This is a genomic window from Verrucomicrobiia bacterium (assembly GCA_023953615.1).
Taxonomy (GTDB): Bacteria; Verrucomicrobiota; Verrucomicrobiia; order Limisphaerales; family JADLHS01; genus JADLHS01.
Map to the genome: position 1 here is coordinate 403,701 of JAMLJH010000002.1, position 56,417 is coordinate 460,117.

The 56,417-nt window shown below is 58.5% G+C and carries 61 protein-coding genes and 1 pseudogene (2 of these 62 cut by a window edge); 40 read left to right on the top strand and 22 right to left on the bottom strand.

All coding sequences use genetic code 11. From position 1 onward, the window contains the following. The 11 genes from M9920_11910 to M9920_11960 all read left to right on the top strand — a co-directional run. Positions 1-444 carry the end of a UDP-N-acetylmuramoyl-tripeptide--D-alanyl-D-alanine ligase gene (locus M9920_11910; protein ID MCO5052996.1) on the top strand. It extends 954 nt beyond the left edge of the window, so only the last 444 of its 1,398 coding nucleotides appear in the window; its start codon lies off the left edge, out of view; the stop codon is at positions 442-444. A gap of 104 nt (positions 445-548) precedes the next feature. Next, positions 549-1,706: a phospho-N-acetylmuramoyl-pentapeptide-transferase gene (mraY, locus tag M9920_11915; protein ID MCO5052997.1), complete on the top strand. Its 1,158-nt coding sequence runs from the start codon at positions 549-551 to the stop codon at positions 1,704-1,706. A 397-nt stretch (positions 1,707-2,103) separates the two neighbouring features. Then, entirely contained in the window at positions 2,104-2,841 is a 738-nt protein-coding gene (locus M9920_11920) for a LysM peptidoglycan-binding domain-containing protein (GenBank protein ID MCO5052998.1), read from the top strand. A gap of 48 nt (positions 2,842-2,889) precedes the next feature. Then, positions 2,890-4,050 (top strand): putative lipid II flippase FtsW, encoded by a 1,161-nt coding sequence (gene ftsW, locus M9920_11925; protein ID MCO5052999.1) that lies wholly within the window; start codon positions 2,890-2,892, stop codon positions 4,048-4,050. After that, the gene (murG, locus tag M9920_11930) at positions 4,047-5,243 is read left to right on the top strand and encodes an undecaprenyldiphospho-muramoylpentapeptide beta-N-acetylglucosaminyltransferase (GenBank protein ID MCO5053000.1); all 1,197 of its coding nucleotides are present in this window, start codon (positions 4,047-4,049) and stop codon (positions 5,241-5,243) included. Before ftsW ends, murG begins: the two co-directional genes overlap by 4 nt. Beyond that, entirely contained in the window at positions 5,240-6,190 is a 951-nt protein-coding gene (murB, locus tag M9920_11935; GenBank protein ID MCO5053001.1) for a UDP-N-acetylmuramate dehydrogenase, read from the top strand. The genes murG and murB overlap by 4 nt, the downstream gene beginning before the upstream one ends. 10 nt (positions 6,191-6,200) lie before the next feature. Then, on the top strand, positions 6,201-7,103 hold the full coding sequence (locus tag M9920_11940; protein MCO5053002.1) for a D-alanine--D-alanine ligase: 903 nt from the start codon (positions 6,201-6,203) through the stop codon (positions 7,101-7,103). After that, positions 7,100-8,059: an FtsQ-type POTRA domain-containing protein gene (locus tag M9920_11945; protein ID MCO5053003.1), complete on the top strand. Its 960-nt coding sequence runs from the start codon at positions 7,100-7,102 to the stop codon at positions 8,057-8,059. Before M9920_11940 ends, M9920_11945 begins: the two co-directional genes overlap by 4 nt. Further along, positions 8,052-9,272 (top strand): cell division protein FtsA, encoded by a 1,221-nt coding sequence (gene ftsA, locus M9920_11950; protein ID MCO5053004.1) that lies wholly within the window; start codon positions 8,052-8,054, stop codon positions 9,270-9,272. The genes M9920_11945 and ftsA overlap by 8 nt, the downstream gene beginning before the upstream one ends. A gap of 12 nt (positions 9,273-9,284) precedes the next feature. After that, positions 9,285-10,598: a cell division FtsZ family protein gene (locus tag M9920_11955; protein MCO5053005.1), complete on the top strand. Its 1,314-nt coding sequence runs from the start codon at positions 9,285-9,287 to the stop codon at positions 10,596-10,598. A gap of 146 nt (positions 10,599-10,744) precedes the next feature. Further along, positions 10,745-11,464: a hypothetical protein gene (locus M9920_11960; protein ID MCO5053006.1), complete on the top strand. Its 720-nt coding sequence runs from the start codon at positions 10,745-10,747 to the stop codon at positions 11,462-11,464. Positions 11,465-11,567: 103 nt separating this feature from the next. Here M9920_11960 and M9920_11965 read toward each other — a convergent pair whose 3' ends face one another. The 4 genes from M9920_11965 to M9920_11980 all read right to left on the bottom strand — a co-directional run bounded on the left by M9920_11965 (position 11,568) and on the right by M9920_11980 (position 16,103). Continuing rightward, positions 11,568-12,689 (bottom strand): Gfo/Idh/MocA family oxidoreductase, encoded by a 1,122-nt coding sequence (locus M9920_11965; protein MCO5053007.1) that lies wholly within the window; start codon positions 12,687-12,689, stop codon positions 11,568-11,570. 360 nt (positions 12,690-13,049) lie between these two features. Next, complete coding sequence (locus M9920_11970) at positions 13,050-13,988, bottom strand: hypothetical protein (protein ID MCO5053008.1); 939 nt, start codon at positions 13,986-13,988, stop codon at positions 13,050-13,052. A 973-nt stretch (positions 13,989-14,961) separates the two neighbouring features. Then, positions 14,962-15,324 (bottom strand): hypothetical protein, encoded by a 363-nt coding sequence (locus tag M9920_11975; GenBank protein ID MCO5053009.1) that lies wholly within the window; start codon positions 15,322-15,324, stop codon positions 14,962-14,964. Further along, positions 15,321-16,103 carry a type II secretion system GspH family protein gene (locus tag M9920_11980; GenBank protein MCO5053010.1) on the bottom strand — a complete coding sequence of 261 codons (783 nt, stop codon included), beginning with the start codon at positions 16,101-16,103 and terminating at the stop codon, positions 15,321-15,323. Before M9920_11980 ends, M9920_11975 begins: the two co-directional genes overlap by 4 nt. Positions 16,104-16,126: 23 nt before the next feature. Between M9920_11980 and M9920_11985 the strand changes: the two genes are divergently transcribed. Next, positions 16,127-16,513 carry a hypothetical protein gene (locus M9920_11985; GenBank protein ID MCO5053011.1) on the top strand — a complete coding sequence of 129 codons (387 nt, stop codon included), beginning with the start codon at positions 16,127-16,129 and terminating at the stop codon, positions 16,511-16,513. Here M9920_11985 and M9920_11990 read toward each other — a convergent pair. Further along, positions 16,477-17,241, bottom strand: a complete 765-nt coding sequence (locus M9920_11990) for a DeoR/GlpR family DNA-binding transcription regulator (protein ID MCO5053012.1) — start codon at positions 17,239-17,241, stop codon at positions 16,477-16,479. The genes M9920_11985 and M9920_11990 overlap by 37 nt on opposite strands. Positions 17,242-17,326: 85 nt before the next feature. Between M9920_11990 and M9920_11995 the strand changes: the two genes are divergently transcribed. From M9920_11995 to M9920_12035, 9 genes are all read left to right on the top strand, one after another. Then, positions 17,327-18,004 carry a phosphate propanoyltransferase gene (locus M9920_11995; protein ID MCO5053013.1) on the top strand — a complete coding sequence of 226 codons (678 nt, stop codon included), beginning with the start codon at positions 17,327-17,329 and terminating at the stop codon, positions 18,002-18,004. 26 nt (positions 18,005-18,030) lie between these two features. Continuing rightward, the gene (locus tag M9920_12000) at positions 18,031-18,759 is read left to right on the top strand and encodes a hypothetical protein (GenBank protein MCO5053014.1); all 729 of its coding nucleotides are present in this window, start codon (positions 18,031-18,033) and stop codon (positions 18,757-18,759) included. Positions 18,760-18,768: 9 nt separating this feature from the next. Further along, positions 18,769-19,023 (top strand): hypothetical protein, encoded by a 255-nt coding sequence (locus M9920_12005; GenBank protein MCO5053015.1) that lies wholly within the window; start codon positions 18,769-18,771, stop codon positions 19,021-19,023. 44 nt (positions 19,024-19,067) lie between these two features. Then, positions 19,068-19,355, top strand: a complete 288-nt coding sequence (locus M9920_12010) for a BMC domain-containing protein (protein MCO5053016.1) — start codon at positions 19,068-19,070, stop codon at positions 19,353-19,355. 26 nt (positions 19,356-19,381) lie between these two features. Beyond that, positions 19,382-19,660: a BMC domain-containing protein gene (locus M9920_12015; GenBank protein MCO5053017.1), complete on the top strand. Its 279-nt coding sequence runs from the start codon at positions 19,382-19,384 to the stop codon at positions 19,658-19,660. Between the two features lie 79 nt (positions 19,661-19,739). Beyond that, a complete protein-coding gene (locus M9920_12020) occupies positions 19,740-21,002 on the top strand; it encodes an acetate/propionate family kinase (protein MCO5053018.1) in 1,263 nt (420 codons plus the stop codon). A 33-nt stretch (positions 21,003-21,035) separates the two neighbouring features. Next, positions 21,036-21,317: a BMC domain-containing protein gene (locus tag M9920_12025; protein MCO5053019.1), complete on the top strand. Its 282-nt coding sequence runs from the start codon at positions 21,036-21,038 to the stop codon at positions 21,315-21,317. An 82-nt stretch (positions 21,318-21,399) separates the two neighbouring features. Further along, positions 21,400-21,711, top strand: coding sequence for a EutN/CcmL family microcompartment protein (locus tag M9920_12030; protein MCO5053020.1), 312 nt, complete (start codon positions 21,400-21,402; stop codon positions 21,709-21,711). Beyond that, positions 21,708-22,130, top strand: coding sequence for a hypothetical protein (locus M9920_12035; GenBank protein ID MCO5053021.1), 423 nt, complete (start codon positions 21,708-21,710; stop codon positions 22,128-22,130). Before M9920_12030 ends, M9920_12035 begins: the two co-directional genes overlap by 4 nt. Before the next feature lie 117 nt (positions 22,131-22,247). Here the strand turns inward: M9920_12035 and M9920_12040 are convergent, their stop codons facing one another. Together M9920_12040 and M9920_12045 are read right to left on the bottom strand one after the other, a co-directional pair. Beyond that, positions 22,248-22,667, bottom strand: a complete 420-nt coding sequence (locus tag M9920_12040) for an HNH endonuclease (GenBank protein ID MCO5053022.1) — start codon at positions 22,665-22,667, stop codon at positions 22,248-22,250. Between the two features lie 4 nt (positions 22,668-22,671). Further along, positions 22,672-22,884 (bottom strand): hypothetical protein, encoded by a 213-nt coding sequence (locus tag M9920_12045; protein MCO5053023.1) that lies wholly within the window; start codon positions 22,882-22,884, stop codon positions 22,672-22,674. A 100-nt stretch (positions 22,885-22,984) separates the two neighbouring features. Here M9920_12045 and M9920_12050 point away from each other — a divergent pair, with 100 nt between their 5' ends. The 9 genes from M9920_12050 to M9920_12090 all read left to right on the top strand — a co-directional run bounded on the left by M9920_12050 (position 22,985) and on the right by M9920_12090 (position 28,873). Further along, positions 22,985-24,481 (top strand): aldehyde dehydrogenase, encoded by a 1,497-nt coding sequence (locus M9920_12050; protein MCO5053024.1) that lies wholly within the window; start codon positions 22,985-22,987, stop codon positions 24,479-24,481. A 176-nt stretch (positions 24,482-24,657) separates the two neighbouring features. Continuing rightward, positions 24,658-24,936: a EutN/CcmL family microcompartment protein gene (locus tag M9920_12055; GenBank protein MCO5053025.1), complete on the top strand. Its 279-nt coding sequence runs from the start codon at positions 24,658-24,660 to the stop codon at positions 24,934-24,936. After that, on the top strand, positions 24,933-25,238 hold the full coding sequence (locus M9920_12060) for an ethanolamine utilization protein EutN (protein ID MCO5053026.1): 306 nt from the start codon (positions 24,933-24,935) through the stop codon (positions 25,236-25,238). Before M9920_12055 ends, M9920_12060 begins: the two co-directional genes overlap by 4 nt. Positions 25,239-25,263: 25 nt before the next feature. Beyond that, complete coding sequence (locus M9920_12065) at positions 25,264-26,322, top strand: class II aldolase/adducin family protein (GenBank protein MCO5053027.1); 1,059 nt, start codon at positions 25,264-25,266, stop codon at positions 26,320-26,322. Then, entirely contained in the window at positions 26,319-26,675 is a 357-nt protein-coding gene (locus M9920_12070) for a YceK/YidQ family lipoprotein (protein ID MCO5053028.1), read from the top strand. The genes M9920_12065 and M9920_12070 overlap by 4 nt, the downstream gene beginning before the upstream one ends. A 22-nt stretch (positions 26,676-26,697) precedes the next feature. Then, on the top strand, positions 26,698-26,901 hold the full coding sequence (locus M9920_12075) for a hypothetical protein (protein ID MCO5053029.1): 204 nt from the start codon (positions 26,698-26,700) through the stop codon (positions 26,899-26,901). After that, entirely contained in the window at positions 26,882-27,142 is a 261-nt protein-coding gene (locus tag M9920_12080) for a UPF0175 family protein (protein MCO5053030.1), read from the top strand. The genes M9920_12075 and M9920_12080 overlap by 20 nt, the downstream gene beginning before the upstream one ends. Beyond that, a complete protein-coding gene (locus tag M9920_12085) occupies positions 27,123-27,626 on the top strand; it encodes a DUF3368 domain-containing protein (GenBank protein ID MCO5053031.1) in 504 nt (167 codons plus the stop codon). Before M9920_12080 ends, M9920_12085 begins: the two co-directional genes overlap by 20 nt. Beyond that, the gene (locus M9920_12090) at positions 27,623-28,873 is read left to right on the top strand and encodes a hypothetical protein (GenBank protein MCO5053032.1); all 1,251 of its coding nucleotides are present in this window, start codon (positions 27,623-27,625) and stop codon (positions 28,871-28,873) included. Before M9920_12085 ends, M9920_12090 begins: the two co-directional genes overlap by 4 nt. Before the next feature lie 2 nt (positions 28,874-28,875). Here M9920_12090 and M9920_12095 read toward each other — a convergent pair whose 3' ends face one another. The 9 genes and pseudogenes from M9920_12095 to M9920_12135 all read right to left on the bottom strand — a co-directional run bounded on the left by M9920_12095 (position 28,876) and on the right by M9920_12135 (position 40,166). After that, positions 28,876-29,832, bottom strand: a complete 957-nt coding sequence (locus tag M9920_12095) for an LD-carboxypeptidase (GenBank protein MCO5053033.1) — start codon at positions 29,830-29,832, stop codon at positions 28,876-28,878. 40 nt (positions 29,833-29,872) lie between these two features. Further along, entirely contained in the window at positions 29,873-31,828 is a 1,956-nt protein-coding gene (locus M9920_12100) for a response regulator (protein ID MCO5053034.1), read from the bottom strand. A 102-nt stretch (positions 31,829-31,930) separates the two neighbouring features. Further along, positions 31,931-32,356 (bottom strand): annotated as a pseudogene (locus M9920_12105) (response regulator). A gap of 67 nt (positions 32,357-32,423) precedes the next feature. Further along, on the bottom strand, positions 32,424-33,461 hold the full coding sequence (locus tag M9920_12110) for a chemotaxis response regulator protein-glutamate methylesterase (GenBank protein ID MCO5053035.1): 1,038 nt from the start codon (positions 33,459-33,461) through the stop codon (positions 32,424-32,426). After that, positions 33,458-35,740 (bottom strand): hybrid sensor histidine kinase/response regulator, encoded by a 2,283-nt coding sequence (locus M9920_12115; protein MCO5053036.1) that lies wholly within the window; start codon positions 35,738-35,740, stop codon positions 33,458-33,460. The genes M9920_12110 and M9920_12115 overlap by 4 nt, the downstream gene beginning before the upstream one ends. Positions 35,741-35,795: 55 nt before the next feature. Beyond that, positions 35,796-36,824 carry a chemotaxis protein CheW gene (locus M9920_12120; GenBank protein MCO5053037.1) on the bottom strand — a complete coding sequence of 343 codons (1,029 nt, stop codon included), beginning with the start codon at positions 36,822-36,824 and terminating at the stop codon, positions 35,796-35,798. A gap of 7 nt (positions 36,825-36,831) precedes the next feature. Then, positions 36,832-38,091 carry a chemotaxis protein CheR gene (locus tag M9920_12125; GenBank protein MCO5053038.1) on the bottom strand — a complete coding sequence of 420 codons (1,260 nt, stop codon included), beginning with the start codon at positions 38,089-38,091 and terminating at the stop codon, positions 36,832-36,834. Beyond that, positions 38,078-38,554: a chemotaxis protein CheW gene (locus M9920_12130; GenBank protein MCO5053039.1), complete on the bottom strand. Its 477-nt coding sequence runs from the start codon at positions 38,552-38,554 to the stop codon at positions 38,078-38,080. The genes M9920_12125 and M9920_12130 overlap by 14 nt, the downstream gene beginning before the upstream one ends. Positions 38,555-38,558: 4 nt before the next feature. Next, on the bottom strand, positions 38,559-40,166 hold the full coding sequence (locus M9920_12135) for a methyl-accepting chemotaxis protein (GenBank protein MCO5053040.1): 1,608 nt from the start codon (positions 40,164-40,166) through the stop codon (positions 38,559-38,561). Positions 40,167-40,268: 102 nt separating this feature from the next. Between M9920_12135 and M9920_12140 the strand changes: the two genes are divergently transcribed. Beyond that, a complete protein-coding gene (locus tag M9920_12140; GenBank protein MCO5053041.1) occupies positions 40,269-40,886 on the top strand; it encodes a Maf family protein in 618 nt (205 codons plus the stop codon). Positions 40,887-41,077: 191 nt separating this feature from the next. Here M9920_12140 and M9920_12145 read toward each other — a convergent pair whose 3' ends face one another. Both M9920_12145 and M9920_12150 read right to left on the bottom strand, forming a co-directional pair. Then, a complete protein-coding gene (locus tag M9920_12145; protein MCO5053042.1) occupies positions 41,078-41,902 on the bottom strand; it encodes a tetratricopeptide repeat protein in 825 nt (274 codons plus the stop codon). Next, positions 41,899-43,716, bottom strand: coding sequence for a BatD family protein (locus M9920_12150; protein MCO5053043.1), 1,818 nt, complete (start codon positions 43,714-43,716; stop codon positions 41,899-41,901). Before M9920_12150 ends, M9920_12145 begins: the two co-directional genes overlap by 4 nt. Before the next feature lie 203 nt (positions 43,717-43,919). On the opposite strand from M9920_12150, the gene M9920_12155 reads away from it, so the two are divergent. The 6 genes from M9920_12155 to M9920_12180 all read left to right on the top strand — a co-directional run bounded on the left by M9920_12155 (position 43,920) and on the right by M9920_12180 (position 49,059). After that, positions 43,920-44,471: a hypothetical protein gene (locus M9920_12155; protein MCO5053044.1), complete on the top strand. Its 552-nt coding sequence runs from the start codon at positions 43,920-43,922 to the stop codon at positions 44,469-44,471. Next, a complete protein-coding gene (locus M9920_12160) occupies positions 44,468-45,412 on the top strand; it encodes an AEC family transporter (protein ID MCO5053045.1) in 945 nt (314 codons plus the stop codon). The genes M9920_12155 and M9920_12160 overlap by 4 nt, the downstream gene beginning before the upstream one ends. 168 nt (positions 45,413-45,580) lie before the next feature. After that, on the top strand, positions 45,581-45,748 hold the full coding sequence (locus M9920_12165; protein ID MCO5053046.1) for a hypothetical protein: 168 nt from the start codon (positions 45,581-45,583) through the stop codon (positions 45,746-45,748). Positions 45,749-45,772: 24 nt separating this feature from the next. Beyond that, positions 45,773-46,150, top strand: coding sequence for a hypothetical protein (locus M9920_12170; protein MCO5053047.1), 378 nt, complete (start codon positions 45,773-45,775; stop codon positions 46,148-46,150). 1,447 nt (positions 46,151-47,597) lie between these two features. Beyond that, the gene (locus tag M9920_12175) at positions 47,598-48,575 is read left to right on the top strand and encodes a D-alanyl-D-alanine carboxypeptidase family protein (GenBank protein MCO5053048.1); all 978 of its coding nucleotides are present in this window, start codon (positions 47,598-47,600) and stop codon (positions 48,573-48,575) included. A 250-nt stretch (positions 48,576-48,825) separates the two neighbouring features. Further along, positions 48,826-49,059 carry a hypothetical protein gene (locus M9920_12180; protein MCO5053049.1) on the top strand — a complete coding sequence of 78 codons (234 nt, stop codon included), beginning with the start codon at positions 48,826-48,828 and terminating at the stop codon, positions 49,057-49,059. A gap of 3 nt (positions 49,060-49,062) precedes the next feature. On the opposite strand, the gene M9920_12185 is transcribed toward M9920_12180, so the two are convergent. Continuing rightward, complete coding sequence (locus M9920_12185) at positions 49,063-50,349, bottom strand: lactate racemase domain-containing protein (protein ID MCO5053050.1); 1,287 nt, start codon at positions 50,347-50,349, stop codon at positions 49,063-49,065. Positions 50,350-50,440: 91 nt separating this feature from the next. Next, positions 50,441-51,304 carry a serine/threonine protein kinase gene (locus tag M9920_12190; GenBank protein MCO5053051.1) on the bottom strand — a complete coding sequence of 288 codons (864 nt, stop codon included), beginning with the start codon at positions 51,302-51,304 and terminating at the stop codon, positions 50,441-50,443. A 126-nt stretch (positions 51,305-51,430) separates the two neighbouring features. On the opposite strand from M9920_12190, the gene M9920_12195 reads away from it, so the two are divergent. Further along, positions 51,431-52,399 carry a glycosyltransferase gene (locus M9920_12195; protein MCO5053052.1) on the top strand — a complete coding sequence of 323 codons (969 nt, stop codon included), beginning with the start codon at positions 51,431-51,433 and terminating at the stop codon, positions 52,397-52,399. On the opposite strand, the gene M9920_12200 is transcribed toward M9920_12195, so the two are convergent. Next, the gene (locus M9920_12200) at positions 52,396-53,211 is read right to left on the bottom strand and encodes an RNA methyltransferase (protein ID MCO5053053.1); all 816 of its coding nucleotides are present in this window, start codon (positions 53,209-53,211) and stop codon (positions 52,396-52,398) included. The two genes, M9920_12195 and M9920_12200, sit on opposite strands and share 4 nt — an antisense overlap. A gap of 87 nt (positions 53,212-53,298) precedes the next feature. Then, positions 53,299-54,084 carry an MBL fold metallo-hydrolase gene (locus tag M9920_12205; GenBank protein MCO5053054.1) on the bottom strand — a complete coding sequence of 262 codons (786 nt, stop codon included), beginning with the start codon at positions 54,082-54,084 and terminating at the stop codon, positions 53,299-53,301. A 227-nt stretch (positions 54,085-54,311) separates the two neighbouring features. Here M9920_12205 and M9920_12210 point away from each other — a divergent pair, with 227 nt between their 5' ends. Together M9920_12210 and M9920_12215 are read left to right on the top strand one after the other, a co-directional pair. After that, entirely contained in the window at positions 54,312-55,598 is a 1,287-nt protein-coding gene (locus M9920_12210; GenBank protein ID MCO5053055.1) for a citrate synthase, read from the top strand. A gap of 87 nt (positions 55,599-55,685) precedes the next feature. Next, on the top strand, positions 55,686-56,417 hold the 5' portion of the coding sequence (locus M9920_12215; protein ID MCO5053056.1) for a hybrid sensor histidine kinase/response regulator. 348 nt of this gene lie beyond the right edge of the window; only the first 732 of its 1,080 coding nucleotides appear in the window; the start codon lies at positions 55,686-55,688; its stop codon lies off the right edge, out of view.

A 56,417-nucleotide genomic window follows, 5' to 3' on the forward strand; every position in this document is an offset into this window, starting at 1 on the left:
GCGAAAATGCGTTTGCAACGCTACGAGGCGGGCGGCGTGCAGGTGCTTGATGACGCTTACAATGCGAACGCGGATTCGATGATCGCCGCGTTACGCGTGTTGCAGGAATTGCCTTGTGCCGGGCGGCGGGTGGCCGTTTTGGGCGACATGGCGGAGCTGGGCGTGGAGCGGGAGAACGCCCACGCGGAGGTGGGTCGTTACGCGGCGGAACTGGGCGTGGAACAGTTGATTGCCGTCGGCGAAATGGCGGGCGTGATGGGACAGGCCGCGCGGCACGCGGGTTTGGGCCGCGTGATCGAGCTGGCGAATGTCGAAGCCGCCGCTGCCGCCATCAAATCATTTTTGAAACCGGGCGATACGGTGTTGTTGAAAGCCTCGCGGAGCACGCGGTTGGAACGGATTGCGCAAGCGCTCAAAGCGAGTGAGAGCGCGAAACGGAATTAGACCTCCTCGACGGTGATCGGGGCGGGAGTGACCGAAGGCCGGGCGGCGCTTCGGGGCGGGCATAGGATCGAAACCCAATGTTGTTTTACCTCAGTCAAGCCATTATGAACTGGGCCGAAGGCACGGACTACGCCTCGAGCGTGTCCTTCCTGCGGTTGTTCCGGTACATCACGTTCCGCAGCGCGGGGGCGGCGGTGACGGCGCTCTTGCTGAGTTGGTGGCTGGGACCCAAAGTGATCGCGCGCTTGAAACAATTGAAGTTCGGCCAGGAATACAAGGATCTGGCCGATCAATCCGGCGCGTTTGAAACGCGGGTGTTGAGCAAGAAAGGGACGCCCACGATGGGCGGCATCCTGATTGTGTTGGTTTTGAATCTGACCGCGATTTTGTGGGCGCAGATGAATCCGCTGCTGGAATTGACCTTGTTGACCGTGTTGGTGTTGGCGGGCCTGGGATTCTATGACGATTACGCAAAAATCCTGAAACAACAAGGTGGCGGCGCGCCCCCGCGGGTGAAGTTGTGGGTGCAGTTTGCCGTGGCGGTCTTTGTGGCGGTGTATTTATGGAAACTACCGCAGGATAGCTGGCTGCGTTTCACCGAGACGCAGACGCCGGAGCATCATAATCTGGTCAGCACCCTGATGTTGCCGTTTTACAAATATCCGATTCCGTGCGGAGCGGTCATTGGTTTGCTGCTCGTAACGCTGACGATCGTGGGCAGTTCGAATGCGGTGAATCTGACCGATGGCCTGGATGGTCTGGCAATCGGTTGCACGCTGATCACCACGATTGTGTTTTTGGTGCTCACCTATCTGGCGAGCAATTTCAAATACGCCACCTACCTGCAAATCCCCTACGTGGATGGGGCCGGGGAACTGACGGTTTTTTGCGCGACGCTGCTCGGGGCGGGGATGGGGTTTTTATGGTTCAACTGTCATCCCGCTCAAGTGTTCATGGGCGACACGGGATCGCTGGCGTTGGGCGGGGCGTTGGGGTTGGTGGCGGTTTTGATTCATCAACCATTTTTGCTCGTCATCGCTGGTGGCGTGTTCGTCATGGAAGCGGGATCGGTCATCATCCAGAAGAGTTGGTTCAAGTACACGCGCCGGCGGCACGGGGTTGGACAAAGGGTTTTTTTGATGGCCCCGATTCATCACCATTTCGAGAAGAAGGGCTGGTATGAATCCCAGGTCGTCACGCGATTTTACATTTTATGCGTGCTGTTTGCGGTCGTCGCTTTGAGCACCTTGAAAATCCGATGAAGCCGTCCCAGCAACAATCAACGTGGTTCAGTTGGAACAGACGCGTTCAAAACGAGCTTTCCTGCTTGCGGCGACGGGCTGGCGTTGTTAAAAAATTCAGCGAAACGGCGCCGTTTTCCGAGCGAAGGTTGAAGGAGACGATTACCGGTTTTGTGATGGTTCCACTTCGAGAATTTTTCGCGATGTTAAATTATTGCGCAAATCCATACGAAGTGGGACAAATCAATTAGTGGTGGTGCGTTGAAACCGCACCACAACATGCACGACAAATTGGAAGGTGGGTTGGTGCGAGCCGACCCGTTTGACGGAAGCACGGAAATGAATTTGTTGTCGCTCTTGTTGAGGCGGGAGTGGACAACTGAAAATTAACCAAATTAAACCTCAATGAAAGGACGCGATGCGCGCCAAGAAAATGAATAATGTCAGCCCCCTGATTCCCCAAGGCTCCAATCTGGAGCAACAAAACCAAGCCCGAGCCAGTCTCAAAACCAAAATCTTTTGCGCCCTGGGCGTGAATGTCGCCGTGTTGCTCGGGTTGTTGTTGATGCCGGGATGCAAACGCGAAACACCACCGCCACCGGTGGATAATAACATGGACGATTTTTACAACACCGGAGTGTACACCGAAAGCAATCCGCCGGTGACCGAGGTGGAATCGAACTGGCAACCGGAACTGGTTGGCAGTAATGCCGCGCCCGCGCTGACTCCGCAAACCGAGACCGGGACAACGTCTTTCCCCGTCGTGGAACCCACGACCCTGCCAACGCCGCCGCCGCTACCGGAGGCGGGCACTTCCGAATACGTCGTGAAAAAAGGAGATACGTTTTCCTCCATCGCGCCCAAGTTCCACATCACCACGAAGGCGTTGCAGGAAGCGAACCCGAACGTCGAGCCGACGAAGCTGCAGATCAATCAGAAGCTGGTGATTCCGGTGCCGGCCGCCGTGCCGTCGCCCACAACCGCAGCGGCTCCAGCGGCGGATGGGATGAGAATTCATGAGGTTAAATCGGGAGATAGTTTGAGCGCCTTGGCGAGCACGTACCATACGACGGTCAAGGCCATCCAAGCCGCCAACGGTTTGAAAAATTCGACGATCAAGGTGGGGCAAAAATTGAAAATTCCTGCCAGTAACTAGGTGGGCCGTTGTGAGGGCGGCCTCCACGTCAGGGTCGCCCGGAATAAGATGAAGACCGCTGTAACCACACTGATGGCTTGCGTTGCCGCCCTGCTCGTGTTGGGGCTGGTGATGTTGTACAGCTCGACGATGAACGATCTAAACCGGTCCACGGGGCAGTTCACCGGTCCGAAGTTGTTCGTCTCCCAGTTGGTTTGGTGCGGCCTGGGATTGGGCGCGTGTCTTGTGGCGACGTTGGTTGATTATCGGCTGCTGCGAAAATACGCCTGGGTTTTGTATGCCCTGGCCGCGGGGTTGCTCCTGGCCGTGCTGGTGTTGCCCGAACCGTGGGGCAAACCCATCAACGGCGCCCGACGTTGGCTCAATTTGCCGTTCAGCAACGTGCAACCCTCCGAATTCGCCAAGCTTGCTTTGATCATCGTTATGGCCTGGTATTGCGAGCGTTACCAGCGCCGGATGCGTAATTGGACGCGCGGCGTCATTATCCCCGGCGGCATCATGGCGGTATTGTTGGGGCTGATTTTTGTCGAACCCGATCGCGGCACCACCATTTTGCTGGCGGCCATTGGCGGGACCATGCTGCTCATGGCCGGAGTCCAATGGCGGTTTTTTGTTCCGCCCGCCTTGTTGGCAGTGGCAGGACTGGCCTTTTCCATCTGGCAGGATCCCATGCGCATGAAGCGGATTTTTAGCTGGCTCTACTTGGAGGAAAATCGTGAGGGCGTTGGCTATCAGGCGTACCAGGCGATGATCGCCCTCGGCGCCGGCGGCTGGTCTGGATTGGGCTTGGGGAATGGTCGCCAAAAAATGGGTTTCGTGCCGGAGCACCACACGGATTTCATTCTTTCGATCATCGGTGAAGAACTGGGATTGGTTGCCACCTTGGGCGTCGTGCTGGCTTTTGTGCTGATTTTTATCTGCGGATTTTACATCGCGTCGCGCGCCCGGGACACGTTCGGCATGATGCTCGCCGCGGGCATCAGTTTTCTGATTGGGTTGCAAGCCTTCATCAACATCGGCGTTGTGACCAGCACGCTGCCCAACAAAGGATTGGCGTTGCCGTTCATCAGTTATGGCGGATCAAGTTTGCTGGTCATGTTGACGGCGGTCGGGCTGTTGTTGAGTGTGGCGCGGCAAGGTCGCGCCCCTGAACCGAAACCGGTCAATCCCTTCACCGCGGACGAATTCCCCGAGGCCCAAACCACATGACGGCGACCTCATCCGCTCCCCTTCATGTCGCCATTGCTTGTGGCGGCACGGGCGGACATCTCTTTCCGGGACTGGCGGTGGCTGAACAACTTCGGGCTTGCGGAGTCGCGGTCAGCGTTTTGATTTCGCCGAAGGAGGTGGATCAACAAGCGGTGCGCGCCGCGTCGGGAGTCGAGGTGGCCACGCTGCCGGCGGTGGCCTGGCAACGGGGAAGTCGGCTCGGATTTTTTCTCGGATTTTTCCAATCCTGGCGTGCCGCGCGACGATTGTTTCGTTCCCGGAATACTGCCGCCGTTTTAGCCATGGGCGGTTTCACCGCCGCGCCTCCGGTGTTGGCGGGACGCGGGTTGCGCTGCAAAACTTTTCTGCACGAATCCAACACCATTCCCGGCAAAGCGAACCGTTGGTTGGCGTCGCGGGTGGACGTGGCGTTCGTCGGGTTTCCCGAAGCCTCGCGGCGTTTGTCGGCGCGGGAATTTGCGGTTACTGGCACGCCGGTGCGGGCGGAACTGCGCCGCGGTGACGCTGCGGCGAGTCGAATGGAGTTGGGTCTCGACCCGGATCGCCCGGTCGTTTTGATCACGGGCGGCAGTCAGGGGGCGAGCCGCATCAACAACCTGATCTTGGAAACTTTACCGCATCTGACCGGGCCAACCAGGAATTGGCAATGGCTGCATCTGGCCGGGACGCGCGACGTGGAAACGGTTCGCGCCGCTTACGCAGCCTGCGGAGTGACGGCGATGGTGCATCCGTTTTTGAACCGAATGCCCCTGGCTTTGCGCGCCGCGACTGTTTGCGTCAGCCGCGCCGGCGCCTCTTCGCTGGCGGAGTTGGCCGCCGTTCGCTTGCCCGCCATTTTGATTCCGTTGCCCAGTGCTGCTGATAATCATCAATGGCATAACGCCCACGCCTACGCGGAAAGCGGTGCCGCCATTTTACTGGAGCAACCCACCGTGACTCCCGAGCGGCTGGTGAAGTCGTTGCAAGGGCTGATTGAGGACGCGATTGCCCGGGCCACCATGCAAACCGCGTTGGCCAAGTGGGATCACTCGAAAGCTGCTGAGATGATTGTGGGCCGGATTTTGCAAACGCTTGGTCGTTCGGTGGCGGCGGAAAAACTTTCGCTCGAAAAGCTGTCGGGAAGTGACGAGGAATCGCGATTGATGCAAATCGAAAGTGTGGTTGTGGTATGAATGTGTCACCCTTTCCGCCCGCCGCCGATGCCTCGCATTGTGACGCGCCGTTGCGCGGGTTGGAGTCGGTCGTTTCGGCCGCCACGGTCATCCGGCGCAATGCCCCTCTGGCTAAACGCACCACGTTCCGCGTCGGGGGGGCTGCGGACTTTTATGTCGAACCCGCTTCGGAAACGGAGTTGGCGGCGGTGCTGCGTTGGTGTGCGGAATTTGCGGTGCCCTTTTTTGTCCTCGGTCGCGGCTCAAATTTGCTGGTGCGCGATGGCGGTTTTCGCGGGGTCGTCATCTGTTTGGCGCATCCAAGTTTTAGCGCGGTGGTGGTGGATGGCGAACGGTTGCGTTGCGGGGCCGGGGCGCGCTTGAAGCAGGTGGCGGTTGACGCAAAGCGCGCCGGTTTGACGGGCGTGGAATTTTTTGAGGGCATTCCCGGCAGTGTGGGAGGCGCGTTGCGCATGAACGCCGGCGCGATGGGGAGTGAAACTTTCCGCGTGGTGGAATCCGTGCGCGTGATGGATGCAACCGGAGTTGGGCGCGATTTGGCGGCGAGCGAAATTGAATTTACCTATCGCAGTTGCGCATTGCTGAAAACGCATCTGGCGTTGGGCGCGGTTTTCAAATGCCGCGCTTCGACTCGTGAGGAAGTTGAACATCGGATGAAGGAGTTCAGCCTCAAGCGTTGGAGTTCGCAGCCGGCGGCTTCCAGCGCGGGTTGTTGCTTCAAGAATCCGCCGAACGTCCCCGCGGGCAAATTGGTGGATGAATTGGGATTGAAAGGAACGAAAGTTGGCGGCGCGATGGTTTCCCTGGAGCACGGCAATTTTGTCATCAACGACGGCACGGCCACGGCGCGGGACATTTTGAATTTGCTGGCGCTGATTCAGGCCAAAGCCAAAACCGAGCGCGGCATTGAGCTGACGACGGAAGTCCAGATCGTCGGGGAGGATTGAACCAGTGGCGATGATTGAAAAGCTGAATATCACGGTCATGTTGGGCGGCCCGAGTGCGGAACGGGAAGTCTCGCTGCGTTCCGGCGCGTCCGTCGCGGCGGCGTTGCGTTCACTGGGGCATCGGGTTGCGGAACTCGATCCGCAATCGCCGGACTGGAAACTGCCGTCGCCGACGGACGTGGTTTTTCTGGCTTTGCACGGGACCTACGGTGAGGACGGTACGGTGCAGGCCGAATTGGAGCAACGGGGCGTGCCTTACACCGGGTGCGATGCGGCGGCCAGCCGGATCGGATTTGATAAGGCGTTGACGAAGGAAGCGTTGGTTGCCGCCGGAGTGCCGACCGCCCGATCCCTCGTGGTGGCCACGTCGGACACACCCTGGCCGACGGGGTGGAATCCGCCGCTGGTCATCAAACCGGTGCGCCAGGGTTCGAGCGTTGGCCTCCAGTTTGTCGAACGACGGGAGGAATGGTCCACCGCTTTGGCGGAAGCCTTGCGCCACGACTCGCGCGTGTTGGTTGAGGAGAAAATAATCGGCCGCGAAACGACCGTGGGCATCCTGGACGATCAACCGTTGCCGATTGTGGAAGTGCGACCGAAATCCGGCACCTACGACTATCAAAATAAATACACCGCCGGCCGGACGGATTATTTTTGCCCGGCTGATTTTGATCCGGCCACCACGGAACGCATTCAGGCTGCCGGCCGCGCGGCGTTTAAGGCGGTGGGTGGTCGCGATTATGCCCGCGTGGATGTGATGGTGCGCACCAACGGTGATCCGGTGGTGTTGGAAATCAACACGCTCCCGGGGATGACGGAAACCAGCTTGTTGCCCAAGGCCGCGGCGGCGGCGGGAATCACTTATCCGGAGTTGTGCCAGCGCATGGTTGCCCTGGCGCTTAAACGCAAATGAGTTGGATCAAACGCAAACCTGTCAACCGACGCGTTGGGCGCATTCACGTCCTGGATGTGAAATTGCGCTCGGATCAAGTGCGTCGCGCGCGTTTGCGCAAGACGAGCCTGGCGCTGGCGGCGTTGCTCGGCACGGTGGTTGGCGCGTTCGCGCTGTGGCACGCGGGACAGTGGGTGGTTGGCGAATTGGTTTATAGAAATTCAGCGTTCGCGATTCGCACCATCGAAGTGCATACGGATGGCGCGATCGCGCCGGATCAACTGCGTCGTTGGGCCAACGTCCGTCCCGGTCAGAATCTTCTGGCGCTGGACCTGGCGCGCGTAAAACGTGATTTGCAATTGTCCCCGGCGCTGGAAACGGTCATGGTCGAACGCATCCTTCCGCATACGTTGCGCATCCAGGTGGCCGAGCGCGAGCCGGTTTTGCAGGTGAGCGTGCCCACGGTGCGCGCTCCAGGTCACTTGGAAGCGGCTGTTTTCTACATCGGAACGGACGGCGTGGTGATGCTGCCGTTGGATGCAAGGCGGCGCACCCGGCCGCTGTTGGCTGCGGACGATGGATTGCCGCAATTATCCGGTTTGAACCTGGGAGACGTGCGACCGGGCCAGCGGCTGGCGTCGCCCGCCGTGCAGTCGGCATTGCGATTGGTCAATGAATTTGCTTATTCGCCGCTGGCGGGTTTGGTGGACTTGCGGCGGATTGATGTCAGCGCGGTGGATGTCATTGTGGTGACGACGGCGCAAGGCAGTGAGGTAACCCTCGGGTTCGAGAATTTGGAACAGCAATTACGGCGTTGGCGGCAGATCCATGATCTCGGCGTGCGAACGCATCGGAACGTCGCCAGCATTGATTTGTCCGTGTCGAACAATGTCCCGGTGCGCTGGCTCGAGGCGAACATTGTGCCGCCGCCCGCCAAGCCCCCTAAACCCATTCGAAACAAGAAACGCAATGTTTGATTCCTCTTCAATCGTCGTTGGTCTGGAAATCGGAACGTCCAAGGTTTGCGTGATTGTGGGCGAGGTCAATGGTGAATCCGCCCCCAACATCATCGGGGTGGCGCGCTTAAAGTCTCGCGGAGTGCGCAAGGGCGAAATCATAGATCCCCGGGCGGTGGAGGAAGATGTGCGCACGGTTATCAGCGACGTGGAAAACCAGACCAAAGTTGAAATCAACAGCGTTTACTTGGGTGTATCGGGCGGCCACATCCGCGGTTTCAATAATCGGGGCATGCACCCGGTGGTTTCAGCGGATCGCGAAATCAGTCACGAGGACGTTGCGGATGTCGTCAAGAACGCCAAAGCCATCAATCTGCCGCAGGAGCACACCGTGCTTCATGCCATCCGCCAGGACTTTTTTGTGGATGGCCAGAATGGCGTCAAACGGCCCGTCGGCATGTTGGGGGCGCGGTTGGAGGTGGACGTTCATGTCGTGCATGGACATTTGAACCGCCTGCAGAATGCCGTGCGTGTGGTGCGCGGCATGCAACTGGAGGTGGAGGAGGTGGTTTTTAACGGCCTGGCGTCATCGCTGGCGGTGCTGACGCCGGTGCAAAAAAATCTCGGCGCGTTACTCATAGATTTGGGGGCGGGCACGACGAATTACGTGGTGTACGAGCGGGGCGTGGTGCGGCACACCGGCGTTTTGGCGGTGGGCGGCGATCACGTGACCAACGATCTGGCTTACGGTTTGAAGGTGCCGCAAGGTCGTGCGGAACAACTCAAGATTGCCCACGGTCATGCGTTGATGGCCGCGAGAGATGAGGATCTGAACGTCGAAATCAAGAATGATCTCGGGTTGCCGATGAACCGGATCAACCTGAATCATTTGCGGCGGATCATGTCGCTGCGGCTCGAGGAAACGTTTGAATTGATTGCTCAGGACGTGGCGCAAAAAGGTTTGCTGGAATATCTGCGCGCCGGCGTGGTCTTGACGGGAGGCGGCTCGCGAAGCCGTGGCATCACGGAACTGGCGGAGCAGGTGTTTGGGTTGCCGGTGACGGTTGGCAAGATCACCGGGGTCAGCAGTTTGAAGTCCTCCATTGACGAGCCTGAATTCGCGACGGGGGTTGGCCTGATTTATTTCGGCTCGTTGAAAAGTCGGCGGGAACAACAACGCCCCTCACTATTCGGCAGCCTCAAACACGCATTGGGAAAATTACTGCCTCGTTAACCTTGCAATTTTATGGAAGCCCAAGCTGAAAAAACCTCAGGCGCGGCGAACCCCGACGCAACCGTTCGCGTTAAAATCATCGGGGTCGGCACGGCGGGCGCGATGTTGGTCAAGGCGCTGCCACTGTCGGAATTTGCCCCGGCCAGTTTGGCGTTCGTGAACACCGACGCTTCAATTCCGGTCGGGCCGCAACCGCAGTTGTTGCTGACGTCGCAACCGCTGCGGGGTTTGGGCACCGGAGGCGACCCCGAGCTGGGCCGTCAATTGGCCGAGGAGCGTTATGCGGATTTGCAGGCCATCTGTGCCCAGACTGACGTTGTCTTTCTGCTGGCGGGATTGGGGGGCGGCGCCGGCTCCGGGGTGACTCCGGTGTTGGCTCGAGCCGCGAAAGAAAGCGGAGCGCTGGTGCTGGCCTTCGTGACCCTGCCGTTTGCCTGCGAAGGGAATCGCCGCCAATTACAGGCGCAACAAGCCTTGGCGGAACTTAATGGCGAAGCTGACGCCGCGGTTTGCCTCGCCAACCAGAAAGTGCTGCCGCTGCTCAACGAGCGCGCGACGGTGTTGGAAAGTTTTCACGCCGGCGCGCAACTGTTGATCGAAGCCGTGCGCGGCGCGTGGCGTTTGCTGCAACGTTCGGGTCTGGTTCAATTACGCTTTCAGGACCTCTGCGCCGTCCTGCGGGAAAATCATGAGGCCAGTTGTTTTGCCACGGTGGAGGCTCAGGGCGCCACGCGAGGGCCGCTGGTGCTTGAGAAAATACTGGCTCATCCGTTGCTGGCGGGAGGAGAAGCTTTCACCGGCGCCACGAGCATGCTGGTCAGCATTGTAGGCGGCTCGGATCTGACGATGGCCGAGGTGGATGAATTGATGCGAAAACTTTCCGAACGCTGCATCGGCACCCGCATACTGATGGGGGCCACGATTGATCCGGCTTTTCAGGATCGCCTCAGTGTCACCGTGTTTGTGGCTTGCGCTGCCAAAGCGGAACGCGCCGCCGCGGGCGGGCCGGACGGTCAGCGGAAACCAGCCGCCGCCACTCAGTTGGATGTCGAACTGTTGAATCCCGAAGACACCACTCGCCCGGAATCGCGACTCGAGCCGGCGGCGACGCCGCTGACTGCGGATCAACGCGCCACCATTTTGACCAAACAGGTTGGTAAATCGGGGCGCGTTCGTAAACGCGTCGCCAGCCCCCGCATGAAACAGACGACTTTGCCCCTGGACCTGGTGAGCAAGGGACGCTTCGATAAGAGCGAGCCGACAATTCACAAGGGAGAGGATTTGGACCTGCCCACTTACGTGCGTCGCGGCATTTCCCTGAATTAAGTCATCGCATTTCCACAGCGTGCAGTTGCCTCTCCGCGATTTTTCGCATCGGGCTTTTTGCGGGCATTTTTTGTAGAAATACGGATGTAAAAATCAGTGGTTCCCGTAGTTGCGGATTTTCCTGATTGGGAAAAGACTGAGACTCAATGAAACGTCCAGTTGTTGTTTGTCTGGCTGCCGCGATGATGATGTCGGGTGGAGTGTACTCCAGCCTCGCGGGACTTTACAACGGAAGCTTCGAATCGTGGGATGTCGTGGGCTGGTCCGTTAGCAACGACATGGGCACCCGGGCGTCAGATTTGTCCCTGCGACCCGCCGGACTGGTCCGGACGATGTCTTCCTGGGGCGAAAATTTCAATCTCAGCTCGACGCTTACTCCCGCAGCCGGACAGCGCTTTCTGGCGCTCAACACGCGTGCCGCTGGCGATTTTCTGGGTAACGACAGCTATCAAACTTACGTGAGCCAGACGCTTGATTTCGGGATCGGCGATACTTTGTCCGGCTGGGCGGCCTTTTTTGCTGGGGACGATACTCCCTCCGATTCGGCTTGGGTGCGGATTTTCGACTCACAAGGTGAACTCGTGGCGACGCCTTGGCAGGCAACCTCGGGAGCCGTCGCGGCCGCTTTGCTTGATCCTTCCGCGCCGAGTTGGAGTCTCTGGCAATGGTCCGCACCGGCGGCTGGTTCGTATTTATTGCAACTGGGTGTTTCGACCAGTGACGCCAATAACGATGCCAGTTACGGTTTCTTTGATGGCGTGAACTTCCAATCCAGCCCTGTGCCTGAACCCGCTTCGATGACCATCGCGTTGGTGAGCGGTTTGATTTGGGTGATGTGCCGGCAATGCTTTGGCCGGCGGTGCTGAGGCCGCCGAAGCGGCGCTGCTTATTTCGGTTCAACAACGCCCCGGATGATTCCGGGGCGTTGTTGTTTAAGCTTCGGATCGCTTCAACCTGGGAGCGCCGGGTTTAATGAGTGAACTGTGGCAGACGGATAATCTTGCCGCCTTGCAACGCCGAATCATGCGCGCACAATCCCACGCACGTCCAGTTGGCGGATTGTTTGGCATTCGGAAAGGGATCGCGATTCTCGACCAGCGCCGAAGCGAACTCGTGGGTCAGATGCGGGTGACTGCCGCCGTGACCGCTGCCCTGCGTGAAACTCAAGTGGGTCTTCTTTGATGCGTCATAGACCCCTTGTTTCGTGTATTTGGCGATGCTCTTGGGCAGGCGCTTGGCGAAGTCCGGGCAGGTAACGCGTTGCGGAATCTTGGGTTCGGGTTTCTTCGCCGCATGCACCACCAGCGGTTCGTGTTCGATCAACGGCCACTCCACCGTCCGCTTCGAGCCATAAACGTCAATGCTCTCACGATACTGCCGCGCGGTGTCAAACAAGCTGCGGATGATTCGGCCCGATACGTCGGTCCCCTTGAATTTGATGTGCGCCGTCTCCACGGCGAAAGGCGAACCGTAGCACTTGATCAGTTCCTTGCGGATGGTGCCCGAGCCGAAACACGAAACGTACTCCGCCGGTTTACCAATCAGTCCGGCCACCGGACCCACGCAATGCGTGGCGTACCACATCGGCGGCAGCCCGGGCCAATAATTTGGCCAGCCGTCCATGTCCTGTTGATGACTCGCTTGGACAAATTGCAGTTTGCCCAACTCGCCCTTGTCGAGCCGTTCCTTCATGAAAAGGTATTCCCGGGCGTACACCACGGTTTCCATCATCATGTATTTCAATCCCGTGCGCCGCGCCAGCTCCACGATCTTTTTGCAATCGGCGATGCTGGTCGCCATCGGGACGGTGCAGGCCACGTGCTTGCCCGCCTTGAGCGCGGCGATGCTCATCCAGGCGTGATCCGGGATGGGCGAATTGATGTGAACGGCATCCACATTCGGGTCCTTGAGCAGTTGCGCGAAATCCGTGTAACGGTTGGTCACGCCAAAGTAGTCGCCCACGGCGTCCAGTTTCTTCCGGTTACGCTGACAAATGGCGTAACAATGAGTGTGTGGATGTTTTTGCCAGAGGGGAATAAATTCCGCCCCGAACCCCAGTCCGACAATCGCGATATTGAATTTTTTGCTCATAATCAATCTGTCCTGTTTCAGGTTTGGAACCGGGTGGCATGATGAGCGGATTCAGCGGGAAGAGCAATCTTCTGTTCGCGGTAAACGGAATAATTTCCTCGGCATTGATCGTTGTCATCAAGGTCTTGATCAGCGCGCCGCCATCCGGAGCGGGGGATCACGCCACCTACAAACGCGAATGGGCGGGCCGGGCCGAAGCGCAGAGTTCAGTTATTGTCGAGAACGATTTGAGACGGTTGGCCTTGTGGCCTGGTCCGCGTCTCCCGGGTGGTCACGGTAACGCGCGTTTTCATAAACATCATTGGGAGAATCCTGCGGCGTCCGCCTCACGTTTTATGGAGCCTCGGAGGTTAGCCGACTTCATCCCGCCCAGTTGAAGTTCACGAATTGGAATACGGCCCACGCCTGTAACAGGGCCATCAAAATCACATAGTACCAAAACATCCAACGCGGCCCTTTGGTCAATAGTTGCGCCATGACGACGAAGAGCGGAAACAGCATCATGATATAGCGCCGGTAGGACATGAAATAACTGGTCAGCGGCGGAATCAAGCCACCGGGCAGCACATACCAAAACCACAGCCGATTGCGCTTCCACACCAGCGGCAGCAACGCGAGGAATAACAGGAAAAACCCCCGATCCAGCGCCGCATCCATCATCCCGTCCAGGGTTTGCAGGTTGGTGAACGCGCTCCAGAACGCCGGTAGATCGAACATGTTCGCAATCGAAGGGGAATACGGATAATGCTTTTGCGCGGCGAATCCCTCGAACGCATTGCCGGTCCAGAGATACATGAGTCCAAAATACGCGGCATAGCCGCCGAGGGGCGCCAGCAACAACCACGGCGCCGAACCGACCGTCCGGGGCGCGGCAACTTGAGGCGCTACCGATGGCGGCGTTGGAGTCGAATTGTTTCCGTTCTTCGAACGCCGTCGGGTGGTGATGATTTGGTGCAGTTGATTTAAGCGGGCGCGAAGGGTTGGCCAGGCTGGCCAGCCGCGTTCCCAGAAAAAGTAGGCGAGCGGCAGCAGGATGAAGATGCCCACTGGCCGCGCCAAGGGCAGCAGCACCCCGGCGACAACCACCCAAGTCCATCGCCGCAACTCCAAGCCCCAGAAGAACGCCATCAAAAGTACCAGGAAGAGCGATTCGCTGTAGGGAAACGAAAAGAACAGCGCGCCGGGAAACGCGAGCAGCAGGATCAAGGCGTTACGCGCCGGGATTTCTCCGCACTGTCGGACCATCAACCGGTAGAGCAGGAGCAGGCCAATGAGCGACAACGCGTTGGCCAGCGACATGGCCATGAGCACAGGATGTCCGCTGAATAGAAGAACGCCGCCGACGCTACAACCCCCGGATGCGCACCCGACCAAGTTACCACGTTGCTGCAAAAATAGGCCTTCGGATCGGATCTTGGGTTACTCCATGGCGCGGGCAAATCCGAAAGTCTTAAATCGGTTTCTCGGGAGAGGACGAAGAACCACCAAGGAAGGCTCGCTGCGGGAGTGTGGAGAGGAAAGCTCCAGGGGTCGATAATCCCCACTTGCATGCGGGCGTTGACATTGGTGGCGCCACGAGCAACCCGCACTGGAGCAGTATTTGTCGCGGAAATGACTGTGAATGTCGTGTTTCCGTCGGATGTAATGCTCAGTGATTCCGAACCGGCTTGTTCCGTAATCAGCTGCCAGCGAGAACCGTCCCGCACGACCCGGAATTTGCTGAGTCCGTGGTTTATCGGGTGGCCCTGAGGAGAGTAATAATCCGCAGCGATCTCACCTGAGATTTGGATGGCTGCGCAAGCGTTCCCTGAGGGCAGGCTGGCCAGGCCCACCACTAAGGAAATTAACACTAACGGATACGGAGCCCGCGCCAAAGCACGTTTAGAATGGTGACCAAGAGCCAGTAACGTCAACGCCATCCCCGTTAACCCTAGCCAGATCACGAATGTAATTGCGTTCTCGTTGCGCCCAGCAGAGCCTACTAATGTTCCTAGTACTCCCAAGCAGTGGCAGCTGCTGCGCGGCGAAAAGAGCATCACCCCGGCGCGGTATATTGCGATCACCGCGCAAAGCCAGATCAGCCAGAGACCTGCCATGCGAGGTAGCCGAAAACCGGCAATGTTCGTAAACTTGGTAAAGTGTATTGAGGTGCTTACAAAGCCATCGGGGAATTCGGCGAGCCTCCGGGTTTCTTCCTTTAATCTTTCCGGATCCAGTGCAGAGACCCGCAGAAATGGAGATGCCTTCCAGTTGCTTCTGAGCGCGCTTTGGATCACGAGATCGCAGAACAGGTCCGCCCCATTTTTACCGGAAAACGAGTAACGCGCTTCGGTGACCAGAGCCAGCGCCTCAGATACGGCCAGAGCGGATAGAAGGCGCACGAGGGCGAACCCGATTGGTAGCCCACCTCGCTTAAGAACAGATAATGCGCGCCGTCCCAGGTCGCAAAATGAGTGGCCAGCGTGGGCGGGCCTTCGCGCGGCCAATGCAGGTCACGCTGATATTCAGCTTCATTAAGATTGGGGAAATAGGTGATGGCGATCAGCGCGATGAGAAACGTGACCGCTTTGAAGCCCAGCACGATTCCCAGCCATTTTCGTCGGCTCGCAGTCCAAAAAGGTGGCGCGCTATTCATGGGGTGGTTGGGCGCCAGGTGGCGTGTTGTTGCAACCAGAGCACGTCCGCGTTGCCGGGCATTACGGCGTCGTCGCGTGGCGCGTTGAGGGTGCGCGCGTCGCGCCAACGGTGATTTTCCGCGTGACCGTCGGCGAAACTGACATTGCCGCTGCCCGTGTGCAACGTCTCCGGTTTGTCGCGCAACGTCCAGTTCGCGCTGGCGTTTGCGTCAAAATCTCTCTGCAAACCAAAAGCGCCATCGTTGATCGTCTCCACCTTTTCTTCCAGGAACGTCAGCGCCAGGGCGGGCGTCAGTCCGGTCAGGCCGCTCAACTTTCGGTACGTGGTGGCGGGCGGTTGTTGTCCGGGAGACCCCATGAAACCATTGAGCGACACCGTCCGCACGCGGGGTTGGGTGACGCCCGCGACGGTGACCGGCCTGGCGGCGGGGCAACGCCATAATTCCACCCGGCCTCCCAGATAACGTCCCACCAGACTGCGCTGCAAATAAGTCGTGTTGGTGCAATCCGGTCCGGGCAACCCGAGCCAGCCTTCCACCCAGGTTTGTCCGAGCGGAACGTTTTGTCCGTCCTGATTGGGCGGCAGATGATCGTTGAAATCGCCGGCGTAAAGTTGCAGGGCGGTGGCAAATTGTTTGAGGTTCGAGAGGCAGTTGATCTGCCGGGCCCGCGCCTTGGCCCGGCTCAACGCGGGGAACAGCAACGCCGCGAGAATGCCGATGATCGCCATCGTCACCAGTAGTTCCAACAGAGTGAACGCGCGCCCGATCGTTTTCATATCAAGCCTTTGGATTGAATGATATGCGCTCCGGCAACCGGTCCGGGGCGGGCGCCAAGCTGACGGATGGCGGAATCAATTTATCTGGCAACGGCTCGATCCAGGCCGCTGCCGGGCAGGTTTCGGTTTTGACGTGCGAGGTCATCATACCGGCTTTCGTTTACCCGTGGCGGTTGTGGCTTGTGCCGGGAACAGCACACGAACGGGGAAACGACGCAACCTTTATCGCACAGGGTTCAGTTATTGTCGAGAACGGTTTCGGGATTTTGAAAATTACCTGGTCCGAGGTGAATGAAGCTTATCCCGATGGCGGCTCGGTGGTGTCGGCCCAGCATCGCTACGAACTATCGAGACGGTGGTTTGTCGTGGTGGCTCAGGTGCCGGCGGCCACGATGACTTCGATGCCTTGAGCGCGCAATTGCGTTACCAAGTCGCTCGGAGCTTGGTGATCGGTGACGATGGTGTGGATGCGGGCCAGATCGCTGAGCGACGATACCGAGCGTCGTCCGAATTTGGTGTGATCGAGGCACATGATCACTTTGGCCGCCGCGCGCATCATGGCGCGTTGAATATCAATCAATAAACCGTGTGAGTTGGTTAATCCATCCGGGGTGATGCCGCCCGCGCTCATGATTGCCACGTCCGCGTGAATCTTGGCAAAAGCTTCCACGGCGAGTGGTCCGACCAACACGCCGAGGCGCGGATAAATCACGCCGCCACTTACCACGAGTTCCACTTTGCCCGCGGCCGAGTAGAGGTTGGCAACCGGCAGGGAATTGGTCACGATCTGCGGAGATTTGTCTTCCAGATACTTGGCGACGCAGAAGGTGGTGGTGCCGGCGTCAACGATGACACTTTGGTTGGGTTTGATCAGTTCGGCACAGGCGCGGCCGATGGCTTCCTTGGCTTCCAACTGATAGGTCTCCCGCGTGGAGAAGGTAAATTCGTCCGACTTGGGCACAATAATCCGCGCGCCGCCATGGGTGCGCTTCACCGTGCCCGCCGTTTCGAGCGCCGTCAGGTCGCGGCGCACGGTGGATACGGACGAGCCGACGTATTTTGCCAAATCTTCCAATGCGGCAAACTCGACCTCTTGCAGGTAGGCTTCCAGACGGTGTTTTCGCTCTTCTGCCGTCATTTTGAAGTGTATCGTGATAGATGTTGGAAGATTTTGCAAGATTTTAGTTGACGGTTGATTAAAAATAATCAGAATAGTGCAAGTTATGGCTGTTGCTGCCCCTGTGCCTCATCGAGCAGTTATCGAACACATGGTTCGTCAGGCGGTTTATTCGCGCCTGGGTAAACCACTTCCCCGGATGGCGACCGCTCCTCACCCGCTCGTGGTCAACATCAGCGCGCGGCATTGTCATCTCACTGAAGCGGCGGTGGAACAGTTGTTTGGCAAAGGGCATAAACTTACGGTTCATAAATGGCTCTATCAGGAAGGGCAGTTTGCCGCGAAGGAGACGGTGACCTTGATCGGGCCGCGCAGTCGGGTGATTTCCAATCTGCGCATCCTCGGTCCGTGCCGGAGTCTGAATCAGGTGGAGCTATCTTACACGGATGCAATCGCGCTGGGGTTTGAGATTCCGCTGCGGTTATCCGGAAACATTGACGGCACTCCGGGTGCGATGTTGATGGGGCCGGCCGGTTTTTTTGAGATGGACCAGGGCATCATTCGCGCGTTGCGGCACGTTCACATGAGTCCGGTGGATGCGGAATTTTACGGGGTGAAGAATGGCGGCGCGATGAAGTTGAAGATTGGCGGAGATTGCGGGATCACGTTGGACAAGATGTTGTGCCGCGTGGACCCGAGTTTCAAACTCGAGGTTCACATTGACACCGATGAAGGCAATGCCTGCAACCTGCAGCCCGGTACGCCGGTGGAACTGCTGAAATAGAATTTAAGCGCAGAAATTACAGAAAAATGAAATTCCAAAGGGACCAGGCTTTTGATGTTCAATTCGATAGAATTGAAGGTCTTCGCTGGTACCCTTATGTGGGGAAGAACTTCGCCAAAAGCGAGGCGCGGATAATGATTTTTGCGCACAATATCCCCATACCTGCAAAGGACTACGACGCCAAGTTGGAGGAATGGAAAGCGAAAGACGCTTGGGCAACGTCCGAGACGATTGAAGAATATACCTATTGTCGTGGATGGTGGACGAAAACCTTCCGAGCTTTTCTGAAGGGAGCGGTTGGGTTGCAGAAAGATTTTGACGAGCAGTCGGATGTTGAAATCCTCAATAAAGTCGAATCGTTTATCAAACGGATCTCTTACGCCAACTTTATTCAAGGTTTGGTCAAGAGCGAAACACAAATTGCAATAGCCAAGCCAGAACAAATTGAGTTGAGTATAAAAGTTAACCGTGAAATTCTCAAAGTTCTTGGCGTCACTCACTGTATCTGTTGGGGCAAACCTGTTTACGAATATGTTCAGAGAATGGAAGGCTTCAGACTACTTTCCAAAACCGCCCTCGAAAAAAGCGGCTTTTCATCTTGTTCGCTCGATGTTGGTAATGGAATCGTGATGCGATGTCTGCGCGTTTATCATCCATCCATGCCTGGGTTCAGCCCGTTTAGGGTCGAGACCCAGTCAATCATTTCAAATTTTTTATCAATCAAAGCCTCCAATCCAATGCAACTGGCTACATAACGGCCAAGAATAATTATGAGGTACTATTGTCGATATTGCGGTTCATCCTTTGCGAGCGTCTCTGCTCTAACCGCTAACACGTGTCATCGTCATCCAGACGGCGCAGCCAAGGGAAAGCATGCTTTATACGAGGGCGGCGAAAAGAAGCAATACACTTGCAAATTTTGTGGTTCAAATTTCTCGAGCCTATCGCTATTGACGATAAATACGTGTTACCGTCACCCAAATGGCAGCGGCAAAGGTAAACACGAAGCTGCATTGTGATTTTTTATTTAACCGTCAATTAACACCCAAACAGGAAAAAACAAATGAGTGAAGCATTAGGAATGATTGAAACCAAAGGCTACGTTGGCAGCGTGGAAGCCAGCGACGCCATGGTCAAGGCGGCCAACGTCACGTTGGTCAAAACGGTGCCCATCGGCGGCGGACTGATTACCGTCCTCGCCAAGGGCGATGTCGGCAGCGTCAAAGCGGCGGTGGATGCCGGATCCAAGGCGGCGGCCAAGGTGGGCGAGCTGATCAGTTCCCACATCATTGCGCGGCCGCACGAGGATTTGTTAAAGGCGTTCGTCAATAGCGGAGTCGCCGCCAAGTAACCAGTTTAACCACAACCGAAACCATTATGGCACAACAAGCAGTTGGAATGATTGAATGTAAAGGGCTTTGCGCGCTCATGGAAGCGTGCGATGCCGCACTCAAGGCCGCGAATGTCACCATGACCGGCTGGGAAAAAGTCGGCAGCGGTTACGTGACCGGATTTTTCCGGGGCGACGTCGCCGCCGTGAAAGCCGCCACCGATGCCGGCGCCGCCGCCGCCGCGCAAGTGGGGCAGGTGATCAGCGTCCAGGTGATTCCGCGGCCGCACGATGATCTGGGAATTTTGGGCAAATGGCTGCAATAAATGCGGAACGCGGAATTCGGAGTGCGGAATTAGCTGCGCGCCGAGTTCATTCCGCACTCCGCAATCTGCACTCCGCATTGTGAAGATTCTCGTCGCCAACATTGGCAGCACCTCGCTGAAGTGGCGGTTGTTCGATTTCGCGAACACCGTGGCTGCGACATCCCGTCGCCGTGCGGGGGACGCGACGCTCCCGTCGCGTGGTTCTGGCGGCGAAGCGTCACTGCCGCGCCTGTTGCACAAAGGCGGCTTCGAGCGCGTGGCTGATTATTCGCAGGCAATCGAGGGTTGCTTGACGCAGCTCAAGGATGCCGGCGCGTTGGCCAGTGAAAGTGAACTCACGGCGGTAGGCTTCAAAACGGTGATTGCCAAGAACGTCACCGGTTGCGTGCGGCTCGATGAACGCGTGCTGGGCGCGATGGAGGCTTACAACGGTCTCGCTCCGGCGCATAATCCACCGTACATCACCGGCATCCGCCTGTTTGGAAAACGCGTGCCGGGGGTGCCGTTGGTGGGACTGTTCGAGACGGCGTTTTATCAATTCGCACCCGAGGCGATGATGCGTTACGCCGTGCCGCAAGCCTGGCTCGACATTGGCATTCGCCGTTGGGGATTTCACGGCGCGAGCCATAAATACATTGCCGAACGATCGGCGGAATTGCTGGGCCGCGATGACGTCGCCGAACGCGTGCGCAACCTCTACGTCAACGGTGGCCAGACTCCGGTCAACGATCCGCCGTTGCGCGTGATTTCGTGTCACCTCGGCGGCAGTTCGAGCATCACCGGAATTTACAACGGCGTGGCGATCGGCACCAGCATGGGCATGAGTCCGCAATCGGGTTTGCCGCAAAACAATCGGGTCGGCGATCTGGATGCGGAAGCGATTCCCTACGCGGTGAAAACGCTGGGACTCACCATCGAGGAAGCGCAGCGTCAACTGACCCGGGAATCTGGGTTAAAAGGTTTGAGCGGCGCCTCGAACGACATGCGCGATGTGGCGGCTGCGGCGGAGCAGGGGAAGGTGGAGGCGCGGCTGGCCGTGGAAGTGTTTGTGGCGAGCGCCCGACACTGGATGGGCGGCTACTTTTTCGAAATGGGCGGCGCGGACGCTTTGGTGTTCACTGGCGGCATTGGCGAGAACCGGGCGGAGATCCGTCGCGCCATCTGCGCGAACCTGACCGGATTGGGCATCGAACTGGATCCGGCTTTGAATAACGCACCCCCGGCGCACGAAGCCACGATCAGCACCGCCAATTCGCGGGTTAAAATCATGGTCGTGCCCACCAATGAAGAACTCGTGGTGGCCCGGGAAACCAAACGCTTATTGGAAACAGCAAGAAATTGAAATTCATACGTAATCAACAAACAAAATAAAACTATGCCTCAAGCAATTGGATTAATTGAAACGCGCGGACTCGTGGCTCTCGTGGAGGGCACGGACGCGATGCTGAAAGCGGCCAACGTGGAACTCGTCGGCCCCATGACCCAGGTCGGCAACGCTTTGGTCACCGCGTGTGTGGTGGGCGACGTGGCCGCGGTCAAGGCGGCGACGGATGCCGGCGCGCAAGCCATCAAAGCCATCAAAGGCGAACTGGTCAGCGTGCATGTCATCGCCCGTCCGCACAACGACGTGGCGGCGGTGTTGCCGAAGAAGAAGTAAGCGTGGCTGCGCTCGTGAGAGCGCGGCTGACTTGCATGTAAAATGCGGCGCTCTCACGAGTCGCCGCCACAAAGGCAAAACTATGTTCTTGGCCAAAGTCGAAGGCTCGGTGGTCGCCACCAAGAAAGACCGGAACATGTCGGGGCGCAAACTGTTGTTGCTTCGTCCGCAACTCGTGGATGAAAAAGACCCGACGAAATTTCGCCCCGGCGCGAACACCATCGTGGCCGTGGACGCGCTCGGCGCGGGGTTGGACGAGATGGTGATGTTCACGCAGGGCAGCAGCGCGCGGCTCGCGCCCGGCATGAAAGACGCCCCGGTGGATGCCGTCATCATCGGCATCGTGGACAGCGTGGACGTGCTGGGGAAACAGATTTATAGCGGTAGAACGTGAGTAAACAAAACAACAATCAAGTTGTAGGAAACATTGGTCTTTACTACGTGTGCTATCGCTTGTCTCAACGTGGTTGGAATGTGATGCCAACTGCTAGAAACGCGCGAGGGATAGACGCGTTGATTTATAGCCAGGATGCAACACGGGTTAAAACTATCCAAGTTAAGGCGCTCTCTAGGAGAAGTCCGGTGCCTCTCGGTTCCAACCTGGACAATCTTTTCGGAGATTTCATCGTTGTTTGCCAGAGTGTAACGACGAAGAAGCCAGCCTGTTATGTTCTTACGCCAGAAGAAGTCAGGCGATTAGTGCATAAAGGAGAAAAGGACGGCAAAACCAGCTTTTGGTTGCAGCCAAAGCATTACGAAAAAACTGAGTTTCATGAGAACTGGGACAGGATAGGTTCGGGATCCAATGCTTGATCAAGTAAGTTTATGAGCACAGCGAGCGAGACTTTGAACCGGAATGCTCCAAGCTTTGAAAGATATTTCAAAGGGGGGGGACAAATTGTCCCCCTCCTTTCTAAATTCCAATCTAATTCAAATGTGCTTCGGTGGGGGGTGCCGTGCGCGGAGAATTTCTTCGTGACGGATGGCTTGGGCCACGTCGCGGTTCAAATTCAAAGCGGCAACGGTGGCGCGTCCAGTCGGACTGATGCCGACCACGCGGACGCCGTCCCAGCGGAAATGCAATCGCCAAGAATCACGGCGGGGACTGAACAATCTGACTTCATTCCCCGTTTTGGGATCAATGGCTTTCATTCGCGCTCCTTTGCGAAGCGAGCACGAAACACACGCCAGCGCCAGATTGTTCAGCGTCGTTGCGCCACCAGCATCCGTCGGGATGACGTGGTCAATATGAAAAGTCGCCTCTTGGGAAACCTGCGAAAGTCCGCAGTACTCGCAACGATTTCCGGCACGCTGGATGGCCTGACGCCGCAGTTGCGCCGGGATGGTCATGTGATCAGTGGCGTCCGTTGCTCAATCGTTGCGAACGCAAACGCAACAGGGAAAGCAGGTCAGCCAATTCAACCAACCCCTCAGCCTCCCGCTTTTCGGCGAGTGTCAGGCGATTCCCTTGGTCTTGCTTGTCCAGCAACGCGTGCAGCCGTTTCTCCACGCCTTTTGGCAGGCGAAACTTTGCCAGATCGCCCGGCATCTCAACTATCAGTTCGATGGCTTGAGACATATTTACTTTCCGTTTCTGAGGCCGAATTTAGCAGAAGTGGGTCGGGGTGTCCAAGCTCGGAATTCCCTTCGTTAAAAAGCAACTATTTATGAGCACAGTGAATGAAACTTTGATCCGCGACGTGGTGGCGGAAGTGTTGGGACGCATCGGCGGCGCGACTGCCTCCAGCACCACGACGGCGAATCCAGCTCCGGCCAAAAGTGAATCGCGTAATGTGCGTGCGCCGCAGGTGACCGTGCCGGCGTCGCGCGGAAAATTCGGTGTGTTTGCCACGGCGAACGAGGCGTGCGCGGCGGCTCAGGAAGCTTTTTTGTTGTTGCGAGAAAAGGGCGTGGCGGCGCGGCGCAAGATCGAGGGAATCGTCAAGACGTTGGCGGAGAAAAACGCCGAGGCTTGGGGCAAACTCGAGTTGGATGAAACGAAAATTGGTCGGCTCGATCACAAGATTGAGAAGCTCAAAATCATCCGGCTGGTGCCCGGTGTGGATTGGCTGCGACCGGAAGCTTTGAGCGGCGATCACGGCATCACCCTGGAGGAATTCACGCCGTTTGGCGTGGTGGGCGCGATTACGCCAAGCACCCATTCCATTCCCACGTTGAGTGGCAACATTGTCAACATTGTCGCCGCCGGGAATGCGGTGGTGTTCAATCCGCATCCCAGCGCGGCGCGTTGCGCGGCGGCGGCGGTGCGAACTTACAACGAAGCGATTTATCGCGAGACCGGCATCGAGAACATCGCGTGTCTGGTGGAGCAACCAACGCTGGAATCCTTCGACGCGCTTTGCAAAAACGAGTACACGAAATTGCTGCTGGTTACTGGCGGTCCGGGTGTGGTGAAAGCGGCGATGCAAACCGGCAAGCGCGCCATTTGTGCCGGACCGGGGAATCCGCCGGTGCTCGTGGATGACACCTGCTGCGCGACTCGCGCGGCGAAAGCGATCATTGCCGGGGCCGCCTTTGACAACAACCTCCTCTGCATTGGCGAGAAGGAGGTTTTCGTTTTGGACAGCGTGGCGAACAAGTTGATGCAGCGCCTGGCCGAGAACGGCGCGGTGAAGTTGAGCGACGCGCAATTGGAAAAACTGACGCAGGCGGCGTTCACCTTCAAGCCGGGGCAGGGCGGCGGTTGTTCTCACGCCAGCGTGAACAAGGAATTCATTGGCAAGAATCCTGAAGTGCTGGCTCAAGCGGCCGGACTGAATCTGCCGATGGGCACCCAGTTGTTGTTCGCCGAAACGTCCGCCGACCATCCCTTCGTGCAGGAGGAACAGATGATGCCGTTTCTGCCGATTGTGCGGGTGAAGAGCGTGCGCGAAGGCATCCAACTGGCCGTGCAGGCCGAGCACGGTTATCGCCATACCAGCGTGATTCATTCGCATGACGTGGAGCACATGACCGCGATGGCGCGGGCGTTGGACACCACGTTGTTTGTAAAGAACGGTCCTTCACCCGCAGGCCTGGGCCTGGGTGGCGAAGGTTATTTGAGTTACTCCATCGCCACCCCAACTGGTGAAGGCGTGACCAATCCGCGCACCTTCACGCGCGTCCGGCGATGTGTGATGGTGGACAATCTGAGAATTTATTAACCACGGATGGACACAGATGAACACGGATTAGTACGGGACGCTGGCTTTGGCCCGCTTCAGTGTTCGCGCGTCAACGGCGTTCGAAAATTGAAGCGACCTGAAGGCCGCGCTCCTGAGCGTTCCGGTTTCATCCGTGTTTATCCGTGTTTATCCGTGTTTATCCGTGGTTTGATTTTATGTTATTGGCGCGCGTCGAAGGCAACATCGTGGCGACCCGGAAACATCCGAGTCTCAACGGTTGGCGGCTGGTGATTTGTCAACCGGTCAATGCCGACGGTCAGAACGCAGGCACGCCGCAGGTGGCGATTGATGCGTTGGGCGCCGGGATGCATCAGCAGGTGGTGATTTCGTCCGACGGTTCGGCGGCTCGTCGCGCCGTGGGCGATGCGCAAAGCCCCGTGCGTTGGTTGATCGTTGGAATTGTGGACGAGCGTGAACCGGGAGTGCGCGTATGAAACTGGGCACGGTCATCGGTCGCGTTACGTTGAGCAAGACGATCAAGTCATTTGAAGGCGGGCGGTTCTTGATCGTAAGCCCGTTTTCCCGCGAACAATACGCCGCTGGATTGGCGGCCCCGCCGACGCTGGGCAAAGACCCGAGTCTGGTGGTGTATGACGCCATCGGCGGTGGCGTGGGGCAGGTGATTGGTTATGTGGAAGGGCGCGAAGCGGCGCAGCCGTTTGTCGTGCCGACGCCAGTGGATGCGATCAATGCCGCGCTCGTGGACGACATGTTTTATCGCCCGTGGTCAGGGTGATCGGGGTTGGAAGGACTTTTAAGTTATGAAAAATGTCATCAGTTTGAAGGATGTGGAACGGATGCAACGCGAGGGTCGCAGCCTGAGTAGTTTGCCGGCCGACGCCATTTTAACGCCTTCGGCGCGCGATTTTCTGAACGACCTTCGCTCGGTCGTGCCTCAGCCCTCCACTCTAGTCAAGTCCGCCGGCGTCGCCGCGGCCAAACCGCTGCCACCGCGTCAACCGATCAATTCCAAGTCGTCGCCCGCCGAGCTGGAGACGTTTTTCAATTCACCCTACGCGCACAGTCTCAAGGAGCAGATTTGCCAGATGGGGCAGCGCTTGTGGCAGCGCGCTTATGTGGACGGTAACGGCGGGAACATGGCGATTCGCGTGGGAGAGGACGTGGCAATTTGCACGCCGACGCTGGTGAGCAAAGGCGCGTTGAAGCCGGAAGACATGTGCCTCGTGGATTTTGAGGGCCATCAATTGCTCGGCATGAAAAAGCGCACGAGCGAAATTCTCATGCACTTGCAGATGATGAAACGGCAGCCCAAGGCAATCGCCACCTGCCATTGTCATCCGCCCTACGCGACCGCCTTTGCGGTGGCGAACGTCGCGCCGCCCACCTGCATGTTGCCCGAGTTTGAAGTGTTTTGCTCGGTCGGCGTCGCGCCCTATCGCACGCCGGGCACCTCGGACATGGGCAAGCTGGTGGCGGATTTGACGGATCAATACAACACGATTTTGATGGCGAATCACGGCGTGGTGACCTGGTCGCACAACAATCTCGAAGAAGCCTACTGGCGCATGGAGATTGTGGAAGCGTATTGCCGCACGATTGTGGTGGCCGGGCAATTGGGCCATCCGATCAACACCTTCACCGGACCGCAAATGAAGGATTTGTTGAACATCAAGGAGAAGCTGGGTTTCGTGGACCCGCGGTTCGAGATGAAGGAATGTGAGTTGTGCGACAGTGGCGAATGGCGTCCGGGCGTGACGTGCGCCGTGCCGCGCCCCGAGGCGGCGGGCGCGGGCTTTGATCCGGAAGCGGAAAAGGCGGTGCAGGCCATCACGGACCAAATTCTCAAGCAGATGAAATGAGCAGTTGGGTTTTGCAATTAAGTGCCAGTGTGGGGCGGGCGACTTGGGGGTTGCTGGCCTTGTTACTGGCAGTTTCCGGTTGCGGATCACTCGTGGCTCGTTCAGAACGCAAAGCCAATCCGGATGGTGATTTTTCCAAAGTATATGGTGGTGTGCAGTATGACTGGCAATTTATAGCGCATCCGATCGCCAACAGCCGCGCATTGGGTGCTCCCGCAGCGATGGGGTTTTTAGGAACGATTGAAGGGCTGGTTGATTTGGGGCCATCGTTGGTTCTGGATACGCTGCTGTTGCCTTTTGACCTGACGTGGAAACCGACGCCGTTGCCAACCGAAGAGGCGTCATCGCACTAATCAGTTGGCTTGTGGTTTTACAATGAAATCCCTCGATCAAAAACTGGCTGAAATTAAAGCGAATCCCGCTTCGCGCGCGTTCATTCTGGCCGACGCCAAAGACGCCGACATGGCGTATGGCGTGCGGGTGATTAAGGAGCAGATTTCCAGTCAAACGAAGTATAACGTGCCCTTCAGTTTTTTGACAGGCATGGTATCGTTGTCACGTGAATGCTGTAACCATTGAAATTCCCGAGGGCTTCAAGAAGAGCTTTGGCGAGACGGACGAGGAAATCCGCCGCAACGCCAAACTCGAACTCGCCATCGTGATGTATCGCGAGGGCAAGTGGTCCACGGGCAAGGCTGGGAAATTCTGTGGAATGACGCGCATCGCATTCATGGACTTGCTGCGAGATCGCAAAGTTCCGATGCCGTACACAAGAGAGATGTTGGAGCAAGACCTGGCTTATGCCCGCAGTTGTAGCTGACTCATCTCCGATTGTTTATCTGGCGCGGATTAACCGGCTTGAACTGCTCCGGCGGCTTTATTCGGAGGTGTTTATTCCGGCGGCCGTGTGGCGTGAAGTGGCGGTCGAAGGTGCGGAGCTTATCGAAGGCCGGTCACTCCGGGCTGCTGCGACCGCGGGCTGGATTCGGGTGGATAATTCCACAGCGGCGTCCGCGCACCAAAATCCGCTGCTTACGCAACTGGACGATGGCGAGCGGGAAGCCATTGCGCTGGCGATCAGGCTGGAGGCGCTGCTTATTATTGACGAAGCGGAAGGCCGGGCGGTGGCTCTGAAGCTTAGCGTTAAATTGACCGGAACCTTGGGGGTTCTTGTTCAGGCCATCCGGCGGGGATTCCTGCCGCGCCTCAAGCCTGAGCTTGACCGCTTGATGGGCGAAACAAATTTCCGTTGCACGGATGAACTGATTGCGACGGCACTGAAGGATGTTGACGAGAAACCATGACCAAATCCCTCGATCAAAAACTGGCTGAAATTAAAGCGAACCCCAATTCGCGCGCGTTCATTCTAGCCGACGCCAAAGACGCCGACATGGCGTATGGCGTGCGCGCCACCGGTCCGCGCTCCTACTTGGCCCGGCGCGGTGCGCGCCCGGCCCAATTCTCCCCGGAGGTTTGGTCTCGGGAAGAGTTTGGCTTTCGCAATCTGCCGGAGTTCTTGGACATCATTCGTGAAGTGACGCACCAGGGGTTGGTGGACATCATGTTGATGTCGGCCTACGTGAACGAACAACTCACGATCAAGGAAGGCTTGTTTCAAAATTCCCACGTTACGCCTGCCGCTCGCGCGAACGATACCACCGATGTCTGGGCCGCGCGGCACGGTTGTTACATGGGTGAAGCGTCGCAACCGTTTCGGACGGCGAGCATTGATCACATTCAATGCGGCGAAGTGGAATGTGAGCGGGGTGCGACTCCCGATTTTCCCGGCGCCAATCTGGGACTGTATTCGATCACTTACGTGAACGATTTGGAACAGGACCGCGAGGCGTTGCTGGCTTACAAGGAATTTCGCGAGGAGGCGGAGCGCAAGCAGTTCCGGCACTTTTTGGAAGTGTTCGATCCCAACGTGGACAGCGGCATTCCTGCGGAAAACCTGGGCGAGTTCGTCAACGACAACATCCTGCGCACCCTGGCGGGCGTGCCGGAGGCGGGGCGACCGTTGTTTCTGAAGGTGGTGTATCACGGTCCGCGCGCCATGGAAGAACTTTGCCAATACGATCCCAACATGGTGGTCGGCATCATGGGAGGCAGCGCGGGCACGACGCATGATGCGTTCAAGTTGATTCATGACGCGCAAAAGCACGGCGCGCGGGCGGCGTTGTTTGGTCGCAAAATCAACAACGCGGAGCACCAACTGGCGTTTATCGAAATGCTGCGCTTGATCACCGACGGCAAAATCAGTCCCGAGGAGGCCGTCCGTGCCTATCACGGCGTGCTGCAAGGCAAGGGCATCAAGCCGCAACGCGCGTTGGCGGATGATTTGCAACTAACCGGGCAGTCCATGAATTATGCCGGGACGGTGCCCGCGTCGGACGGTCGCAGCGGATCAGCGCGAAGTGAGATGAGTCGTCCTGCAAGTTCGACCGGCACCGCAACCGACTGGCCGCGACAGGCCGATGGTTCGCCGGACTTTGCCCGGATGAATTCGCAGCAGCGATTCGCCTACGATCGGGCGCGGTTGCAGCTCTGAGATCAGCGTACGCCCGCCTCGTCGAGTTGGAGTCGTCCGCGATTTGCATCCAACGTGGCCCGAACGCCGACGGGCAAGGTGGCGTTCATCGCCACGTGACCGAAGGGCAGGCCGGTAACGATCGGAATTTTTAACGGCAGCAGGCGTTCGCGGAAAACATCCTCCAAAGTCTGACGATATTCCTTGGCGGTTTGGGCGCGCGGATCCTGACAGTTGGCGTTGATTCCGATGGCAATACCCGCGACCTGTTGCAACCGCCCGCAATTCAGCAGGTGGGTCAACAGACGATCCCAGCGATAAGGTTCTTCCCCCACGTCTTCGAGGAAGAGGATGGCGTTTTTGAAGTTCGGTTGCCACGGGGTGCCGATCAGCGTGTTCAGAATGGTGATGTTGCCGCCGATGAGCCGACCGCGGGCCATGCCGCGCCGTAGAATTTTCACCGTTTTACCCGGATAGCCGGTGGCGATGTCGTTTTGCGGCGCCGCGGAAGCGAGGGTACGCAAAAAACTTTGCACCGTGAACGCGGGGAGCCGTTTGAGCGCAAAGTCGGAGTTCAACATTGGCCCGTGGAAGGAGATCAAACCGGCCTTGGATAGAAACGCGCCGTGCAGTGAAGTGATGTCGCTGTAGCCGATGAAAATTTTCGGATTGGCCCGGATCAAACGGTAGTTCAGCCGGGGCAGTAATCGCGCGGTACCGTAACCGCCCCGCACGCAGATGATCGCGTTCACCTGGCGATCGGTGAACATCCGCATCAAATCATCGGCGCGCTCGCGGTCGGAGCCGGCGAGGAAACCGAGGCGTTTGTGCGCGTTCGGCGCGAGCTTGGTTCGGTAGCCGAGTTTTTCGAGCACGGCAATGGCGCGGTCCACATTTTTCGGATCGGGCGGCGCGCTGGCGGGAGCGACGATGCCCAAGGTGTCACCGGGATTCAGGCGAGGCGGAAAGACAAGTTTCATCAGTAAAAATTGGCAATGGGGGTCCGAAGGGAAGGCGCCGTTAAATCTGCGGATCAAGCGGCGGGTTTTCCTTGTCGCGTAATCCGATCAGGAGCGCCTTGGTCTGAGTGTAAGTGGTTTCCAAATCCTGGATGATTTTCATGGCGCCGTAAACTTCACCGGAGTTGCCCAGCACTTCCAGTTTTTGACTCAATTCCACGACCTGGCGCGCGCCCATGTTCAGGCTCATGCTTTTCAGCGCGTGAGCGTGAAAGGCGAGTTGCTTGGGGTCTTCGACGGCTTGCACCAGTTGTTTGATGTGCGTGGGTGCGGTCTCGAGATAGAGGCTGATCAATTCGCTTAACATGCTGACGTCTTCGGTGGGCGCCATTTCGCGGAGGTCGGCAATGATGCTGGCGTCGAGCAGTCCGGGCGACAGCGACTCGGGATTGCGCATGAAGTAATTGGTGTCGTACTTCACCACCTTGGTTGGCCCCCAACGTTCGAGGGTGGCCTGCAAATCCGCCACGCGAACCGGTTTGGAAATGTAATCGTCCATGCCCACGGCGAGACACTTTTCGCGATCGCCAATCAGCGCATTTCCGGTCATGGCCACAATCACCGGGCGCTTGTCCCGCGTCCAGCGTTCGCAAATGGTCCGGGTACATTCGTAGCCGTCCATTTCAGGCATCTGCACGTCCAGGAAAAGCACGTCGTAGGGTTTCTGTTCCAGCGCCTTGATGACTTCAACCCCGTTGGTGGCCAGATCCGCCTGGTACCCCAATTTGTTGAGGACGCTGATGCCGACCTTTTGGTTGATCGGATTGTCATCGGCCAGCAGGATGCGCAGCGGCAGGCGGCGCGCGAAATCCGAATCGAGTCCGGGCGTGAACGGAGGTTTGCGATCCGGCTGCACGCGCACTCCGAGCATGCGGCCGAGCGTTTCCAGCAACAAACCGGGACGAATGGGCTTGTGAAGAAAATGGGCTTCGGTCATCCCCGCCGCGTGCAGGTCTTCGGTGCGCAAACGGGCCGTGGAAAGCAAGAGCAGCGGCAGCGACTTTCGGGTGGGTAATTTTTGAATTTCGCGCGCCAACGCGAAACAATCCATGCCCGGCAGTTGCGCGTCCAGGATGATGACTGAATATCCGGTGGGTTCGCGCAGTAAGGCCAGCGTCTGGTCGGCCGTTCCGGCGATGGTAACCTGCATGCCCCAGCTTTCCAGGAGTTGCCGCAAAACCCGCGCGTTGCTCGTGCCGTGTTCCGCCAGGAGCACGGATTCGTTGGCAAGCTGCCGTTGTTTTCCGACCCACGCGGGCGGCGTGACCGTGCCGGTGCTCTGCACGAGAATGGTGAAATGGAACGTGGCGCCGCTGTTGGCGTCGCTGTCCACCCAGATGCGGCCGCCCATTAATTCCACGAGGCGCTTGCTGATCGCCAACCCCAATCCCGTTCCGCCGAAGTGGCGCGTGGTGGATGCGTCCACCTGGTGAAAGGATTTGAACAGGCGATGCTGCTTTTCCAACGGAATGCCGATGCCCGTATCGCGCACGCTGAAGTGCAGCAACCATTCCTCGCGGCTGACGGTCGTGCCGTCGGTGGCGCCGTCCAATTCACGAATGGCGGCCGTGGCTGGAGTTACTTCCACCACCACTTCGCCTGAAGGCGTGAATTTGACCGCGTTGCTGAGCAGGTTGACCAAGACCTGGCGCAGCCGGATCATGTCGCTGAGGATGATTTTGGGCAGCGAATCGTCCACGGTATAAACCAGATCCAACCGCTTTTCGGCGGCTTTGGTGGCCAGCAACTCCAACGCGTCTTCCACGCAGCCGCGCAATTCAAACGGATGATGGTCAAGCTCCAGTTTGCCGGCTTCGATTTTGGAAAAATCCAGGATGTCGTTGATGATGGTCAGCAAGGCATCGGCGCTGGTGCGTACGCCTTCCACGTACTCGCGCTGCTCCTCGGACAGGTCGGTGTCGAACAACAGCGAAATCATGCCGACCACGCCGTTCATGGGCGTGCGGATTTCGTGGCTCATGTTGGCCAGAAACGCGGACTTCGCCAGCGTGGCTTCCTCGAGCTTCTGGTTCAGGGACAGCAATTGCGAGTTGCCGTTGACCAATTGTTGCTGACTTTCCCGCAGCGCGCGGTAAGCGGCGTCGCGTTGGATTTGATTGAGGTAGGCGCGCGAGTGATAGCGGATGCGCGCCAGGAGTTCCAGCCGGTCCGGCAGTTTGACCAGATAATCATTGGCGCCCAGGCTGAACGCCTGGCCTTTGATCTGTGGATTTTCGTTGGTGCTTAAAACGATGATGGGGATTTCGCGGGTGACGGGATTGGCGCGAAATTGCGTGACGAGGCTGAGTCCATCAATGCCGGGCATGACCAAATCCTGCAGGATCACCGTGGGGCGCAGTTGCGCCGCCAGGGTCAAGGCTTCGCGCGCATCGGCGCAGTAATGGAAATCAATGTCCGGTTCGGTGACGAGCGCGCGGCGGATGGCTTCGCACACCATGGCTTGATCGTCCACCAGAAGCACCATGACGTGATAATCCGGGAGCTGGGGAAACGTGAGGCGGTTTCCCTCCGGAGAGTTGGTTTCAGTGTGCTCAGTTGCCATGATCTTGACCCAAGATAGAAATGAGGCGTGGCGCGATTTTGTCCAGCGCTAAAATTTCCCGGGCCGCCTGCAATTCCACCGCGGCCTTGGGCATGCCGTACACCGTGCTGCTAAGTCGGTTTTGCGCAATCGTGAGGTGGCCCGCAGTGCGCAAGGCTTTTAATCCCTCGGCCCCGTCGCGCCCCATTCCGGTCAGGAGGATTCCCGTGACCGAACCGCGCCAGTATCGGGCGACACTATGGAAGAACACATCCACCGACGGACGATAAGTGCTCGAGTCCGGCTGTGCGGAATAACCCAGGTGCATCGTGTGGGACATCACGAGATGACGATCTTTCCCGGCGAGATAAACGCGTCCGGGCGCCAAACGATCTCCTTCCGCAACCACGCGCACCCGCAACGGAGTGCGGGCGGCGAACCAACCCGCTAATCCGGGCGCGAACTGTTGGTCCACGTGTTGCACCACGACAATTGCGGCAGGGAAGGTGGCCGGCAGCTCGCCCAGGATGGTGGTCAACGCCGCCGGCCCGCCCGCTGAGGCGCCGATCACAACCAACTTGGTGAGTTGGCGGGGTTGCGCTTCAATAGGAAGTGACGGGGCTTTGGCTTTACGGGATTTCAGCGACTTGGGGGCGCCCAGCAGTTTTTCAATGGTACCGATTTTCGCCAGCAATGGAGCAACCTCTTTCGGTTTTTGTGTGGCTCCGAAAATTGGAACGTCCACCGCGTCCACGGCACCCGCGCCCATCGCGGCAAAGACGTGGGCGATGTGGTCTTCGACCTTGGCCGTGGCTACCACGATGGCGCAAGGGTTTTTGGCCATGATTTGTCGCGTGGCTTCGACGCCATCCAATCGCGGCATGAACAAATCCATCAAGATCAGGTCCGGGCGAGCCTGCTCGCAACGCGCGACGGCCTCCGCGCCATCTTTGGCGATCCAGATGATTTCGTGTTGCGTATGCGCGTTGATACTGCGCCGCAACGCTTCGGCCGCGAGCACCAGATCGTTGACGATGCCGATTTTCACCAGCCGGCCTCCCCAATGAGATCCACCACGGCCCGGATCAGGGTTTCATCCTGAAAGCTGCCCTTGGTTAGATAATAGTCCGCGCCTGCGTTGAGGCCGCGCAACCGGTCTTCCTCGCGATCTTTATAGGAAACAATCATGACCGGAATGAGCCGCAGACGCTCTTCATTTTTAATCAAAGTGGTCAGCTCGATGCCGTCCAGCCGCGGCATATCCACGTCGGTAATCACCAAGTCGTAATCTCCGGCGCGCACGGCGTTCCAACCATCCATGCCGTCCACGGCCACGTCGGCGACGTAACCGGCGGCGTCCAGCAATTTGCGTTCGAGTTCGCGCACGGTCAGGGAATCTTCCACCACCAGCACGCGTTTCTGCCGGTGACCGGTTGCCGGCCCGGTCGCGGGAGGAATGGCCGTATGCCGACCGCTGGTGGCAAATTTGTCAATGCTGCGCAGCAAGTCTTCCACGTCCACAATCAGCACCGGCGCCCCGTCGTCCATCAAGGCCGCGGCGCTGATGTCCTTGATTTTGCCAAGCCGCGGGTCCAGCGGTTGGACGACGAGTTCCCGTTCGCCCAGGAAGCGATCCACTTGCAAACCGTAATGTTGATCCGGTCCGCTCAAAATGATGAGGGACAGATCGCCGGAACTGTCTGGCGTTGCCCCCGAGACATCCAAAATTTGTTGCGCGTTGAGCAGGCCGATGTACTGGTCGCCCCGTCGGAAATGGGGCTGTCCTTCGAGCGTCAGAATTTGCGGGCGAGGCAGTTTCAAACTGCTCACGATCTGCGTCAGCGGAAATGCGTAAGGCTCGCCGCCGATTTCCACCAGCAACGCGCGCAATACGGAAAGCGTCAACGGCAGTTGCAGTTGAATGCGCATGCCGCGCCCTTTCAAGGTGGACACGCGCACGCTCCCCCGGACGCTGCGGATCATGTTTTGCACGATGTCGAGGCCGACGCCGCGTCCGGAAATTTCCGTCACCGTTTCGCGCAGGGTGAACCCGGGCAAAAAGAGGAATTGCAACAACTCCGGTTCGGTCATCGTTTCCACCGCCGCCGGCGCGATGAGCTTGCGCCGGTTGATGGCCTCGCGAACTTGTTGCGGATCCAAGCCCGGCCCGTCGTCGGCCAGGGTGATTTGCAACATTCCGGCGCTGTGCCGCGCTTCCAGGCGGATGGTGGCCTCGGGCGGTTTCCCTTGTTCGAGCCGGACGGCGGGAGTTTCCGCGCCATGATCCACCGCGTTGCGCAACAGGTGGGTCAAAGGCGCTTCGAGTCGCTCGAGGATGTCACGGTCCACCTGGGTGGTTTCACCGAGAATTTCAAAACGGACCTGTTTGCCCAGGCTTTGCGCCAGATCACGCACCATGCGATGGAAGTGTTGGACGCCATCGCCGAAGGGGCGCATCCGGGTGCGCAGCGCTTCCAGGTAGAGGCGGTTCGCCAGTTGGGCGGTACGGCGTTCGTGTTGATCCAGTTCCTGTAACCGCTCCTCCAATTGCTGCGACAGCTCGCGAATTTGTTGCGCGGCGTTGGCCGCCGATTGTTGCCTGACCGGGTCAACGTCGTTGTGGCGCAACTGGTCGAGGGTGGCTTCGAGCGCGGTTTGCTGGCGTTTGATCCGTTGCAACTGCGCGGTGAACGGACGCAGCCAACGCGATTCCACCAACGTCTCACTCGCCAGCGCCAGCAGGCGATTGAGATTTTCCGCCGACAGCCGCAAATAACGCTCCGTGGTTTCCGCCGGCGGCGCGGCGCCGGTGGCGGTGGCAATTTCCGCGCTGCGGAAGTGGGTGGTATCGCCACTGGCCGGGGCGTCGGTGATTTTAATGGGCGGAAATTCACCGGTGGGCGCGGCGATGATGGCGTGAATTTCCAGAAGCCATTGCTCCAGATGCGCCTGATGTCGCTTCTCCCAGTTCGCCGGATTTTTGTCGGCTTGTTTGCCAAGCTCGGCCAACCAATCCACGCCGCGGAGCAGCGCGTTGGTGTGCTCGGGTCGCGGCGTCAGCCGGTTTTGTTGCGCGGCAACAAAGTAATCCTCCAAGGCGTGCGCCACCTGGATGCCGGCTTCCAAATTGACGATCCGCGCCGCGCCTTTGTAGGAATGGGCCGCGCGCATGAGCGATTCCAGTTGTTCCGGGGTGGCGGGAGTGCGCTCCAACGCCAGGATGCCCGCGTTCAACAAGGCCGTCTGGCTCTCGGCCTCCGTGCGGAAAAGTTCCAGCATCGTGAGGTCGGCCACAGAGCTTGCCTGGTTTGACTCGGGTTTCTTCATCAACTGACTTCGCTTGGTTTACAGGTCAAATCCGATTTCAAAAGTCTGGCCGTGATTACGTTAAGTTTCGGTTCAACGCCGCCATCAGTGCTTCCGGATCGAGTAATCCGACGGTGTGTTGACGCCACGGAAAAATGCCGTTGGCGCAATGGCGTCCACCCTGAACGAACAGGCTGGGTGGTTTGCGCAAATCGGCATTGTGAAACCGGTGAACGCCATAAACTTCGTCCACCGGGAACGCCGCGCGTTGCCCGCGCCATTCGGCGACCATCAATCGCTCCTGCCGCTGGCCGTGGATCAAGGCTCTGGGAGCTGTTTCCAATCCAAGCAAACGATTCAGCGCGGCGCAGATCAGCAGTTCGCCGCGAATGTTGACGATGCCGAGCAACACCGTGTGGCGACAATGTGGAATGGTGTGCAGCGGCCGGCGCTCGGCAACTTCCTGAAAAATTTCCGTGGGTAACGCAAGCCATTCCCCCAGCAACCGGAAAATCACGACGCTGGTTTTGGCCGGAGTGGCGACACGTTTTTCCGGCGCAAAATGCAAGCTCCATTCGCGCCGGTAATCGGATGGAATGGGGCGATTGAGAAATTGCGATGCCGCTCGCGCATACGTCGGGCAGTGATGGCAGTGGCCATGTTGCGCGAGTTTCGAGCAGGAATGATCGCCATACACGCCGATGCGATTCCAACAATCGTCCACCGGCGCGGGCAGGTTGCCGGTTTGGGTGACCGATAGTTTGAAGGACGGCCCGGCAATGGTCCGCTCGATCCGCTGGAGGTGTTTCCCCACGGGTTCGGGTTCAACGTGAACCACTTCGGCTTCGACCCGGACGAAATGTTGGGTGCCGGGTTCATCGGGCAAATGGGTTTCCGTTCCGGTATTGCGTGTGAGTTTGGGCGGCGGTGGCGGAGTGGCAGGATTGACGACGGCATCCGCGGTTGTGACCAAATTGGTTGGAAGCGGATCCTCAGCGGGCGGCGGTTCAGCCGCCCAAGCCTCCGCTTCGGCGCGCGTCAAATGTTGCGTGCCCGGCTTGTCGGGTTTCGCGGGCGCGGCAGGATCGGGCTTGGCGCGTTTCACTTAAACCTCAAGGGCTGGACTTGTTTCCGATTTCCAGTTCACGCTGCCGGGCAACCCGGGCCAGGCGCCGTCGGAAAAGTTTGGCGCGGGCCGCGTGGCCTTGTTGTTCCCACCAAACCGCCGAACGTTCGAGTGATTCGTAGTGCGTCGGATCGAGATAAAGGGCCTTGCGATAAAAATCAATCGCCGGTTGATCGTTCCGCACTTCGTGAATCAAACCGATCAGGTAGTAACTTTCCGCGCAATCCGGGTGTTGCCGCAGATGACTCCAGCATAAGGCCACCGCTTCTTCGTGCCGCCCGCTGGCCGCCAGTTCGTGCGCGTGACTGAGCAGCGCCGCGTCGCGACCGGTTGATCCTGCCGCGCCTGCAGCCAACGTGATCGGTCGCACCAACGGAATGAGTTGGCCCGATCGGTCCGGGATTGGGTCGGGCTGAATGGTTTTGGAACGTGAACGGCGCGGCGAGCGGTGCGAAAGGAATTTTCCCTTGTGACACGCAAAAGCCAGCGGCCAGCCAGCGTGGATGAAGCCGCATTTGGCGGCGATGGGCGGTTCCGCGGGGCCGACAAAAAGCGTTCCGTCCGGGGCGAGCGAACGGTGCAATTTGGCCAGGGCGGAAACCTGGGTGGCGCGATCAAAATAGATCAGCAGATTGCGGCAGAAGATGAAATCGTAGGGCGGCACCGCCACCAGAAAGTCGGCATCCAGAATGTTGGCACGTTGGAAGGAAACCTGGCGGCGCAGCGTTGCGTTCAGCGCAAAGCCGCCTTTCACCGGGCGGAAGTGGCGCTCGCGAAATTCGAGGTTCGTGCCACGAAAAGAATTTTTGCCGTAAACGCCGCGCGCCGCGCGGGTCAACGCGTTTTGCGAAATATCCATCGCGTCAATTTGAAACGCGGTGGCCGCCACTCCGGCATCCACCAGGGTCATGGCCACCGAAAACGGTTCTTCGCCACTGGAGCAGGGGACGCTGAGGATGCGCAGCGTCTGTTTCGGATGCCGGGGCCGCCACTGTTCCGTTACGATTTTGGCAAAGGCGTCGAACGGCGCGCGATCACGGAAGAACCAGGTCTCGGTGACGACGATGGCTTCAATCAGGTCGTCGAGTTCTGCGGGCGATTCGTGCAATTTCTGTTCGTAATCGGCGATGGATTTGAGTCCGTGCCGCTCCATGCGTTGCTGGATGGTCTGCCGGATGCGCCCGGAGCCGATGGCGGCGGCTTCCAAACCGATGCGGCGGCGCAACAAGGTTTCAATCCGTAACATGCGTGGACTCCAATAAGGGGTTTGGATTTGGCGCGTAATTTTCCTGCTGCAACAGCCGCTCCAAATCGAGGAGATAAATGACGCCTTCCGCGTCTTTCAAGAAACTGTCGGCCAGCGGTTTTCCCACCACCGGGATCTCGGTTTTCACCAAATCCTCGGGTTGGCAGCGCAGCGTTTCCGTGGCGCGCTCGACGATGAGGCCCAGCCGCCGTTCGGGCGCGGCTGCGGTTTGGTGCTGGATGATGATGATGCGCGTGCTGAAATGTTCGGCGGCCGGTCGCCCGAGGAGCAGCGCGCATAAATCCACCGCCGCCACCGGTTGGCCGCGATAGACGAACACCCCGGCCAGTCCCGGCGGCGCTTGCGGAATTTTTTTCAATTCCAGCAACGGCACAATCTCCAGCACGCGCCGGGCTTCCAGGGCGAATCGCTCGTTTCCAAGTTGGAACAACACAAACAACATGGCGTCATTTCACCTCGAGCTGGAAGCGCGCCACGCTGGATTGAAGACTGCGGGCGGCTTCGTTCAACTGTTCGATGGCCAGATTGGACTGGCGCAGCGAGTCGGCGGTTTGATGCGCGGCTTCGCTGAGCTGGGTCAAAGTTTCGCTGATCTGCTGCGCGCCGGTGGACTGGGCGTGCATGCCTTCGCTCACGGTGGTGAAGCGCGGGGTCAACAATTGCACCTGGCTGATGATTTGCGCCAGTTGCTTGCTGACCTGGTTGATTTCATCCACGCCTTGCCGGACTTCTTCGGAAAATTTATCCATGCCCATCACGCCCGCCGTCACCGCCGATTGCATTTCCTTGACCATCTTCTCGATGTCGTAAGTGGCGACCGCCGTTTGGTCGGCCAGGCGGCGGATTTCCATGGCCACGACCGCAAAGCCCAGTCCGTATTCGCCGGCTTTTTCCGCTTCGATCGCGGCGTTGAGCGAGAGCAGATTGGTTTGATCCGCCACCTTGGTGATGGTGGTGACGACGGCATTGATGTTCCCCGCTTTTTCGTTCAACGCCGCCAGCCGGCTCCCGATGGTTGCCGAAGCGGCCATGAGCTGGCGCATGGTGTTTTCCATGCGGGTGATGCCGTTTTGACCGCTGCCCGCCAGGTTTCCGGTTTCATGCGCCACGTCCACGACTTCCTGCATGGTGAGGTCGAGTTCGCGCGAGGTGGCGGAAATTTGCTTGGAAGTCGCGCCGATTTCGGCAGTCGTGGCGGCGATTTCCGTCGTCGTGGTTTGTTGTTCGCGCGAGGTGGCGGCAATCTGCGTCGCGGTAATGTTCACCTGCACGCCGGAGCGTTGCACTTGTCCGACCAGAATGGAAAGGTCATCCGCCAGCCGGTTCAAACCCTCGCCCAATACGCCAAACTCGTCCTTGCGGTTCAACACCACGCGCTTGGTGAAGTCGCCGTTGCGCATCCGCTCCATGACGTCCACCAACTGCTTCAGGGGAATGGTGATGGCTGAGGAAAGCACAAAGCGGAACACCAGAAAAACCAGACCCAGCATGGCCGCCAACCCCAGCACCACGAACAACCCGGTCCGGCTGGCCTGCAGGTCCGCCTCGTGCCGCACTTGCTCGAATGCCATTTTAACTTTGTCCACCACGTCTTTCCGTTGCTGAATGACGGCGGGATTGGATTTCAGGAAGAAATCGCGCGCCTCCAGCGGGTCCTTTTCCAATCGCTCGATCACTCCTTTAACGTGTAGTTCGAGCGTCAAGGTTACAAAGCCGTCCAGCGCGTCCAGGGCGTCCTGGACACTTTTATGGGAATGAAGTTGGCGCAATTCCAGCACGCAACTTCGGAGGTCTTCCATTCCCGCTTTGATATTCGCGTATTCCGCTTCCGCGATTCGGGGTTTGCGGAATTCAAGCACCGTGGCCCGCAGGGCGTCGCTGATCACGACCAGGTCATAGCCGATGCGGGTTTCCGCCACGTGCAACTGCTCGCTGCTGTGCAGACTGCGTTCGCGGCTGTGCTGGCTGAAAAAGGCCAGTCCCACGGCGATCAGGATGATCGTGATGAAGATCACGAGCATCGTGTAAAGGCGTTTCCAAATTGACAGATTCATGAGCGCAGATGGCTGGGACGCATAATCACGCTCCCAAGCTGGAAAAACAAGAAGGTTTGTTTATCTCCCGCCATCGGGTAAGCTGGCAGAGCCAATAAAACCATGAAGGCATTACCAATAATTCTGGCTTCTCAATCACCACGCCGCCGGGAATTGCTCCACCTGCTCGACCTGCCGTTTCAAGTCGTGCCCAGCGCGGCCAAAGAAGTTCACGACAAACAACTGACCGCCTGGGAAATGGCGCAAGTAAACGCCTACCGCAAAGCGCGCGCGGTCGCCCGACGTTTTCCCGACGCGCTGGTCATCGGCGCGGATACCATGGTTTATCTGGATCGGGACACCCGCCTGTTCGGCAAGCCGACCAGCCATCGCGACGCGGCGGACATGCTGAAAGCGCTTTCCGGTCGCGTCCATGCCGTCATCACTGGCGTGTGCCTGCTGCACCTGCGCGAGCGGCACCGTCGGGTGTTCACCGATTGGACGGACGTGCAATTTCATCCGTTGACCGCTGCGCAGATTCGCGCTTATCTGCGGTTGATTGATCCGTTGGACAAGGCCGGCGCTTATGCGATTCAGGAGCATGGCGACCGCATTATTGCGGCGCTCTTTGGCTCCTACAGCAATGTGGTGGGGCTGCCCTTGGAACGCTTGCGCGAGGAACTCAAGGCGTTCGGATTTTTTCAGCGGCGGATCAAGCCCTTGAAGCGGCGGAGCAAATAGTTGGTCTGCGCGGAGTTTCCGCCTAAAGGCGGGACTACGAACAACACGATACGAGCGACTCAATACGAACGATTCAAAGCGGCGGGGTAGATGAGTTGTCGTCTTTGACTTGTGGAACTCCGCCTGAAGGCGGAACTACAAGCGACGTGATACGAACGACTCAATACAAACGTTTTGGAGTGGTGGTGAGTTCAGGAGCGACCGGTTAGCGCGACCGCGCTGTGCTCGATCCAGCCGAGGTGATGGGCTTCATCGGTCACTTGCAGCCAGGCGTCTTTTTGATCCAACACCCGCAGTTCCGCGCCATCTTGCGCCGTGAACGCCGTGGCGGATTCTTCAAACGGACTGGTGCGCACGGCGGCCTGATGGCGAATCACAATGGCGATGCTTCCCGGCGCCTGGGTTGCCGCCGCCAGTTTGGCTCCGATCAACAAGGCAAGGGAAGCGACGACCCCCATCGCAATCCAGCCGCGCAACGCCGTGCGCCAGTGCGGGCGGAGCACCCGCGCGATGAGCAGCGCCAACGTGATCCAGATCGCCGCCGTCGCCAGTCCCAGCCATTCCGAGTTGGATAATGCGCCGAGTTTTTGTTGCCAGCTTGATGGAATGAAACGCGGGCCGTGAACCTGGTTGCGCGCAAATTTCAAGTTCGCGCGCACATCCGGGTCGCGCGGCGTCAGCGCTTCCGCCTGGCGGTACGCCGCGATCGCTTGACCGAGGTGACCCGCCTTGAAACGCGCGTTGCCGAGATTGAAATAAAGCGCGGCGGAGGTGGTCCCGTTTGTGAGGATTTGCTCGTAAGCGTCCGCTGCCTCGGCAAATTTGCTTTGCGCGTAAAATTGATTGGCCGCGTCAAATTGCGTGGCCGGATCCGCTGCTCGGCTGAAGGGCGTGAAGCTGAACAGAAATAGCAGCGCGAAACCGGCGGTTGCCCCAAAGCGAAGAATGTGGGGGTACGAAACATCTGTCCGCTTGAGCGGCGTCCAACCCATGCTGGTTTGACTCGGGTTACTCATGATTTCACCTCGTCCAATTCGCGCAGCACGGATTCCAGTTTGGGAATGAAAGCCGCCAGTTCCTGACTCGAACGGATCGGCGCGTAGCGCGCCAGATTGGTGGCCTGGAAAAGTTCCTGCGTCGCGGCCAGCGTGGTTTCCGTCACGCCGCGCGGACGGAGTTTCTCGTCAACAACCGCTTCCGTGATGGCTGAGGCCGGCAGATCGAGGCGCTCGCCGAGCTTCTCTTGCAACAGACGCATGAGTTCCGCGAAGAATGCCTCCGATTGGTTTTGCTCCGCCAGGACGCGCAATTTCTCCTGACCGTCCCGCAACGTGGCTTCCACCTGCCGGCGCCGACGCAGACGCGGGTTGTTCGTCAGCGCCTCAGTGCGTCTGCGCCACCACATCGCGCCAATCAACGCCAGCGCTGGCGCGAGATTCAAAGTGACGAAAGTCGGACTGAAACCCACGGAGGCCGGGCCGGACGATGTTTTTCCGAGTCGCGTTTTGATGGGCACGATGTCGAGTTGCGGCGGTGGCGTGTGATTCGCAGTCGGGTGATTGGCCACGACGGTTGGCGCGACCACCGTTCCGCCGGGACGAACGATGAGCGGCGTTCCGGGTTGGCTCAGAGTTTGGTACGTTTTCGTCTCGGGATTGAAGAAGGCAAAGGTGAATGGTGGCAATTCCTTCAGGTCGGGGTTTTCCGGCGACACGATTTGCTCGAAGGTTTTTGTGCCCTGCAGACCCAGTTGATCGGAGGTTTCGATCCGCGACGTGGGCGGGTACGTTTTGAAATCTTTCCAAGTGGTCTGCTCGGGCAGCGTAAGCGCATCCAACCCGCCATGACCGCTGATCGCCACCCGCACGGTAATCGGATCGCCCGTGGTGACATTGGTCGGGCCGGCGCTGACCGTCATGGAGAAATTTCCCACCGCCCCGGTGAAATTGGCCGGACGACCTTCCGCCGGCAACGGCTGGCATTGTAATGATTGCGCGTCGCTGGCGAGGGAAAGTTGCCGCCGTTCTTTGCTGAACATGCCGAACGGATCAAAGAGATCGCGCCGCCGGTTGTTTGACGGCAGTTCAATTACCATCGCGGCGGTGATGGGACCGACCGTGAGCGGCCCGGTTTTGATGGGTGTCAAACTCACCGCAATCGGCACCACGGTGTAGGCCGCGTTGCCGACTTGCATCCGCCGCCGCGGCAGTTCCGCCATTTTGCCGACGGTCAGGCCTTCCGCCGGCGTGGCGGTAAATTGAAATTGCCCCGCGTTCACGCCATCGCGCAGGTAGAGCTGAAACTCGCCGGTGATGATTTCGCCGAGGTAAACATTGGTCTTGGGCAGTTGCAATTGCAGAAAGGCGGGTTGCGATCCGTGGGCCACCGCCTCGGGCGAAGGTGTTCCGGCCTTGAGTACGGTGAGGTGGATGGGTTGGGTGATTAGCGTCTGTTGGCCCAGCGTCACCTTGACCGGCGGAATGACAAACTCGCCCACGCGCAACGGGGTGATGGTGTAATTGTGTGTGATCTTGGCCGTAGTCTGGCCGTTGACAAAACTGAACTGGCTCGAAGGGCCGTTGTAGGCGAACTGAAGTCCGGATACGGCGGGCGCCGGCGGCGTGCCTTCGGGTTGCGCTCCGTCAAAGGTCAGTGAGAAACCCACGCGTTCGCCGAGATAAACCGTGTCCCGATCCACACTGGCCGTAAAGGTGACGGCGGTGGCAACCATCATCGAGAGCCACCAACCCAATCCACCCGCCAGCCCGCGCGACACTGCGGTGCCGCGCTGCCGCCGGATGATTTTATTCTGCCGCGAAAACCTTTCCATTTGGGACGATCAGTCTTGTCAGATGCCGTTGGCGACGCAAGGTTCCGTTCACCGCCGCTCCACCCAACGAAGGAATGGACAATCTTCCGCCGCTTTTGTTCGGAAGAAATGGCCGGGGGCAGCGGGCCAAAACCGGACGTTGCCGACGCGGGTTGCGGTTATTCTTGGCAAGGATTTGAGCGAACGGCAAGCTGACTTCCGGCATGGCGTCAGACCTGACTCAATTTCAAGCCTTACTCGCAACCGCGGCCCCGGCACAACTTGGTCCGCAACCTCGGCCGGGCACTTTGCCCCGGGCCGAACTGGAAGCGCGCCTGACCGCGTTGCTGACGCCAGCGCCGCCGTCCGCCTCGCGCCGGCAACTGGTTCGCGCGCTGGTCCTGCTTTGGCACGACCATTTGGATGCCGCGCACACGCTGGTGCAGAGTCTTCCCGATCCGGAAGCCAGTTTCATCCACGCCATCATGCACCGGCGCGAACCTGATTATTGGAACTCCAAATACTGGTGGCGGCGGGTGGGAGCGCATCCGGTCTTTTCCGAGCTGGCGCTACGCGCGCAAGAACTCTTCGCCGCGCAACCCGGGGTCGCCGCGCTGAAAATTTCGCCGCCGTTGATCCGCAACGGGCGCTGGGTTCCGGATGCGTTCGTGGATTTGTGTGAGCGCGCCGTGAACGAAAACCTGCCGCTGGATGGTTTGCGTGAACTGCAACGGCTTGAGTTCGCGACCTTGCTGGAGTTTCTGTTGCGGTCATGAATCCGACCGGCACCATCCTCAATGCCATCATTCCGGTGTTTGGCGTGATGGCGCTGGGCATGGTCATTCGCCGGCGCAACTGGTTGACCGAAGCGGCGGACCGCAGCCTGATGCAAATTTGTGTCAACGTGCTCCTGCCCTGTCTGATCCTCGATAAATCCTTCGGTAATCCGGCCCTGTCGGAAGCGAGCAATCTCCTCCTGGCGCCCCTGCTGGGTTATTTGCTGGTGGCGTTTGGTGTCTGGCTGGCGTGGCTGCTGCGACCGCACCGCGCCTTGGCAACCGCTGCGGCCAGTCGCACCTTTGCGGTCACGGTCGGCACGCATAATTACAGCTACGTGCCGTTGCCCCTGGCGCTCCTGTTGTTTGATGGCAAAACCGTCGGCGTTCTGTTCCTGCACATCATCGGCGCGGAACTGGCCATGTGGTCGGTGGGCGTGATGGTGCTTTCCGGCGGCGCGTTGCGGGACTGGCGCAAATTGCTGAACGCGCCGCTCTTCGCCATTCTCATCGCCATCGTCAGCAACGCCGTCGGTGCGGACCGGCACGTTCCCGCCGTCCTCAGTACCGGCATCCATTGGCTGGGCGGCTGCGCCATTCCGCTGGCGCTGCTCTTGATCGGCGCGATCATGGCCGACCGCCTGCCGGAATTTGTTTCCCGCCAGGGCGGCCGCGTCATCGGCGCGGGCGCGTGGTTGCGTCTCGGTTTGCTGCCGCTGAGTTTTCTGCTCGCGGCAAAATTGATTCCCCTGACGGTGGAGCATCAGCGGGTGTTGGTGTTGGAAGCGGCGATGCCGTGCGCCGTGTTTCCGATGGTGCTTTCAAAACTGTATCCCGGCGAACCACTCGTCGCCATCCGTACCGTTCTCAGCACCGCCGTGATTTCCCTGATTACCACGCCCCTTTGGATTCGCCTGGGACTGAAATGGCTGGCGCTTTAATTGCGCCTGAACCTTCAGCGCCGACGGACCGGACCGTGGTCGGGTAAAGCCCTTTGATGCAACGCATCCAACCGGCCGAATTTGAGTTGAGCCGCCGGCAGCGTTGCTTCACTGAGAAGCGTTCTTGACGCAATCCACCAGCAGGCGTAAAACAAGACACAACAATCAATGAGCACCACCGCGAAATACGCCAAGGACATGGCTAAGGAATCGTTGAACGCTTTGGGTTCGACAATGGACGCCCAAGCCAAAATGAACGACTACCTGAATTCGGGTGATGACTTGAGCGACGATGAAATCGAGAACTATATGCGCTACAGAGTTGGCAGGAAATGATCCGACGCTCGCAGCCGAAGAAGAATGAAGCCCGATGAAGTTGAGAGACTGATTTGCGCGGCGCGAAAGCCGGACGCGAGCTTTTACGAGCGACTGGCCGTCGAGATGCAAGCGCTCAACGCCTCTAAGAAAGCCAAGAAGCTTGAATCTTGGGATGCTGACCTGATTGGCAACCTTGAGACGACTGTTAAGGAACTGACTCGGGTTGTGGAAGCAGACTGGCAAGAGAACATGACGGAGAAGCTGCCTTGCGAGTTCGAATATCAAATGATCCGCGCCGCAGATCCGGTGGATCACCTGAAGGTGTTGACCCGCCTTTACAAGGACGGTGATCCTCAAAGCATCTTTTACGGCCGCTCTATTGCGAAGCTGGAAGACAACAAGTTTGTGCTGTGGGCGTAGTGAGCCTCACTGCAACGGCGACTGACGGTTTTGGTGATGCTGTACACTAGACACAAGTCATACCTAAGCCCGATGAGGATATTCCTAGCGACTCTACTGGTCGTCTGCATGAATGGCTGTTCGACACCGACTCACCGGGGCGACTCTGCCACGCAGCCAGAACCTGTCCTGATCATTTACCACGTTAAGCCGGGTGCAGAAAAAGCACTTGAGGACGTGCTTAAGCGTGCTTGGAAAATCTACCGTAGAGAACGGTTGGTTATTGACCAACCACACGTCTGCGTGCGGGTTAACGGGGGTGCGGAGAAAGTTCGTTTTGTGGAAACGTTCTCTTGGGTCAGTCACTTCGCCACTGAACACCCCCCGGACTCCGTAAGAGAGATTTTGGAACAGATCCAGTCCTTGTGCGAAGATCGCGGAGGCAACAAGGGTGTTGAAGTGCGAAGGGCTGAAATCCTGATGCCCTGAACCGGCTGTCCCGCCCAAGTGGGAAGAGGAAAATCTAGCTCAGGACGGCTTAATACCCGTCGCTACAAACTTCAATGAAACGCGGTCATGGGTTGGGGAGCGCACCCGTCTCGCGTCGAACACCGGATGAAGCGGATTAGCCCAAGCTGGTGCGAACACCGGATGATTTGGATTGATCCAATCTGGTGCGGTTTCTGTCGGGCGAGACGCCCGCCAGCACACGCGAGACGCGTATGCTCCCCAGTTGCCGTTGCACGATCGCGACCGCGAAATACGCCAACCACGCGAAAACTGGGACGGGAACAATGGCTTTCCCGGTTGCCATTTCCTTTCGCGTGGTTCGCGGTTCATCCGGTGGTTGTCAGTCGTGGAGTCGGAGTGGCTAGGGTGACGACTCTGGCGACGACAATAGATTCGCACCTTCTGACCACAAGCTGAACTCTCGTGGTGACCAAATGCTACCCGTTGCTACGAACTTTAAGAAAACGAGGTCATGGGTTGGGGAGCGCACCCGTCTCGGGTGCAGGTTCGACGCGTCCCGCGTCGAACACCAGATGAAGCGGATTAGCTGCAAGCTGGTGTGATTCGATTGGAGTTTGGGTGGAACGGGCCACTGGCCCGTTCTGTCGGGCTACCAGCCCGGCAGTCGAACGCAAAGAGTGCGAACTCAATGGGGTGCGATCTCCGTGTACTCGGCTGGGCGGCAGGTTGCCACCCAGAACGGCCAAGTTGGCCGTTCCACCAGGACCAACTGCATCGTTCCGGCTAAGTCGGTGTGGTTTCTGTCGGGCGAGTCGCCCGCCAGCACACGCGAGGACGCGTATGCTCCCCAGTTGCCGTTGCACGAGCACCCCCGCCAAATACGCCAGCCACATGAAATCTCGGGCAGGAACGGCTTTGAGGTCAGACTGTCCGATTGACGGCAGGAGGCTGCTTGGTCAGGATGAAACGGATGGCGTTCATTATCCGTAACTCAATTGTGTCGCTGCTGATGGTCCTGTTACTCGCCAGTTGTACCACGGTGCGAAAATCTGACGTTTCGCTGAACGGGTCGGCCATGGCGTTGATGGCCGCCACGGCCGATCTGGCGGCGGCGGGCGCGTCGCGGTTACCGGCGGATTATATCTGGGCAACACTGCGGGATCGGGCTGACGATCCCCAAGTGCAAGCGGCTTTTGATCGCGCGTTGCTCCGTCCCACCCGGGCGGCCCAAGGCGCGTTGTTACGCGCACTGGAGTTCAAGTTCATTCACGATCCGGGATGTTCAGGGCTGGATATTTTGGGGCCGGAGTTGAGCGATCACTTTCGCAACTTCAACTGGCAGGAGGATGATTTTCCGGGTGGCCCGAAAGGTCCGAATGAGCAGTTTGCCGATGTCATGGTGGACGCCTTGGACCTGGTGCGTCCGGAGCGCCGGGCGAACCGTTCGCGCGCCGCGGTTGTTTTGCGGCAGGAGGTCAATGACGGCGTTTGGAATTATATCACCAACCAATGGCTGGCCGTTCCGGGACAGGAGCAGTGGAAGCTGAATCGTCACGCGCTGTCTTCGTTTGAGCGGATGCGCGAACAGGCGCGAACCGAAGGCGTGGATTTGATCATCCTTTCGTCGCATCGTTCTCCGCAGACGGCGCAAGCCAATGCGGCTCGCGCGGGCAATGCCAATGCCGTGGCCAGTTTTTCCGCGCACTCGCTCGGGCTGGCGATTGATTTCAAGATGAGTCAGGACGGGGAATTTCAAACGCGCGAAGGGTTCACCCGTCCGATGTCGGAACTGGTGCGGATGCGCCAATCGCCGGTTCATAAATGGCTGCTGCTGCGCGGCGAGGCGTTCGGATGGTATCCCTACCAAAATGAACCGTGGCACTGGGAGTATAATCCGCCCGGTTTTCGCGATTTGTACTGGGCTGGTTTTCCGGGCGGCGCCCCCGCACGCGGGATCATCATTGACGGGCCATAAACCAACTTCGCCCACGCCAGCGGCTCGCCAAAATAGCGATCAAGCAAGTGGTGACGCACACCATCGCTTTTGGCGCGGTTGATGATGACCTCCGTAAGCCCCGATTTTCAGCCGCGGATAACCGGTGAATATCTTTCAATAACTTCGTTTTGCGCTTACCAAATCCGGAGCGGAAAATTCAGATCGTCGCAGCGATGCGACGCTAAGTCGCTGCGGTTTCTTATTGTCTCTATTCTCGTTGGTTTACGTCATGAAAGTTTTGCTGCAACACGTCCGTTCCCAGCTTTATCTACGGAGCTTGGGGTATTGGACCGTGAATCCCGAGTTGGCGCGGGATTTTCAGCAGCGGTGGGAAGCGCTTCGGTTCGCGAGCGAACACGTCATCACCGGGGTGCAATTGGTTGTGGACAATGTGGCGGCTGAGGAATTGGAGAGCGGTTTGTTGTTGTCCGCAAACGGCGCCGCAGTTGGCGCGGACGATTGAACCTCAACTGCCGCCCGCCCATTCGGGCTGGTGTTTCAGGTGGTAAAGCATTTCGCCCGCCTTGGGCACAAAGAGAATTCCTTCCGCCTCCCGATTCATGAAATCCATTTCGCGGATCGTCTCTGGATTACGGTAGCCCAGATTGATGTGGCGACAGAGCGACTCGGGGATGCCCGTGGCCAGAGTGACGCGGATGCGGCAATGTTCCACGCCATTTTCCATGCGGCCGATGCCGCGCACGTGCGTGCTGTGCGCGAGGATGCCCCAGGGGTAATGTTTGAATTGCTCCCACTGATTCACAAAATAGTCGCGGCAATGATACCCAATTTGTTCAATGATCCGGCCGTGGGTGACGGAAATCTCGCGCACATGCGGTGCGTAGATGATCAGTTCCCCGCCATCGGCCACCACCGGTTCGAGTTTGTACATGCCTTTGCCCGCCACCCAAAGGTCGTCATACATCAACGGAATTTTTGACAACACGGTGTGGAACGGGCGTTCCTTGTAGGTGATGTGGGTTTGTCGGGAAAGATCGCTCGCCGCGTCCCAGGCACTTTCCGGGGAGCCGAACGTCAGACCGACAAGCGATTTATCCGGCGCAACGACGAGACAGAAGCAGGCCTTGGGCATTTTGACCAGGCCGCCGGCGCGATCCACGATCCGGCGCACCGGCGTCCATTTGTTGCCGATGATCATGGGGTTGGTAATCACGGCGCCGAGCCAGTGAAAGAAATTCAAAATGCGCGGTCCGCCCACGCCCGGAAACAGGTACTTGTTGCCGCCGGAAAAGCCCACCACCTCGTGCGGGAAAACCGGACCGACAATGATGATTTGGTCGTAGTCAAAAACGAGCTTGTTGATTTCCACCGGCACTTCGATGGCAAACCGGCCGCCGGATAGCTCGCTGACCTCGGCGGGACTGAGGCGGCCAATTTCCCGCAGCGCGTCGGGATTGTCCCATTCGTGATTAAAGAACCGCACCTTTGAGTAATCCTGGCGTCGTTGCGTCAGTGTGATTTCCAAACGATCGCAAATGGCCGCTTCGCTCATGGGCGGATGCGTGCCCAGCGCAATCAGCACGTCCAGCGCCGCGGTCGTCGCGCCGATCTGCGCGTAGATGGCCTGGAACAGCAGACCCAGCGGCGCGGTGCGCGTGTGGTCAGGGACGATGAGTAAAATTTTCTTTCCCCGGGATGCGGCCACCGGCAGCGCTTGTTGCACCAGTTGCGTTACTTGTTCCGGAGACAGCCGACTGCCGGGCGCATGAAGTTGTAAAGCGGTTTCTGACACGCGGGAAAATTAGCAGAGGCGTCCGGCTAAATCCATTCCGCAAAGGAAACGGTTTGATCCTGCACCCGGCGCCGTCGGATTTGAATGGCGTTCAGATTTGCAGGCGCGTGAGGACTTCAGCCACGTTGGCTGGCCGGTGCGCCGGTTCTTTTTCCAGACAGGCGGCAACGGTTTCATCCCAGGCCAATGGGATTTTGGGTTTGCGCACGCCGGATTGAATCAAGCGTTCCGACATCGTAGGCGGAATGATTTCGTGCAGTTGCTGAAAGACGTCGCCATCGTGGAATGGTGGTTTACCGGTCAACAGTTCATAAATGGTGACGCCCAATGAATAGATGTCGTCGGAGACGGCGGGCGCGTCGCCAGTCCATTGTTGCGGACTCATATACCAATCCGTGCCGATCACGCGATGGTATCCGGGGTCGTGATCGTGAGCGCGCAGGGACCGCGCCAGCCCGAAGTCCGCGAGCTTCAAGCGTCCGCGCGAATCGAGAATGAGATTGGAAGGTTTGATGTCGCGATGCACGATACCGGCCGCGTGCGCAAAGGTGAGCGCCGCGCCCAGGTCCCGCAGCCAGGGCGAAATTTCCTCGCGGCTGAACCGCAGCCCCGGCTTGTCCACTTTCATGGACCAGAGCGACCAGCCGTCCACGTATTCCATCGCCACCGCCACGCCGTGTGCATCGCGTAAAAAGTCATAGACGCGCACGATGTTGGGATGGATCAATTGTTCGCTGCGCACCGCTTCCACGCGCAACCGCTCGATTTCCCTGGCGTCGGCCAGTAAATGCGCGGCCAGAAATTTCAGCACCACCAGCCGCTCCCACTCGCGATCGTGTGCCAGCCACACCACACTCATGCCGCCGCTGCCCAGCGCGCGTTTCAAATAGTAACGTTCAAAAACTCGTTGGCCGGCCGTGAACGGAACTGGCGGACGACCTGATGGTTGCGTCATTGCCCGACAACCTAGCAAAACCCCGTTGCGGATGGGTAGCAAAAGGAACTGGATCCCGTCGGGTTTCGTGTTGGCGACTGACTTTCCACTTTGAAGTTACACGGGCAAATCTCTAGTTTGAGCGCCGTGCAAAACGAGTGGCCCAGTGTAACCGTCATCATTCCGGCGCGTCCCGATGCCGCCGAAGTGACGGCGGTGCCGGCCGCTCAGGCTCTGGATTATCCGGCGGCGCAGTTGGAAATCATCCTGGCGCGCGGCCGACAACCTTCCGTCCAACGCAACGCCGCGTTACGCGCGGCTCGCGGCGAATTGATTTATTTTCTCGATGATGACGCGCTGGCGCGACCGGAGAATCTGCGACGGGCGGTGGAACATTTTCGCGATGCGCGGGTGCAGATTGTGGGCGGCCCCAACCTTTGTCCGCGCGAGGCGTCGTTCCTGGAACAAGTGTTTGCCTTGGTGCTGACGAATTGGCTGGCGTTTGGTCCGAGCCGGGCGCGTTACGCGCCGGTCGGCGCGGTGCGGGACACGAGCGAGAAGGAATTGATCTTGTGCAATCTGCTGGGTCGCCGGGCGACGTTGCTGCGACATGGCGGATTTAACGAAGCGCTGTATCCGAACGAAGAAAATGCGTTGCTGGACAACATCCAGAACGACGGCGGTCGGCTGATTTACGATCCGGAACTTTTCGTGTGGCGGCGTCCGCGACGCTCGTTAAAACAATTCACGCGGATGCTGTGGAATTATGGTCGCGGGCGCGCTGAACAATTCCGTTCCACGCCGACGCTGGGTTCATTGCTCAATTTCGTACCGCCGCTGTTTGTCGCGTACTTGGTGGCGGCGCTCGCGCTGGCCTGGCGCTGGCCGTGGGGGTGGCTGCCGCTGGTGGCGTACGCGCTGGTGATTGCCGCGCAGTTGTTGGTTTTGGGGCCGCGTGGCGGAATCATCCGCAGTGTGTGCGCGTTGCCCTTCCTGGTGGAAACGCATGTGGTTTATGGTCTTGGTTTCTGGCGGGGACTGTTTACCCGACTTCATCCGACCGGGGCGAAACCAAATGGTGAAGTGCAATTGCAACGCTTCAGTCAGGCGCATTAACCACGGCGTTGCCGACTCGCTTCATACAGGAAAATCGCCGCCGCACTTGCGACGTTGAGCGAATCCACCGTCGGCGCGATCGGGATGGCGACGGCGGCGTCACAGGCCGCCAGCACCGCCGGCGAAACGCCATGACCTTCCGCGCCGAACACGACACACAAGTCGGCGCGCAAATCGGTTGTGGGCAATTCCGATTGCTCCGTATGTGGATGCGCGGCGACGCAACGGATTCCGTGTTGTCGCAGTTGCGTGATGGCCTGAGCCAGATTCGCCGTTTCGATGACGGGCAATTCAAACACGGCGCCCATGGAGTTGCGCACCGCCCGCCGCAAATACGGGCTGGCGCAAGTTTCACCCACCAACAACGCTTGCGCCCCGAAGGCGACACAGTTCCGCACCAGTACGCCGATGTTTTCGGCACTGGTCAATCCATCGGCGGCCACTAGGAAACCTGATTTGGACCGACGCGCCAGCAGCTCGGGCAGGGGAGTGGGCGATGGAATTTTGGCTATGGCCATGACGCCTTGGAACAAGGTGAAGCCGACCAACGCTTCCAATGCCCGACGTTCGGTGACGCAATAGACGGAAATATCCTCGGAACGATTTTGTAAAGCCGGTGCATATTCCGCCAGCCGCGCTTCCGGCAAGAGAACGGAAATAACCGCCAACGGACTGGCCAGCAGCCGATGCACCACTTTATCGCCCTCGGCCACGAAGAGGCCATGTTCACGATGTTCGCGCGGTCGCTTTAACGTGCGGTAGGGCGCCAGGTTCGGCTGGTCCAGACTGTGGATGCGTTCCAAGTGATACATGCGCGGATCAGGCTGGGACGTTCAAGCAACCGTTTCGCGCGGACGGGATGGTGGTTGGAAAGCCGGTTGGGTCAACGCGAATGAGGATCACAAACACAGCGTCGGGCACGGCACATTTTGTTGCGCCACATGCAGGTGAACGTGATTGGCGTGCAGCGTTTCGAGCCGTCGGGCCATGACGCGTTGCGCCAGTTCGGGTTGGTTGCAATCGCGGCTGAGATGGCCGAGGTAAAGATACCGCAGATCGCCGGACATGATTTCGCCAACGCAATCCGCCGCCGCTTCGTTCGAGAGGTGCCCGTGCCGGCTGAGGATGCGCTGCTTCAAACTCCACGGACGGCGCGGGCACTCTTGCAACAGGCGCACGTCGTGATTGGATTCGAGCACGAGCGCGTTGGTTTTTTTGATGCGTTCCAGCACCAGCTTGGTGACGTGGCCGAGGTCGGTGGCGAAACCAATGCTGCTGCCGTTGGTGCGTAGCACGAAACCGACCGGATCCTGCGCGTCGTGGGGGATGGAAAAACTTTCCACGTTGATATCGCCGACTTCGAAACCGCCGCCCGCGACGAACAAACGAAAATCCAATTGCGCCCGCTGATGAGCTTGCTGGATTTCCTCCATCGTGGCGCGGTTGCAATAGACCGGGATGCGCGCTTTTTCGGCGATGGCGACCAGCCCGGCAATATGGTCGCTGTGTTCGTGCGTGATTAAAATCGCCGTGAGATTTTCCGGCACGCGCCCCAACGTGGCGAGGCGTTGTCGGATCTGGCGTCCGCTGAAACCGACGTCAATCAACAACCGCGTTTCATCGGTTTCGACGTAGGAAGCGTTGCCTTGTGAGCCACTGCCGAGGATGGTCAACTTAACCGCCACGCGAAAACGGTAAGTCTTTGGTCCGAACGCGGCAACGCATTTTTCAGAAGTGCCCATTTCCGCGCACAACCGACGCGCATACCCCCCAGTCGCCGGGCTGAAGGGCAATGGGAGTGCGGGCGAGCGCAGGCTGGCGGCAACGATTTTTCGCGCGAAGACTGTTTCGTGTCTTGAAAAAGTTTTTACTTCCTCGCAGACTGCTGGAACGGATTCTACGAAACGGGTTAATGAGTATGCAGGCAAAATTGGAATTGGAAGGTAAAGCGTATCACCTTCCCGTCGTGGTGGGCACCGAGGGCGAAAAAGCGGTGGACGTCGCGACGTTGCGGGCGGAAACGGGTTACATCACTCTGGATGAAAGCTACGGGAACACCGGTTCGTGCCAGAGCAGGATCACGTTCATTGATGGAGAAAAGGGAATTCTGCGCTATCGCGGCATTCCGATCGAGGAGCTGGCGGAGCAATCGTCCTTCATCGAAACCGCTTTTCTGATCATCTACGGTCATTTGCCCAGCCGCCGCGAGATGGAGCGATTTTCAGAACTGTTGCAGGAGAACCAGATTCTGCACGAGAACATGAAGCATCATTTCGAGGGATTCCCGCCGTCCGCGCATCCCATGGCAATTCTTTCGGCGATGATCAACGCGGTCAGTTGTTTCTACCCCGAACTGATGCACGGTCACCACGGCGATTTTGAAATCCAGGTGGCGCGACTGATTTCCCAGGTGCGCACCATCGCGGCCTTCTCCTATCGGAAATCAAAGGGCGAACCGATCATTTATCCCAAGAAAAGTTACGCGTACACGGCCAACTTTTTGCACATGCTGTTCTCGGATCCCAATGACGATTACGAGGTCAAACCCGAGGTGGCGCGGGCATTGGATTTGATTTTTCTGTTACATGCGGATCACGAACAGAATTGTTCCACTTCGACCGTTCGGATGGTTGCCTCCAGTCAGGCCAATCTCTACGCGAGCTGTGCGGCGGGCGTATGCGCCTTGTGGGGACCGTTGCACGGCGGCGCGAATCAGGCGGTGGTGGAGATGCTCCAACAGATTCATCAGGAGGGCGACGACGGATCCAAATTCATCGCGGCGGCCAAGGACAAGACGAGTGGCCGCAAGTTGATGGGTTTTGGCCATCGCGTGTACAAGCATTACGATCCGCGCGCCAAGATCATCAAGCGGGCCTGCGACGAAGTGCTCGATGCACTGCGGATTGACGATCCATTGCTCGCCATCGCGAAGAAACTGGAAGCCGCCGCGTTGCAGGACGGATACTTCATCGAACGTAAACTGTATCCGAACGTGGACTTTTACAGCGGCATCATCATGCGCGCCCTGGGGATTCCCGTGGAAATGTTCACCGTGATTTTTGCCATCGGTCGCATGCCGGGTTGGATTGCCAACTACAAGGAAATCACCGATGACCCGAAAAGTCGGATTTGCCGTCCGCGCCAGGTTTACGTCGGGGCCAGTCAACACCATTACGTGCCCCTGGCTCAACGCGTTTGAATTTCCAGGCCGAACTCCCGCGGGGTTGCCGGGAGTTTGAGAAAGTAACTTCGAGATGGAGTGCTGAGCAAAGGTCGGTTGTCGCGCATGAAACGCATCTTGGTCATTGATGATGATAATGATCTGCGGGGTCTGGTGGAGACCGCGCTGCGCGGGCGTGGTTACGAGGTGCTGACGGCAACGGGAGGTGAGAAGGGCATCGCCATCGCGTCGCGCGAGCTGCCGGATCTGGTTTTGTGCGACGTCAATATGGCGCCGCTGGATGGGTATGCGACGCTGTCCGCGTTGCGCCGTGAACGAACCACCGCCACCATTCCGTTCATCCTGATGACCGGGCGGGCGGATCAAGTCGGCATGCGCCAGGGCATGGAATTGGGCGCGAACGATTATCTCCCCAAACCTTTCAGCCTGGAGGATCTCTACGCGGCGGTGGAGACCCGCTTGAAAATGGCCGAGCAGATGCGGGAGCAGGCCGGCGAGGCGTTGCATGATTTGCGTCACAACATCAGCATGATGTTGCCGCACGAATTCCGCACGCCGTTGAATGGCATCGTCGGCTTTGGTGAAGTGCTCGCGGCGAATCCCGCGGAGGACATTGCCGAAATGGGGCAAACCATCGTGGATAGCGCGATGGCATTGCACCGTCTGGTGGAGACGTTCCTCGCGTACTCGCAATTGGAAATTTTGCGCGTCAACAAAAAGGAGACGGAGCTGCTGCGAAAGCAATGCTGCGCGGGCGACTTGTTGACCGAACGGGAAGCCAGCCGGCAGGCGGCGGCGGTCGAGCGCGCCGGGGATTTGGAATTATCTTTGCAACCC

Coding starts and splice junctions, on each gene's coding strand:
- M9920_12130 (MCO5053039.1), bottom strand. CDS start 38,554: ATGTTGTTTGTGTTGTTCCAACTTGGAAACGAGCGATTCGCCCTGGAA.
- M9920_12100 (MCO5053034.1), bottom strand. CDS start 31,828: ATGAACGGCGTGGTCGGCATGATTTCGCTGTTGTTCGACACCGACCTG.
- M9920_12065 (MCO5053027.1), top strand. CDS start 25,264: ATGAAAAATGTCATCAGTTTGAAGGATGTGGAACGGATGCAACGCGAG.
- M9920_11965 (MCO5053007.1), bottom strand. CDS start 12,689: ATGAGCAAAAAATTCAATATCGCGATTGTCGGACTGGGGTTCGGGGCG.
- M9920_12150 (MCO5053043.1), bottom strand. CDS start 43,716: ATGGAAAGGTTTTCGCGGCAGAATAAAATCATCCGGCGGCAGCGCGGC.
- M9920_12070 (MCO5053028.1), top strand. CDS start 26,319: ATGAGCAGTTGGGTTTTGCAATTAAGTGCCAGTGTGGGGCGGGCGACT.
- M9920_11960 (MCO5053006.1), top strand. CDS start 10,745: ATGAAACGTCCAGTTGTTGTTTGTCTGGCTGCCGCGATGATGATGTCG.
- M9920_12050 (MCO5053024.1), top strand. CDS start 22,985: ATGAGCACAGTGAATGAAACTTTGATCCGCGACGTGGTGGCGGAAGTG.
- M9920_11975 (MCO5053009.1), bottom strand. CDS start 15,324: ATGAATAGCGCGCCACCTTTTTGGACTGCGAGCCGACGAAAATGGCTG.
- M9920_12030 (MCO5053020.1), top strand. CDS start 21,400: ATGTTCTTGGCCAAAGTCGAAGGCTCGGTGGTCGCCACCAAGAAAGAC.
- M9920_12155 (MCO5053044.1), top strand. CDS start 43,920: ATGGCGTCAGACCTGACTCAATTTCAAGCCTTACTCGCAACCGCGGCC.
- M9920_12140 (MCO5053041.1), top strand. CDS start 40,269: ATGAAGGCATTACCAATAATTCTGGCTTCTCAATCACCACGCCGCCGG.
- M9920_11995 (MCO5053013.1), top strand. CDS start 17,327: ATGGCTGTTGCTGCCCCTGTGCCTCATCGAGCAGTTATCGAACACATG.
- M9920_12145 (MCO5053042.1), bottom strand. CDS start 41,902: ATGAGTAACCCGAGTCAAACCAGCATGGGTTGGACGCCGCTCAAGCGG.
- M9920_12160 (MCO5053045.1), top strand. CDS start 44,468: ATGAATCCGACCGGCACCATCCTCAATGCCATCATTCCGGTGTTTGGC.
- M9920_12125 (MCO5053038.1), bottom strand. CDS start 38,091: ATGTTACGGATTGAAACCTTGTTGCGCCGCCGCATCGGTTTGGAAGCC.
- M9920_12090 (MCO5053032.1), top strand. CDS start 27,623: ATGACCAAATCCCTCGATCAAAAACTGGCTGAAATTAAAGCGAACCCC.
- M9920_12170 (MCO5053047.1), top strand. CDS start 45,773: ATGAAGCCCGATGAAGTTGAGAGACTGATTTGCGCGGCGCGAAAGCCG.
- M9920_11920 (MCO5052998.1), top strand. CDS start 2,104: ATGCGCGCCAAGAAAATGAATAATGTCAGCCCCCTGATTCCCCAAGGC.
- M9920_11990 (MCO5053012.1), bottom strand. CDS start 17,241: ATGACGGCAGAAGAGCGAAAACACCGTCTGGAAGCCTACCTGCAAGAG.
- M9920_11970 (MCO5053008.1), bottom strand. CDS start 13,988: ATGTCGCTGGCCAACGCGTTGTCGCTCATTGGCCTGCTCCTGCTCTAC.
- mraY (MCO5052997.1), top strand. CDS start 549: ATGAACTGGGCCGAAGGCACGGACTACGCCTCGAGCGTGTCCTTCCTG.
- M9920_12000 (MCO5053014.1), top strand. CDS start 18,031: ATGAAATTCCAAAGGGACCAGGCTTTTGATGTTCAATTCGATAGAATT.
- M9920_12095 (MCO5053033.1), bottom strand. CDS start 29,832: ATGAAACTTGTCTTTCCGCCTCGCCTGAATCCCGGTGACACCTTGGGC.
- M9920_12200 (MCO5053053.1), bottom strand. CDS start 53,211: ATGTATCACTTGGAACGCATCCACAGTCTGGACCAGCCGAACCTGGCG.
- M9920_11985 (MCO5053011.1), top strand. CDS start 16,127: ATGCGCTCCGGCAACCGGTCCGGGGCGGGCGCCAAGCTGACGGATGGC.
- M9920_11980 (MCO5053010.1), bottom strand. CDS start 16,103: ATGAAAACGATCGGGCGCGCGTTCACTCTGTTGGAACTACTGGTGACG.
- M9920_12085 (MCO5053031.1), top strand. CDS start 27,123: ATGCCCGCAGTTGTAGCTGACTCATCTCCGATTGTTTATCTGGCGCGG.
- M9920_11940 (MCO5053002.1), top strand. CDS start 6,201: ATGATTGAAAAGCTGAATATCACGGTCATGTTGGGCGGCCCGAGTGCG.
- M9920_12165 (MCO5053046.1), top strand. CDS start 45,581: ATGAGCACCACCGCGAAATACGCCAAGGACATGGCTAAGGAATCGTTG.
- M9920_12190 (MCO5053051.1), bottom strand. CDS start 51,304: ATGACGCAACCATCAGGTCGTCCGCCAGTTCCGTTCACGGCCGGCCAA.
- M9920_11945 (MCO5053003.1), top strand. CDS start 7,100: ATGAGTTGGATCAAACGCAAACCTGTCAACCGACGCGTTGGGCGCATT.
- M9920_12040 (MCO5053022.1), bottom strand. CDS start 22,667: ATGACCATCCCGGCGCAACTGCGGCGTCAGGCCATCCAGCGTGCCGGA.
- M9920_12025 (MCO5053019.1), top strand. CDS start 21,036: ATGCCTCAAGCAATTGGATTAATTGAAACGCGCGGACTCGTGGCTCTC.
- M9920_12180 (MCO5053049.1), top strand. CDS start 48,826: ATGAAAGTTTTGCTGCAACACGTCCGTTCCCAGCTTTATCTACGGAGC.
- ftsA (MCO5053004.1), top strand. CDS start 8,052: ATGTTTGATTCCTCTTCAATCGTCGTTGGTCTGGAAATCGGAACGTCC.
- M9920_12075 (MCO5053029.1), top strand. CDS start 26,698: ATGAAATCCCTCGATCAAAAACTGGCTGAAATTAAAGCGAATCCCGCT.
- M9920_12135 (MCO5053040.1), bottom strand. CDS start 40,166: ATGAATCTGTCAATTTGGAAACGCCTTTACACGATGCTCGTGATCTTC.
- M9920_12015 (MCO5053017.1), top strand. CDS start 19,382: ATGGCACAACAAGCAGTTGGAATGATTGAATGTAAAGGGCTTTGCGCG.
- M9920_12010 (MCO5053016.1), top strand. CDS start 19,068: ATGAGTGAAGCATTAGGAATGATTGAAACCAAAGGCTACGTTGGCAGC.
- ftsW (MCO5052999.1), top strand. CDS start 2,890: ATGAAGACCGCTGTAACCACACTGATGGCTTGCGTTGCCGCCCTGCTC.
- murG (MCO5053000.1), top strand. CDS start 4,047: ATGACGGCGACCTCATCCGCTCCCCTTCATGTCGCCATTGCTTGTGGC.
- M9920_12060 (MCO5053026.1), top strand. CDS start 24,933: ATGAAACTGGGCACGGTCATCGGTCGCGTTACGTTGAGCAAGACGATC.
- M9920_11955 (MCO5053005.1), top strand. CDS start 9,285: ATGGAAGCCCAAGCTGAAAAAACCTCAGGCGCGGCGAACCCCGACGCA.
- murB (MCO5053001.1), top strand. CDS start 5,240: ATGAATGTGTCACCCTTTCCGCCCGCCGCCGATGCCTCGCATTGTGAC.
- M9920_12210 (MCO5053055.1), top strand. CDS start 54,312: ATGAGTATGCAGGCAAAATTGGAATTGGAAGGTAAAGCGTATCACCTT.
- M9920_12115 (MCO5053036.1), bottom strand. CDS start 35,740: ATGAAGAAACCCGAGTCAAACCAGGCAAGCTCTGTGGCCGACCTCACG.
- M9920_12055 (MCO5053025.1), top strand. CDS start 24,658: ATGTTATTGGCGCGCGTCGAAGGCAACATCGTGGCGACCCGGAAACAT.